At 40.1% G+C, this 55,034-nt stretch carries 69 protein-coding genes (1 of these 69 running past the window's edge); 48 read left to right on the top strand and 21 right to left on the bottom strand.

All coding sequences use genetic code 11. The features are described 5' to 3' along the window. The 3 genes from ACFSX4_RS12880 to ACFSX4_RS12870 all read left to right on the top strand — a co-directional run. Positions 1-25: the end of a hypothetical protein gene (locus ACFSX4_RS12880; protein ID WP_377775549.1), read on the top strand. 353 nt of this gene lie to the left of the window's left edge; only the last 25 of its 378 coding nucleotides appear in the window; its start codon lies off the left edge, out of view; the stop codon is at positions 23-25. A 122-nt stretch (positions 26-147) separates the two neighbouring features. Further along, positions 148-387, top strand: a complete 240-nt coding sequence (locus ACFSX4_RS12875) for a single-stranded DNA-binding protein (protein WP_377775547.1) — start codon at positions 148-150, stop codon at positions 385-387. Positions 388-555: 168 nt separating this feature from the next. Beyond that, positions 556-1,488 carry an ATP-grasp domain-containing protein gene (locus ACFSX4_RS12870; RefSeq protein ID WP_377775545.1) on the top strand — a complete coding sequence of 311 codons (933 nt, stop codon included), beginning with the start codon at positions 556-558 and terminating at the stop codon, positions 1,486-1,488. A gap of 41 nt (positions 1,489-1,529) precedes the next feature. Here the strand turns inward: ACFSX4_RS12870 and ACFSX4_RS12865 are convergent, their stop codons facing one another. From ACFSX4_RS12865 to ACFSX4_RS12845, 5 genes are read right to left on the bottom strand one after another with little or no spacing between them, the layout of a single operon-like run. Beyond that, positions 1,530-2,543 (bottom strand): S66 family peptidase, encoded by a 1,014-nt coding sequence (locus ACFSX4_RS12865; RefSeq protein ID WP_377775543.1) that lies wholly within the window; start codon positions 2,541-2,543, stop codon positions 1,530-1,532. Beyond that, the gene (locus ACFSX4_RS12860; protein WP_377775541.1) at positions 2,536-3,018 is read right to left on the bottom strand and encodes an NUDIX hydrolase; all 483 of its coding nucleotides are present in this window, start codon (positions 3,016-3,018) and stop codon (positions 2,536-2,538) included. The genes ACFSX4_RS12865 and ACFSX4_RS12860 overlap by 8 nt, the downstream gene beginning before the upstream one ends. 27 nt (positions 3,019-3,045) lie before the next feature. Further along, complete coding sequence (locus ACFSX4_RS12855; RefSeq protein ID WP_377775539.1) at positions 3,046-3,834, bottom strand: phosphotransferase enzyme family protein; 789 nt, start codon at positions 3,832-3,834, stop codon at positions 3,046-3,048. After that, the gene (locus ACFSX4_RS12850) at positions 3,831-4,349 is read right to left on the bottom strand and encodes an isochorismatase family protein (protein WP_377775537.1); all 519 of its coding nucleotides are present in this window, start codon (positions 4,347-4,349) and stop codon (positions 3,831-3,833) included. Before ACFSX4_RS12850 ends, ACFSX4_RS12855 begins: the two co-directional genes overlap by 4 nt. A 14-nt stretch (positions 4,350-4,363) precedes the next feature. Beyond that, positions 4,364-4,888, bottom strand: coding sequence for a GNAT family N-acetyltransferase (locus ACFSX4_RS12845; RefSeq protein WP_377775535.1), 525 nt, complete (start codon positions 4,886-4,888; stop codon positions 4,364-4,366). 104 nt (positions 4,889-4,992) lie between these two features. Between ACFSX4_RS12845 and ACFSX4_RS12840 the strand changes: the two genes are divergently transcribed. From ACFSX4_RS12840 to ACFSX4_RS12830, 3 genes are read left to right on the top strand one after another with little or no spacing between them, the layout of a single operon-like run. Further along, positions 4,993-5,586 carry a protein kinase gene (locus ACFSX4_RS12840; RefSeq protein ID WP_377775533.1) on the top strand — a complete coding sequence of 198 codons (594 nt, stop codon included), beginning with the start codon at positions 4,993-4,995 and terminating at the stop codon, positions 5,584-5,586. Then, positions 5,579-6,325: a nucleotidyltransferase domain-containing protein gene (locus ACFSX4_RS12835; protein WP_377775531.1), complete on the top strand. Its 747-nt coding sequence runs from the start codon at positions 5,579-5,581 to the stop codon at positions 6,323-6,325. The genes ACFSX4_RS12840 and ACFSX4_RS12835 overlap by 8 nt, the downstream gene beginning before the upstream one ends. Positions 6,326-6,343: 18 nt before the next feature. Then, positions 6,344-7,219, top strand: coding sequence for a patatin-like phospholipase family protein (locus tag ACFSX4_RS12830; RefSeq protein ID WP_377775529.1), 876 nt, complete (start codon positions 6,344-6,346; stop codon positions 7,217-7,219). On the opposite strand, the gene ACFSX4_RS12825 is transcribed toward ACFSX4_RS12830, so the two are convergent. Genes ACFSX4_RS12825 through ACFSX4_RS12810 form a run of 4 tightly spaced genes read right to left on the bottom strand, consistent with a single transcriptional unit; the run spans position 7,179 to position 10,088 of the window. Continuing rightward, the gene (locus ACFSX4_RS12825; protein ID WP_377775528.1) at positions 7,179-8,093 is read right to left on the bottom strand and encodes an aminoglycoside phosphotransferase family protein; all 915 of its coding nucleotides are present in this window, start codon (positions 8,091-8,093) and stop codon (positions 7,179-7,181) included. The two genes, ACFSX4_RS12830 and ACFSX4_RS12825, sit on opposite strands and share 41 nt — an antisense overlap. A gap of 39 nt (positions 8,094-8,132) precedes the next feature. Continuing rightward, entirely contained in the window at positions 8,133-8,579 is a 447-nt protein-coding gene (locus ACFSX4_RS12820; protein ID WP_377775526.1) for a DinB family protein, read from the bottom strand. Positions 8,580-8,615: 36 nt separating this feature from the next. Then, positions 8,616-9,245, bottom strand: a complete 630-nt coding sequence (locus tag ACFSX4_RS12815; RefSeq protein ID WP_377775524.1) for a GNAT family N-acetyltransferase — start codon at positions 9,243-9,245, stop codon at positions 8,616-8,618. 12 nt (positions 9,246-9,257) lie between these two features. Continuing rightward, positions 9,258-10,088: an alpha/beta fold hydrolase gene (locus tag ACFSX4_RS12810; RefSeq protein ID WP_377775522.1), complete on the bottom strand. Its 831-nt coding sequence runs from the start codon at positions 10,086-10,088 to the stop codon at positions 9,258-9,260. 139 nt (positions 10,089-10,227) lie between these two features. Here ACFSX4_RS12810 and ACFSX4_RS12805 point away from each other — a divergent pair, with 139 nt between their 5' ends. From ACFSX4_RS12805 to ACFSX4_RS12775, 7 genes are all read left to right on the top strand, one after another. After that, positions 10,228-10,611: a GntR family transcriptional regulator gene (locus tag ACFSX4_RS12805; protein ID WP_377775520.1), complete on the top strand. Its 384-nt coding sequence runs from the start codon at positions 10,228-10,230 to the stop codon at positions 10,609-10,611. Then, a complete protein-coding gene (locus tag ACFSX4_RS12800) occupies positions 10,611-11,477 on the top strand; it encodes an ABC transporter ATP-binding protein (protein WP_377775518.1) in 867 nt (288 codons plus the stop codon). The genes ACFSX4_RS12805 and ACFSX4_RS12800 overlap by 1 nt, the downstream gene beginning before the upstream one ends. Before the next feature lies 1 nt (position 11,478). Further along, the gene (locus ACFSX4_RS12795; RefSeq protein WP_377775516.1) at positions 11,479-12,129 is read left to right on the top strand and encodes an ABC-2 transporter permease; all 651 of its coding nucleotides are present in this window, start codon (positions 11,479-11,481) and stop codon (positions 12,127-12,129) included. 12 nt (positions 12,130-12,141) lie between these two features. After that, on the top strand, positions 12,142-13,005 hold the full coding sequence (locus tag ACFSX4_RS12790) for an ABC transporter ATP-binding protein (protein WP_377775514.1): 864 nt from the start codon (positions 12,142-12,144) through the stop codon (positions 13,003-13,005). Beyond that, the gene (locus ACFSX4_RS12785) at positions 13,002-13,724 is read left to right on the top strand and encodes a hypothetical protein (protein ID WP_377775512.1); all 723 of its coding nucleotides are present in this window, start codon (positions 13,002-13,004) and stop codon (positions 13,722-13,724) included. The genes ACFSX4_RS12790 and ACFSX4_RS12785 overlap by 4 nt, the downstream gene beginning before the upstream one ends. Before the next feature lie 106 nt (positions 13,725-13,830). Continuing rightward, the gene (locus ACFSX4_RS12780; protein WP_377775510.1) at positions 13,831-14,085 is read left to right on the top strand and encodes a hypothetical protein; all 255 of its coding nucleotides are present in this window, start codon (positions 13,831-13,833) and stop codon (positions 14,083-14,085) included. A gap of 187 nt (positions 14,086-14,272) precedes the next feature. After that, on the top strand, positions 14,273-14,941 hold the full coding sequence (locus ACFSX4_RS12775; protein WP_377775508.1) for a hypothetical protein: 669 nt from the start codon (positions 14,273-14,275) through the stop codon (positions 14,939-14,941). 45 nt (positions 14,942-14,986) lie between these two features. Here ACFSX4_RS12775 and ACFSX4_RS12770 read toward each other — a convergent pair whose 3' ends face one another. After that, entirely contained in the window at positions 14,987-15,760 is a 774-nt protein-coding gene (locus ACFSX4_RS12770; RefSeq protein ID WP_377775506.1) for a hypothetical protein, read from the bottom strand. A gap of 115 nt (positions 15,761-15,875) precedes the next feature. On the opposite strand from ACFSX4_RS12770, the gene ACFSX4_RS12765 reads away from it, so the two are divergent. After that, a complete protein-coding gene (locus tag ACFSX4_RS12765) occupies positions 15,876-17,009 on the top strand; it encodes an acyl-CoA dehydrogenase family protein (protein ID WP_377775504.1) in 1,134 nt (377 codons plus the stop codon). Positions 17,010-17,016: 7 nt separating this feature from the next. Here the strand turns inward: ACFSX4_RS12765 and ACFSX4_RS12760 are convergent, their stop codons facing one another. Then, positions 17,017-17,166 carry a hypothetical protein gene (locus ACFSX4_RS12760; protein WP_377775502.1) on the bottom strand — a complete coding sequence of 50 codons (150 nt, stop codon included), beginning with the start codon at positions 17,164-17,166 and terminating at the stop codon, positions 17,017-17,019. Positions 17,167-17,309: 143 nt separating this feature from the next. Between ACFSX4_RS12760 and ACFSX4_RS12755 the strand changes: the two genes are divergently transcribed. Further along, positions 17,310-17,759: a GNAT family N-acetyltransferase gene (locus tag ACFSX4_RS12755; RefSeq protein WP_377775500.1), complete on the top strand. Its 450-nt coding sequence runs from the start codon at positions 17,310-17,312 to the stop codon at positions 17,757-17,759. Between the two features lie 29 nt (positions 17,760-17,788). Here the strand turns inward: ACFSX4_RS12755 and ACFSX4_RS12750 are convergent, their stop codons facing one another. Then, positions 17,789-18,733, bottom strand: coding sequence for a threonine ammonia-lyase (locus tag ACFSX4_RS12750; protein WP_377775498.1), 945 nt, complete (start codon positions 18,731-18,733; stop codon positions 17,789-17,791). 99 nt (positions 18,734-18,832) lie between these two features. Between ACFSX4_RS12750 and ACFSX4_RS12745 the strand changes: the two genes are divergently transcribed. The 5 genes from ACFSX4_RS12745 to ACFSX4_RS12725 all read left to right on the top strand — a co-directional run bounded on the left by ACFSX4_RS12745 (position 18,833) and on the right by ACFSX4_RS12725 (position 22,360). Further along, positions 18,833-19,258: a MarR family winged helix-turn-helix transcriptional regulator gene (locus ACFSX4_RS12745; RefSeq protein WP_377775923.1), complete on the top strand. Its 426-nt coding sequence runs from the start codon at positions 18,833-18,835 to the stop codon at positions 19,256-19,258. Positions 19,259-19,319: 61 nt separating this feature from the next. Further along, complete coding sequence (locus ACFSX4_RS12740) at positions 19,320-20,276, top strand: VOC family protein (protein WP_377775496.1); 957 nt, start codon at positions 19,320-19,322, stop codon at positions 20,274-20,276. A gap of 13 nt (positions 20,277-20,289) precedes the next feature. After that, a complete protein-coding gene (locus ACFSX4_RS12735) occupies positions 20,290-20,883 on the top strand; it encodes an alpha/beta hydrolase (RefSeq protein WP_377775494.1) in 594 nt (197 codons plus the stop codon). Between the two features lie 155 nt (positions 20,884-21,038). Next, on the top strand, positions 21,039-21,365 hold the full coding sequence (locus ACFSX4_RS12730; RefSeq protein ID WP_377775492.1) for a PadR family transcriptional regulator: 327 nt from the start codon (positions 21,039-21,041) through the stop codon (positions 21,363-21,365). A 5-nt stretch (positions 21,366-21,370) separates the two neighbouring features. After that, entirely contained in the window at positions 21,371-22,360 is a 990-nt protein-coding gene (locus ACFSX4_RS12725; RefSeq protein ID WP_377775490.1) for an HAAS signaling domain-containing protein, read from the top strand. A gap of 44 nt (positions 22,361-22,404) precedes the next feature. Here ACFSX4_RS12725 and ACFSX4_RS12720 read toward each other — a convergent pair whose 3' ends face one another. Then, a complete protein-coding gene (locus ACFSX4_RS12720; RefSeq protein ID WP_377775488.1) occupies positions 22,405-23,295 on the bottom strand; it encodes an EamA family transporter in 891 nt (296 codons plus the stop codon). Positions 23,296-23,662: 367 nt separating this feature from the next. On the opposite strand from ACFSX4_RS12720, the gene abc-f reads away from it, so the two are divergent. The 11 genes from abc-f to ACFSX4_RS12665 all read left to right on the top strand — a co-directional run bounded on the left by abc-f (position 23,663) and on the right by ACFSX4_RS12665 (position 33,492). After that, positions 23,663-25,276 (top strand): ribosomal protection-like ABC-F family protein, encoded by a 1,614-nt coding sequence (abc-f, locus tag ACFSX4_RS12715; protein ID WP_377775486.1) that lies wholly within the window; start codon positions 23,663-23,665, stop codon positions 25,274-25,276. Between the two features lie 112 nt (positions 25,277-25,388). Continuing rightward, positions 25,389-25,907 carry an NUDIX hydrolase gene (locus ACFSX4_RS12710; RefSeq protein WP_377775484.1) on the top strand — a complete coding sequence of 173 codons (519 nt, stop codon included), beginning with the start codon at positions 25,389-25,391 and terminating at the stop codon, positions 25,905-25,907. Positions 25,908-25,917: 10 nt separating this feature from the next. Then, entirely contained in the window at positions 25,918-26,589 is a 672-nt protein-coding gene (locus ACFSX4_RS12705; RefSeq protein ID WP_377775481.1) for a copper homeostasis protein CutC, read from the top strand. Between the two features lie 147 nt (positions 26,590-26,736). Then, the gene (locus tag ACFSX4_RS12700) at positions 26,737-27,525 is read left to right on the top strand and encodes an ABC transporter ATP-binding protein (protein ID WP_377775479.1); all 789 of its coding nucleotides are present in this window, start codon (positions 26,737-26,739) and stop codon (positions 27,523-27,525) included. A 37-nt stretch (positions 27,526-27,562) separates the two neighbouring features. After that, positions 27,563-28,618: a FecCD family ABC transporter permease gene (locus ACFSX4_RS12695; RefSeq protein WP_377775477.1), complete on the top strand. Its 1,056-nt coding sequence runs from the start codon at positions 27,563-27,565 to the stop codon at positions 28,616-28,618. Further along, positions 28,615-29,652: a FecCD family ABC transporter permease gene (locus ACFSX4_RS12690; protein ID WP_377775475.1), complete on the top strand. Its 1,038-nt coding sequence runs from the start codon at positions 28,615-28,617 to the stop codon at positions 29,650-29,652. The genes ACFSX4_RS12695 and ACFSX4_RS12690 overlap by 4 nt, the downstream gene beginning before the upstream one ends. A 28-nt stretch (positions 29,653-29,680) precedes the next feature. Then, on the top strand, positions 29,681-30,640 hold the full coding sequence (locus ACFSX4_RS12685; protein WP_377775473.1) for an ABC transporter substrate-binding protein: 960 nt from the start codon (positions 29,681-29,683) through the stop codon (positions 30,638-30,640). A 93-nt stretch (positions 30,641-30,733) separates the two neighbouring features. Continuing rightward, positions 30,734-32,125 carry a 23S rRNA (uracil(1939)-C(5))-methyltransferase RlmD gene (gene rlmD, locus ACFSX4_RS12680; RefSeq protein WP_377775471.1) on the top strand — a complete coding sequence of 464 codons (1,392 nt, stop codon included), beginning with the start codon at positions 30,734-30,736 and terminating at the stop codon, positions 32,123-32,125. A 160-nt stretch (positions 32,126-32,285) separates the two neighbouring features. Further along, entirely contained in the window at positions 32,286-32,810 is a 525-nt protein-coding gene (locus ACFSX4_RS12675) for a hypothetical protein (protein ID WP_377775469.1), read from the top strand. 19 nt (positions 32,811-32,829) lie between these two features. Next, positions 32,830-33,240, top strand: coding sequence for a hypothetical protein (locus ACFSX4_RS12670; protein WP_377775467.1), 411 nt, complete (start codon positions 32,830-32,832; stop codon positions 33,238-33,240). A gap of 21 nt (positions 33,241-33,261) precedes the next feature. Further along, a complete protein-coding gene (locus tag ACFSX4_RS12665; protein ID WP_377775465.1) occupies positions 33,262-33,492 on the top strand; it encodes a hypothetical protein in 231 nt (76 codons plus the stop codon). Between the two features lie 60 nt (positions 33,493-33,552). Here ACFSX4_RS12665 and ACFSX4_RS12660 read toward each other — a convergent pair whose 3' ends face one another. Beyond that, positions 33,553-34,587 (bottom strand): NAD(P)/FAD-dependent oxidoreductase, encoded by a 1,035-nt coding sequence (locus tag ACFSX4_RS12660; RefSeq protein ID WP_377775463.1) that lies wholly within the window; start codon positions 34,585-34,587, stop codon positions 33,553-33,555. 56 nt (positions 34,588-34,643) lie between these two features. Between ACFSX4_RS12660 and ACFSX4_RS12655 the strand changes: the two genes are divergently transcribed. The 3 genes from ACFSX4_RS12655 to map are packed head-to-tail and all read left to right on the top strand — an operon-like array spanning position 34,644 to position 37,127. Continuing rightward, on the top strand, positions 34,644-35,201 hold the full coding sequence (locus ACFSX4_RS12655) for a DUF3267 domain-containing protein (protein WP_377775461.1): 558 nt from the start codon (positions 34,644-34,646) through the stop codon (positions 35,199-35,201). Positions 35,202-35,260: 59 nt separating this feature from the next. After that, positions 35,261-36,328, top strand: coding sequence for a DNA polymerase IV (gene dinB, locus ACFSX4_RS12650; RefSeq protein WP_377775459.1), 1,068 nt, complete (start codon positions 35,261-35,263; stop codon positions 36,326-36,328). A 43-nt stretch (positions 36,329-36,371) separates the two neighbouring features. Continuing rightward, positions 36,372-37,127: a type I methionyl aminopeptidase gene (gene map / locus ACFSX4_RS12645; RefSeq protein WP_377775457.1), complete on the top strand. Its 756-nt coding sequence runs from the start codon at positions 36,372-36,374 to the stop codon at positions 37,125-37,127. A gap of 48 nt (positions 37,128-37,175) precedes the next feature. Here map and ACFSX4_RS12640 read toward each other — a convergent pair whose 3' ends face one another. From ACFSX4_RS12640 to ACFSX4_RS12630, 3 genes are read right to left on the bottom strand one after another with little or no spacing between them, the layout of a single operon-like run. Then, entirely contained in the window at positions 37,176-37,739 is a 564-nt protein-coding gene (locus tag ACFSX4_RS12640; RefSeq protein WP_377775455.1) for a beta-class carbonic anhydrase, read from the bottom strand. Continuing rightward, positions 37,739-38,758 carry a YihY/virulence factor BrkB family protein gene (locus ACFSX4_RS12635; RefSeq protein ID WP_377775453.1) on the bottom strand — a complete coding sequence of 340 codons (1,020 nt, stop codon included), beginning with the start codon at positions 38,756-38,758 and terminating at the stop codon, positions 37,739-37,741. The genes ACFSX4_RS12640 and ACFSX4_RS12635 overlap by 1 nt, the downstream gene beginning before the upstream one ends. 60 nt (positions 38,759-38,818) lie before the next feature. Continuing rightward, positions 38,819-39,136, bottom strand: coding sequence for a YtxH domain-containing protein (locus ACFSX4_RS12630; RefSeq protein ID WP_377775451.1), 318 nt, complete (start codon positions 39,134-39,136; stop codon positions 38,819-38,821). 165 nt (positions 39,137-39,301) lie between these two features. On the opposite strand from ACFSX4_RS12630, the gene ACFSX4_RS12625 reads away from it, so the two are divergent. The 7 genes from ACFSX4_RS12625 to ACFSX4_RS12595 all read left to right on the top strand — a co-directional run bounded on the left by ACFSX4_RS12625 (position 39,302) and on the right by ACFSX4_RS12595 (position 44,404). Then, positions 39,302-39,499 carry a DUF1128 family protein gene (locus ACFSX4_RS12625; protein WP_377775449.1) on the top strand — a complete coding sequence of 66 codons (198 nt, stop codon included), beginning with the start codon at positions 39,302-39,304 and terminating at the stop codon, positions 39,497-39,499. A gap of 12 nt (positions 39,500-39,511) precedes the next feature. Further along, on the top strand, positions 39,512-40,744 hold the full coding sequence (locus tag ACFSX4_RS12620) for an aminopeptidase (RefSeq protein WP_377775447.1): 1,233 nt from the start codon (positions 39,512-39,514) through the stop codon (positions 40,742-40,744). A gap of 74 nt (positions 40,745-40,818) precedes the next feature. After that, positions 40,819-40,974: a hypothetical protein gene (locus tag ACFSX4_RS12615; RefSeq protein ID WP_377775445.1), complete on the top strand. Its 156-nt coding sequence runs from the start codon at positions 40,819-40,821 to the stop codon at positions 40,972-40,974. 78 nt (positions 40,975-41,052) lie between these two features. Next, on the top strand, positions 41,053-41,844 hold the full coding sequence (locus ACFSX4_RS12610; protein ID WP_377775443.1) for a RecX family transcriptional regulator: 792 nt from the start codon (positions 41,053-41,055) through the stop codon (positions 41,842-41,844). Then, positions 41,813-42,139, top strand: coding sequence for a YfhH family protein (locus tag ACFSX4_RS12605; protein ID WP_377775441.1), 327 nt, complete (start codon positions 41,813-41,815; stop codon positions 42,137-42,139). The genes ACFSX4_RS12610 and ACFSX4_RS12605 overlap by 32 nt, the downstream gene beginning before the upstream one ends. Before the next feature lie 3 nt (positions 42,140-42,142). Next, positions 42,143-43,642, top strand: coding sequence for a hypothetical protein (locus tag ACFSX4_RS12600; protein ID WP_377775439.1), 1,500 nt, complete (start codon positions 42,143-42,145; stop codon positions 43,640-43,642). 9 nt (positions 43,643-43,651) lie between these two features. Next, a complete protein-coding gene (locus ACFSX4_RS12595; RefSeq protein ID WP_377775437.1) occupies positions 43,652-44,404 on the top strand; it encodes a hypothetical protein in 753 nt (250 codons plus the stop codon). Positions 44,405-44,416: 12 nt separating this feature from the next. Here the strand turns inward: ACFSX4_RS12595 and ACFSX4_RS12590 are convergent, their stop codons facing one another. Continuing rightward, positions 44,417-45,394, bottom strand: coding sequence for a metal-dependent hydrolase (locus tag ACFSX4_RS12590; protein ID WP_377775435.1), 978 nt, complete (start codon positions 45,392-45,394; stop codon positions 44,417-44,419). Positions 45,395-45,437: 43 nt separating this feature from the next. Here ACFSX4_RS12590 and mutY point away from each other — a divergent pair, with 43 nt between their 5' ends. The 4 genes from mutY to ACFSX4_RS12570 all read left to right on the top strand — a co-directional run bounded on the left by mutY (position 45,438) and on the right by ACFSX4_RS12570 (position 49,486). After that, positions 45,438-46,457 carry an A/G-specific adenine glycosylase gene (mutY, locus tag ACFSX4_RS12585; protein WP_377775433.1) on the top strand — a complete coding sequence of 340 codons (1,020 nt, stop codon included), beginning with the start codon at positions 45,438-45,440 and terminating at the stop codon, positions 46,455-46,457. Between the two features lie 71 nt (positions 46,458-46,528). Further along, positions 46,529-47,074: a nucleoside tri-diphosphate phosphatase gene (gene ntdP / locus ACFSX4_RS12580; RefSeq protein WP_377775431.1), complete on the top strand. Its 546-nt coding sequence runs from the start codon at positions 46,529-46,531 to the stop codon at positions 47,072-47,074. 52 nt (positions 47,075-47,126) lie between these two features. After that, positions 47,127-48,863, top strand: coding sequence for an ABC transporter ATP-binding protein (locus tag ACFSX4_RS12575; RefSeq protein ID WP_377775429.1), 1,737 nt, complete (start codon positions 47,127-47,129; stop codon positions 48,861-48,863). A gap of 8 nt (positions 48,864-48,871) precedes the next feature. Further along, positions 48,872-49,486, top strand: coding sequence for a DNA-3-methyladenine glycosylase (locus ACFSX4_RS12570; RefSeq protein ID WP_377775427.1), 615 nt, complete (start codon positions 48,872-48,874; stop codon positions 49,484-49,486). A gap of 33 nt (positions 49,487-49,519) precedes the next feature. On the opposite strand, the gene ACFSX4_RS12565 is transcribed toward ACFSX4_RS12570, so the two are convergent. Together ACFSX4_RS12565 and ACFSX4_RS12560 are read right to left on the bottom strand one after the other, a co-directional pair. After that, on the bottom strand, positions 49,520-50,632 hold the full coding sequence (locus tag ACFSX4_RS12565) for an FUSC family protein (RefSeq protein ID WP_377775425.1): 1,113 nt from the start codon (positions 50,630-50,632) through the stop codon (positions 49,520-49,522). 11 nt (positions 50,633-50,643) lie between these two features. Further along, positions 50,644-51,936, bottom strand: a complete 1,293-nt coding sequence (locus ACFSX4_RS12560; protein ID WP_377775423.1) for a glutamate-1-semialdehyde 2,1-aminomutase — start codon at positions 51,934-51,936, stop codon at positions 50,644-50,646. A gap of 145 nt (positions 51,937-52,081) precedes the next feature. On the opposite strand from ACFSX4_RS12560, the gene bcp reads away from it, so the two are divergent. The 3 genes from bcp to ACFSX4_RS12545 all read left to right on the top strand — a co-directional run bounded on the left by bcp (position 52,082) and on the right by ACFSX4_RS12545 (position 53,986). Then, on the top strand, positions 52,082-52,531 hold the full coding sequence (gene bcp, locus ACFSX4_RS12555; protein ID WP_377775421.1) for a thioredoxin-dependent thiol peroxidase: 450 nt from the start codon (positions 52,082-52,084) through the stop codon (positions 52,529-52,531). After that, positions 52,532-53,476: an NAD(P)-dependent oxidoreductase gene (locus ACFSX4_RS12550; RefSeq protein ID WP_377775419.1), complete on the top strand. Its 945-nt coding sequence runs from the start codon at positions 52,532-52,534 to the stop codon at positions 53,474-53,476. It begins immediately after the preceding gene. A gap of 90 nt (positions 53,477-53,566) precedes the next feature. Further along, positions 53,567-53,986, top strand: coding sequence for a Fur family transcriptional regulator (locus ACFSX4_RS12545; RefSeq protein WP_377775417.1), 420 nt, complete (start codon positions 53,567-53,569; stop codon positions 53,984-53,986). A gap of 73 nt (positions 53,987-54,059) precedes the next feature. Here the strand turns inward: ACFSX4_RS12545 and ACFSX4_RS12540 are convergent, their stop codons facing one another. Next, a complete protein-coding gene (locus tag ACFSX4_RS12540; protein ID WP_377775415.1) occupies positions 54,060-54,446 on the bottom strand; it encodes a DUF2614 family zinc ribbon-containing protein in 387 nt (128 codons plus the stop codon). Positions 54,447-55,034: the final 588 nt, after the last annotated feature.

Raw genomic sequence — 55,034 nt, 5'->3', positions numbered from 1 at the left:
TCATTTTGACGGTGTTCAAAGATAATATTTGATTGAGAGTGAATGACTGGGGGAGTCATTCACTTTTTTAGTTACTTTACATGTTTCTGAATATACCGGATAATGGTTTCAAACAATCAGTTTGATTTGAAGGGATGGGTGAAGTGAATGGCCAAGAATGAGAAAAAGCTTTTGAAGAAAGCATGGAAGGAAACGAAAAGTCTGCATGAAGGGGAAACGTTTTTGCTGAAGGATTTGTTTAAAGGGTATAAGTGGAACAGACTTGCTATAGAACAGCGCGTGGTACTGGGACGTTTGTTTTTGGAAAAAGTGAAAGATAAAAAATCAGTACAGGCACTTGAAAAGAATTCATCCAATCAACAAGTATATCAAAAGATGGAAGAATAGTTTAAAACGACAGCTGTAAAACCGGACGTTTGTGATTTTTACATTCGCCCGGTTTTTATATTTTCGGAGAGCTCTGTTGCATTGAGTAAAAACAGATGATAATATAAAACATACTAAATAACTATGTTTAAAAAGGATGTATTATCACTGACTTGAGGAGTGTTTTTATTGTCGAAAATATATGTTTTACATGAGAATGATGAATGGACACGTCATCTGACGAAACGTTTTGAAGAACTCGGGCTGCCGTACGAGCTGTGGCATTTGGATAAAGGAACAGTCGACTTGACATCAGTACCGCCGGAAGGGATTTTTTACAACCGAATGAGTGCATCGTCCCATACAAGGGGGCACCGCTATGCACCGGAACTTGCTGGAGCTGTGATTGACTGGCTTGAGAGCCACGGCAGGAAGGTGATTAACGGATCCAATGCACTGCAGCTGGAAATTAGTAAAGTGAAGCAGTATACAGCACTTGAGCATGGTGGTATTCATACACCAAAAACAATCGCTGCATCAGGTCAGCAGCATATTGTTGAAGCGGCACGGAAGATTGGAAAATCTTCATTTATCACAAAGCACAACAGGGCGGGTAAAGGCCTCGGCGTTCAATTGTTTAACTCTGTTGAAGCACTTAATCAGTATGTAGAGAGTGATGAGTTTGAAGCACCTGTTGACGGTATAACATTAATCCAGGAATATATTCAGGCACCGGAGCCCTTTATTACCCGTGCGGAATTTATCGGCGGTAAATTTTTGTATGCAGTCCGTGTGGATACTTCCGACGGTTTTGAATTATGTCCGGCAGAGGCATGTAGAATTGATGATGCCAATTGTCCGACTGGTGAAAGTGAGTCTCCTGCAATGTTTGAAGTCGTTAAAGAGGGAATAGATTCGGAACAGATTAAAAAATATGAAGCATTTTTAAAGACCAACAAGATTGATGTGGCAGGGATTGAATTCATCAGTAATGAAGAAGGGAACGTATTTACGTATGATGTGAATACAAATACGAACTATAATTCAGAAGCTGAAGATAAGGCAGGGCAGTACGGTATGCTCGAGCTTGCCAAATACCTCGGAAATGAACTAAAAAACTAAATGATTAAAAAAAGAGCTGTTCCCACGCGGGAACAGCCTTTTTAATTGAACGTCTGGGTGATTTTCCCTCTACCTGCGGTTGTTTCAACGGTCGCAGAAGCACCGTTAATCAGGGTGACCTGCGGCGGGACATGACCGCAGTCAATGTCATAAATAACAGGAATATTCAACTCGTCCGCAATATCCTGATAGACATCATATTCTGTATAATCTTCCGTCACTTTTCCGGACTCACTTCTGCCGAACATGATACCGGAAGTATTATCAAACCAGCCGGAAAGTTTCATTTGAACGATGGAACGGCGGAGTCCTTTAGCACTCATATCACAGTTTTCAAAGTACCAGAGGATAGGTTCATTATCGATAAATGTTTCACTGAAATGTTTTACGTCACCGAACGGTGTGCCGGCGAGGTGATGAATAGTATCGATGCATCCACCGAGGAGGCGGCCGGTGACTTTCACATCTTTGTTACCTGTTGTTTTCCATTTAGTATCTTCTGTTAAATGAAAAATATGCGGTGTAGGATTTTCATGCTGCCATTCTTTTTGGTATTTTTCAGATGAGTACTGGGTGACAGAATCTCCATATTGTGTCGACAGTACTTTTTTCCATCCTGCAGTCGTCGCATCTGTATCCTTGCCGCGAAGATCTACCAAATTGGTGCCGTGTGCGGTGGCAGTTCCTGTCGTTAAAGTCATGGCGAGCAGCAGCAGGCTGGTATCAGAATATCCTAAAATCCATTTTTTCTTAAAGGAATTAAAATCTAAGTGCTCAAGAATTTCAATCAGCAGTTCACCGCCCCAAGGAGGAATGATGATGTCTGTCTGTTCATCCGTGATCAGTTGTTGAAGTTCTTCTGCACGGACAGCGGCAGGTGCGGACTTAGCTTTACTCTGAATCCAGGGTGTATCAAGTACATTTAGGCTGAATTCTTCTTTTGACAGAGTGTCTACAGCTTCTTTTAAAATTGGGTGCAGTGCTTCAGGAACGCCTGAAGACGGGGCGGTCACACCAATCACTGCATTTTCTTTTAACAACGGATATTTAATCATGGCGGACCTCCTTTTTAATTTCATCAACAATAATATGTGCCGGCGCTTCTTCCAAACGGTGAATATATTCAGATATAAATGAAGGCTGGATATCCATTGAAGGAAGATTATTAATATGGAACCAGCGGTATTCAATAGGGCGTCCGCCCTCATCACCGATGATGGTTTTTCCTTTATTCCAAAGCGCTTTTGATCCGGCTAAATAGTAGACAGCCACTTCGTGGTGCGGGAAATCATGGCGGCTGTAAAATGTTTCAGATGTAAATAAGTGCCTGATGACATCGATTTCTTCTCCGCTTTCTTCATAGATTTCTCTCTGAACTGCTTCAAAACTGTTTTCCATCACGGAAATTTTACCGCCGGGCGGTGTCCAGTAATCATACACTTTATGTAAAAGGATATGATCATTTTCAATAATGACAGCGGCGCATCTATATTTAAAACGGGCATCCCCGTCGAAGAATTGAACATCCATTGTATCGTCCCCTTTTCGTTTAAACCTCTATAATGATTTTACCATTTTCAGGAGCTGTTCATTACTTAGAAGTTGATTCGAAGCCATAAATAGAATGCCGCGTATCCGCCATTTCTTATGGGCAGTGTTAAGCATCAGTTGATAAGAAGCATTTCTGTCATACCCCTTCATCAATGATTCTGTCTCAGCATGATTAAGATTGAAAGATTCGATGATTGCAGCTAAGTCAAAATAAGGACTGCCCGGACGGACATCCGCAAAATCAATGAACTTTATACCGTGGGGTGAATAAAGAATGTTCCAGCTGCCGAGATCTCCATGTATCAGAGAACGACTGCTTTCTTTAAAATAAGTATTCCGGCTTAAATATTCATTTATTTCCTGTCTGAGTGCATTATTTTCTATCTGACCGGCCATTTCCTGTTCATTAAACCGGTCGTCCCGGCGGGGGATATCCAATTGCTTTAAAATTTGATGCATTTGCCGTACAGTGCTGCCGAGAAGTTCAAAATCAATGTCATTTTTAATTGATGGAATCGACTCAAGATAATTCATTAAGAAGTAAAAATCATTTTCAATTTGGATAATCATTTCTCCGGCAGCCGTTTTTAACGGTTCAGGTGCCAACCCTTCTTGTGATAATATTTTGAGACATATAAACTCAGCTTCAGCAAGAGACTTTGATATATTAGATTTAAGAACGAATTCCTTTTTAGACGCAGTTATTTTATAAACATTCGAGGTGGTTCCGGTATTTAAAGCTTCAACTTCAGTACAATGTAAGTCAAAATGTTCTTTAATCAGACGTTCAATCATAAATTAAATCCGGTCTCTTCCAGATATTCATTTTTAATGACACCTGACCAGTCAATCACAGTGCCAAGGAAGTCAGTAATATCGAGACCCGGCATTTCATATGTATCATCGGTATTTACCGAACCGCATAAATCTTCGATGACAGTCACATCGTATCCTCTGTCTGCAGCAGCAATGGATGTGAAGAGGATACAGAATTCCATATTAAAGCCTGTAATATAGAGTTTTGAAATATTATGTTCATCAAGATACGCCTGTAATTCTGTTTCTTTAAAAGAAATTGGATATTTCTTTTTAATAATCACATCTGCAGACGCAGTAATAGATTCGTGTATTTCAGACCCCTCAGTACCGGCTTCAATGGGGCTCGATTCAGTGGAATCAATATGCTGAAAGGCAATTACTTTTCCGTGTTCGCTGCTGAAGTGCTCTGCGAGTTTTGCGGTTTCATTGACCAGTGATTCATATCCTTTTGTAAATCCTTTTTGAACATCAATAACGAGTAATGCTTTCATATGTATTCCTCCATTTAATGTGTTAGTAAATCCAGTGTGCCGCTGACAGAATTAAACACGTACAATGATTCTTTGAGTGTTTTACTGCCGAGGTTCAAATCAAAATCACGAACATGGACGGCACCGTATTTTTCATAAAAGTATTTTGTTTTATTATCTTTTAATACTTCAACATACACTGAGGCGGCACCGTTCTTTTTAAAATGCCGGAATATTTCATGAAGCAGCTGCCTGCCGAGACCTTTTCCCTGATACTCTTTTAACGTATATATTGAAGTAAGATGATGGGAGTATGTATTTTTATTTATAAGGCGTGCTTCAGCTGCGGCATATCCGACAATTTCCCCGTCTGCTTCCGCAACAATGATAAATTGACCGGAATCTTCGATATTGTTCTGCCATTGTCTCGTTTTATCTTCATATTTTAAGTTGTTTAAAATATCATCGGGTACGATTGTTTGATATGTAGTTCTCCAGCTGTCGACATGTACCCGGCCGATTCCTGATGCATCGTTCAGCACTGCTGTCCGGATTTTCATAATGGAATCCCCCTGAGAGTGTAATGTTGGTTATAATTGTATCATAAGTTATTTTATTGAAGTATATAATATTCAGATAAATATAATAAATAAGGAATGAAAATATGGATACAGAATATTATTTAAAACACTGCACCAAAGAAAACTTTATCGGCAGAGGATCGACAAGAAAAGCATATAAAGTTGATGATATGGCGGTGAAAATCCATCTTCATCCACTTGGCCGAAGGCAGTCTGAAAATGAGAGGGATATCTATCAGTATATGAAGGGGAGAGGGTGGCATGAGTATTTTGCGGAAGTATACTACACTGATGAGACGATGAGTATACAAAAATATTATCCGAACCTGGAATTGATTGAAGGACAGTCCTATGAGTTGAACAACAGAACACACAGGGATCTGCTGCCTGAACATTATGATGAAGCAGTACAAATATTGGATGAGACATTTGATATTTTTGATATTAAAGAGAGCGATAATTATGGGTTAAATCAGGATAATAAGGTGGTCTTCATTGATTACGGGATGACAAAGGAATTATACAACTCTGACTGGAGACCACTGGCAGAATCCGGTGTGCTGCCTCAAGTGGAATTCACAACATGTACAGAATGTCTCAGAGAGAAGGAAATCAGGGTATACGGTACAGACACAGGGCGGATTTGTGCGGAGTGTGAGGAGAGGTTGAATGGATAGACTGAATAGTTATATTGAGCGGATTAATGATGCAGTGAAACAGGTTTTAAAAGACAGGTATATTGGTGTTTATATTCACGGCTCTGTTGCAGAAGGTACCTTTAAGTGGGACCGCTCGGATGTGGATGTTCTCGTGATGATGAGCGGTGGTTTGAACAGCAGTGAAAAAATCAGCCTTTTACAGCTGTTTAAAGAATTGGAGAGTGAGGGTACTGAAAAAGGACTTGAAATTTCTATTTTAAATAAAGAAATACTTGAAACGGCTGATTACCCATTACCTTATGAATTTCACTATTCACCATACTGGTACGAGTCTGTGATGTCTGACGGCTGGGAGAATTTAAATCCGAAATTATTGAAGGATGAGGATTTAAGCAGTCATATCTTTAACCTTCATCAAAATCATATTGTGGTTGAAGGGCCGCCTGTATATGAAGTGTTTCCGGAAGTATCCGAAAATGATTTTATGAAAAGTATTGAGTATGATCAATATGATGCCGCAGTGACTTCAGTGGACACTGTAATGAATCTCTGCAGATTCGATTATTTTCTAAACACAGGCCGTCTGGTGTCAAAGGCAGAGGTTTTGAAGCATGTATTAAAGCGTTCAAAGGCGTATAATGAGTTTTTGAAAGTGGTGGAGTGTCTGTATAATCATAATAAAAGATATCTTCCTGCAGAATATCTAGAGGAAGCATCACAGTTCAGACAAGATATAAACCATAAAAAAGAAATATAATACAAGGAGTTTTACAGCATGAAAGATATTGGATTGGTACTTGAGGGCGGCGGCCTTCGTGGAATTTATACAGCCGGTGTACTTGAATACCTGATGGAGAATGATATTTATATTCCATATGTGATTGGTGTGTCGGCAGGTGCATGTATGGGTGCATCATATTTATCACGGCAGCCTGGAAGAAACAAGACAGTCAACCTGGATTTTCTCCATGATAAACGGTATTTATCTTATTCAAATTATATAAAGAACAGGGAACTGTTCGGCATGGATTTTATCTTCGATGAAATTCCAAACAAACTGGTACCGTTTGATACCTCTTCATTGATTGACGGAAAAGAGGAGTTTGTGATCGGTGCAACAGATTGTGAGACAGGGCGTCCTGTTTATTTCAGCAAAACAGATTATGATGAAAAATTGGTCGGGAAACTGCTCCGGGCGACCAGCTCACTGCCGTTTGTTGCGCATGCGGTTGAGCATAATGGAAGACAGCTTCTTGACGGCGGTATTGCCGACCCGCTTCCAATCAGAAAATCGATTGAAGACGGCAATGATATGAATATCATTGTATTGACCCAGCCGAGGGAGTATAGAAAATCTCCGAGCAGAATGTCGAAAGTGATGCGTTATAAAAAGCATCCTGAAGTGGATGCACGGTTAAAGACAAGGTATAAACATTATAATGAGGATTTGCATTTTATTTTTAAACAGGAAGAAGCAGGGAAAGCATTTGTGTTTACGCCGAGCAGAGATTTAAAGGTCAGCCGGACTGAGAAAGATAAAAATAAGCTTGAAACACTGTACATGCTTGGTTATGAAGATGCGAAGCGGCAGGGAGACAGTTTAAAAGCGTTTATCTCGGAGGGCTGTACCACTTCGGAATCACTCTCCTGAAATCATCATAATGATAGAGAAGACTGCTGTACTGGTCTCTCATAATATCCATCTGTGCCTCCCCGTACTGTCGCGCCCAGGGCAGTGAAGATAAGGTGTTGCTTGAAATATACAAAATGAGCAGCTTCCAAAAACGCTCCGGCACATTATCATTAAAGTAGCCGTTAATCCGGCCGCTTGCGAATAAAGGACTTCTGTCACTGCACCAGACAATCCGATTAAACTCTTCAAACGGCTCGCCGGTATCATGACGGTCAAAATCAATGATGTACAGTTGATGATTTTCATCTATCAGCATATTACCGATATGGAAATCACCGTGATGCTGAACGGTGCTGCTGTCTTTTAACAGGTGGCGGTACTGCTGAATATTTTCGAAAAGAATTTCCCCGTGCGCGTATTTATCGGAGGAGTTCTGATACATTTTTATTTTATTATCCAGTTTTTTATTGAAGCGGACATCCCATGTTACCCGAAGTGCGTCCATATGCGGATATTGGTGAATTTTTTGAAGCAGCTGTCCGGCAGTATATCCGAGCCGGTACTGTTCATTATCACTCAGATGCTCTATTCTTGTCTCCAGGTCTTCCGCTTCAATCCAGTCCATTAAAAGATAGACATACCGCCCGCCGTCATATTGACCGATATCAATGACGGAGTGGGTTGGTATGTTTTTTTCTCGGCAGTATTTTAATAGGTTGAAATGTGTCTTAAATGATTTTAGTTTATGACTCTCTCCTGTTCTAAGCAGGTACTTGTGGCTGGAAGCATCAGTGATGATAAACTTTTCATCTGTAGACCAGCCTTTATTAAAAGGAGAAATATCGGTAATGTTTTGTAAGGGAAGTTCATGAAGCAGAGCGTTAATATCCATAGTTTTCTCCTTTGTTAAAATCAATATTCATTTCAGCCGTTAGCCGTTCAGTTTTTCATCTATTTGTTCGAGGTGGTGCCGGTCGTGTTCAATAAACATTTTCACGAAACTGTCTCTTGAAAAACGTCTTTTCCCGCTGCCGATAGTGAAGCGGGTGTCGTCATCAATTTCTAAAAGCGCATCACAAACTGCTTGGCGCATATCGATAAAAATGTCCAGGACTTCCCCGGTCGAAAAATCATTGATATGTGACATACCTTTTTTATTGTGCATATCATGGTCCGGGAAGGCAGGGAGCTTTGATTCTGACATAGCTGGTACACAGTCATTTAAAATCAGCCGGTCCCAATAATACATATGGAAGACGATCTGTTTAATGGACCATTTATCAGGCTTAATCGGTTCGTTCAGTTCAGTTTCAGGGATTTCCCTGAGTTTTGAAATATATTCTGTCGTATCAAGGTAGCGGGTTAAAGTTTTATTCATCACGAGCCTCCAGTGAATATGTCATTAAAATTGTTGTTACAAGTAGAGGAGGTATCCTCTTGAAGGATAGACCCGGTCGATATCAATAGATTCAAGGCCTTCTTCAGTAAAGACTTCAAATTCCGACTGGCTGACAAAATGGCGGCACTGACTGCCGTCTGCATGTTCCACTTTAAGTCTCTTGTTTTCAATGCCGGTGATGGTAATTTCATCATCCTGACTTTTCAGATTCCCGAAGACATCATAGGACTCATACTGAAGCTTAAAGCCGAGTGACTGGTAAAGTGAATTTGCGGGTGCATCCCCGCGTGTGTACAATTCTATAAATTCAATGTCTGTACCTTCCAGTCTTTTAAATGCTTCAGCCATCAGTTGTCGGGCGATGCCCTGCCCCTGATAATCCGGATGAACGGCAATGGTCTGTAAAAAGGCACCCGGTCCCTGGCTCAGAAATGATGTTTTGATATGTTGTGAATCCAGAATCATGTCCATTATGCCGACAACGTGTCCGTCGTTTAAAGCAACAAGTTCAATGGTGTCTCTGTCAGGGAAATGCGGTTTTTCTGTTACGACATCTTCATACATGGAACTGTAGAAGTAGGAAAGCAGTCTGCACCGGAGCCATTCGTCTTCATATTTTTCTTCGTAATTATTAATTGTAATCATGTGTCCCTCTTTTTAAATAGTAGTTTTTAAAAACTGGATAAACTTTTCTTCTTCTTCAATATCAGGGTTATGGTTGCTGAACTCAAATGTCGTTAATGAGCCGTTTGGCATTAAATCCGCCGCCTCCAGACTGAATTCATGCGGACACTGTGCATCATGCCTGCCGCAGTATATATACGCCTTCACCGGTGATACCTTCAGTTCCTCTCTTATATCGTAATCTCTCAGTTCAGATGTGAAATAATCAATTTTTTTAGTCAGTGTCCGGCCGCTCACTTTCCGTTTAAGCATGTCGTAATAGGCGTCTTTTCTATACAAAGACATCATAATCCATTCTTTAGCGAGCGCAATCCGCCGCTCCCGTGATGTACCGTCTTCTCCAAGCTCTGAAAAAATTTCCATCACCCGCGGATGATTCGGGTTCTCTTTACAGTAAATACTTTCAGAGTGATTCATATATTCGTATGAAGCACATAAACCGCCGCAGATAATTTTAGTTAAACTGTCCGGATACATAACAGAATACTTTAATGCGAGAAATCCGCCTGTGGAATGTCCCCCAAATGCCCAGCGTTTAATATCGAGTGCTTCTCTTAATGCATCAATGTCATGTACCGCATCATCCATGCTGTATGTATAATCTGCATCCGCATCATTAGACGCGCCGGTCCCTCTCAGATTGATAATATAAACAGTGTAAAGTTCCGATAACTGCTGTGCCATAATATTACCGTTTTCATTGAACTCGCTGTACAGGTGGGTAAATGCAAGCGGTGCCCCGGAGCCGTGCTTAAACACTTCAAACGTTCCGCGTTTTGTTTCAATTAATTCCCTCGTAAACATGTGATGACCCCTTTTTCGAATTTAAAGAATATTCAAATACTACAATACTATAAATTTCCAAAGTTGTGAATAAAGTATACAGTCATTTGACTTGGGTGTATATATTGTATATACTGTACATACACACTATTAACAGGAGGTGGTTGTATTGAACATTAAAATTTCGAATACAGTTGATATTCCGATATACGAGCAGCTCAAAAATGAAATTATCCGTTTGATTATGACCGGCGAGCTGAAGCCGGGGGATTCATTAATGTCCATGAGACGGCTCGCGAAAGAACTCAAAATCAGTATTATTACAACAAAACGTGCCTATCAGGACTTAGAGCAGGAGGGTTATGTGTATTCTGTCGTCGGTAAAGGCACATATGTCAGTGAACAGAATGCAGATATACAAAGAGAGCGTATACTTCTCGATATTGAAAAAAATATTGAGGGATTAATGAAAACCGCCCGGCAGATTAATGTATCGACAGATGAAATCATTGAAATGATCCGTATGATAGAGGAGGAAGAATGATGAATGCGATTGAATTAAAGCAGCTCAATAAAAAAATGAGAAACTTTAAACTAAAAGACATTAATTTGAAAATACCTAAAGGGTATATCACAGGTTTTATCGGCGAGAACGGATCTGGAAAAACGACATTGATTAACCATCTAATCGGTCTGAAAAAAGAGGACAGCGGAACAATTGAATTACTCGGCTTTGAAGATATTGAAAGCAACCGCGTGGAACTTTTGAACAGGATCGGAATTGTATTTTCAGAGGATAACTTTCCGCAAAAAGAAACGGCGGTGTCGCTTGAAAAAACATTGAAGATGTTTTATAAAAACTGGAACTCAGATCAATTTTATCAGTATTTGAAACGGTTTGGTGTGGAAACCAGCAGCAAAATCGCGCGTCTTTCCACAGGAGAGAAAGTCAAACTGTCTATCGCCGCAGCCCTCAGTCATGAAGCGGAACTTCTTATTCTGGATGAACCAACGTCGAATCTTGATCCGACATTCCGTATTGAGTTTCTGGAGCTGCTGCAGGAATTAATGATGGATGAAGAAATGACGATATTATTCAGTACACACATCACCTCCGACTTGGAACACATCGCGGATTATATCGTAATGATTGATGACGGGGAAATTTTATTCAACATGGAACTGGAAACACTGACGGAAACATATAAAAAAGTAAAGGGACCGTTTGAGGTGCTTGATGATGAGATTAAGGAACTGCTGATTGGTGTAAAAACGTCGTCGCTCGGTTTTCAAGCCATGACGAAAGAAAGCCGTATACTGGAAGAGCTCTTCGGCAGCAAGGTGTTGATTGAACCGGTAACCATTGATGAAGTGATGTATTATATCAAACATCAAAAAAGAGGTGGATGAAATGATTAATCAAATTAAACTGAATGTAAAAGTAACGAAAGGAATATGGATATTCGCAGGGGTGTCATTACTGGTCAATATAATTTACATTGCAGTAGGGGACATGTTAGCCAAAGAATTGCCGAACCTGCTCACGCTGCTTTCCGTATCACTCGTATTAACTTCGCAGCTCGAGTATCACCGTTTGTACAAGCAGAACGAGGTATACCGTTTGTATTTCACAATGCCTGTAGAAAAGAAAGATTTGATAAGGGCGGATTATTTATATCACCTGATGATAATTGTATCTGTGTGCGTATTGTTTACGACATGGGCGTTCGCAACAGAGCAGCTTTATATGATGCCATTCCTCGCAGTCATTACAGGTCTAAGCTTTATTTTAAGCAGTGTTTATTTGTATCAATACGGGAGAGAATGGTTTAGAACAGTTACTGGTGCCTTGGCAGTTGTTTATTTAATCATTTTCATAGTGACAATGATGTTTTACTTCTGGCCGTTAAAGAACACAGCAGAGATGAACCTTAACTTGGGAGAAGGATGGATGTTTTATTTAAACTCCATGCCGTTTATTCTCATAGTGATAGGGGTATCCGCAACTATATGGAGTTATTTTACTGTTACAAAAAATATAACTAAAACAGATATTGATTAAAGAGGTGAGTGGATGGAACTGATTAATGTAAGTAAACGATATGGTAAAGCAGTTGTTTTAGATGATGTAAATATTAAACTGGATTCAGGAATTACCGGACTGATTGGGAAAAATGGTGCAGGGAAGACGACACTGATGAAGATCCTATGCGAAATTATTCCGAATTTCACAGGAGACCTCGAACGGAATCCTGAAAGCCAGGTCGGCTATTTAATCGAAGACCCTAAATACTATAAATCGAAGTCGGGAATGTTTAATATTAAATATTTCTCAAGAATTTACAGTAGAAATGTGGATCAGGATCATATTCAATCGCTGATTCGTGATATGGGAATGGAATCATATATTCATAAGAAAGTGAAGACGTATTCCATGGGGATGAAGCAGAAGCTTGGACTGGTCATTGCCCTGATCCATAAGCCGAAGTATTTAATCCTTGATGAGCCGACCAACGGTATGGATCCTGACGGCTCGATTGACGTACTCGGTATTATTAAACGTCTTACAGAGAAATATGATATCAATGTTCTGATATCGAGTCATAAACTTGAAGATATCGAATCAGTGTCTAATGACATTGTGTTCATCAGCGACGGCAGACTGGGTGAGAAGAAGGCAGTGAATGATTTAAATGTCGGTGCTGTCTATGCATTTACTTTTGACAGTACGGATTGTGAAGCTGCAGAAGCGGTGTTCAGTTCACTGGGACTGGATACTGTAAGGAATGATGATGTACTTGCAGTCAACGGGTTGAATGACTTTCAAATGGTGATGAGAGTACTGTCTGAAAAAGGAATTTTCCCGGCAGATGTTGAAAAAAGCAGACACTCTGTAAAAGATTTCTACTTCGAGCAGATGAGGGGGACCAGTGCATGATTTTCACAAGACAATTAGCATACGATATTAAAGGGATACTGACAGACTGGGTGTTATATTTTGCGCTTGTGATGTCGGTACTTCCCGCATACGGTATATTATATTCAATTGTAAACTTTCAGGGGCCGTTTAATGTGACACAGGTCACGTATTTCTATGCATTTTTCGGCAGCGTATTAAGTATTATTGTTGCGATCAGACCATTTGTGAAAGATCTTCAAAATAATACTATTGTCCTCTTTATGAATAAGCGCAGTAACCGTTATAAATATTATGTTTCCAAATTGACTGCAGGTGCAGTGACAGGACTGATATTCGGTGTCTTCTGCACATTTGTGTTAATGTTTGCTTCCGGTTATGCCGACCTTGAAATTCAGAGTGCATTGTATTTTGAAGTGATAGTTCACTATATTTTATTCACTTTATTTTATACCAGTGTATTCCTTGCGATGAGCACCTTTATCAAAGGGCCGATTGCATTGATTGTCTCGGCAATATTATCCATCATGCTTCTGCCGACACTGCTGCAGGTACCGGTATATATTGAACAGACACCGGAAGCAGTCATTACTTTTATCAATGACTATCTGCCGTTCAGTTTTGCACCGGATGTGATTGGATTGCAGGATTTCACGACCGGTCAGTATGTTTCAACAATCGCTTTTATTGTCCTGTTTATTTTGCTTGGTGTATTTAAAGCAGGACGGACGGATTATTAAATATCAGAGAGCCTTATAATATTGTTATATATTATGAGGCTGTTTTTATATATTTCTGAAATAAAAATAACGTACTTTAATATATTCATAAGAAAGGATGTTTCTTTTGAAGTACTTAATCAGTGTATTACTCGGTGTTGTGATGTCTGCTTTAATCATTATTTTTATTGAAATAACCGGTTTTGAATCATCTGTGCTTGGCATTTTAGGTGTGATTGTTTTATTTGGTGCTATCATAATGTGGCAGTATGCACTAAAGAAGCTGCCCGGGAAGGATGAGGAATACCCCGGAATCTATTATGCTGTGAGTGTCTTTACAATATTGATTACAGGTGCTTTATATATGCTCATATTATTGTAAACTAAAAATAAAATTTTATTCTGTCGTGGAATAATTTATTTATAAAATTCAAATAATTAAATTGATCTCATGGATATGATTTGAAAGAATATTTTCTATGATGTACAGTGTATTTAAATCGTTGATTAATACTTCAGGAACTTCACCATGATATTACACTGCTTTTTAAAATAATGGAGGTTTTACAATGAAGAAATTTCAAAAGTTTTCTTTGTCAGGTGCAGTAGCACTGACAGTAGCGTTCGGTGTCAGTGCAAGTGTGGATGCAGACAGTAAAGATGTGAAAGATGAAGAAGAGAATTACTATTATTATGAAACAGATGAGAATGGCGAAAAAACAAAATTAGTTGATGGTCTGACGAAGGAAGAACTTGATAAAAAGCTGGAAAAAGCTGAGAAAGATTCTAAAAAAGCAGATCAAAGCTACTATTACTATGAAGTAGATGAAGACGGAAACAAGACAGTGTATCAAGACGGCCTGACTAAAAAGGAACTCGAAAATAAATTGAGTCAAACGTATGAGTACGGCTATAAACAAGATAAAGACGGTAAAAAAGATAAAAAAGAAAAACGTGACTACTATTACTATGAAGTCGACAAAGACGGTAAAAAGACTTTCTATGAAGATGGATTAACAAAGAAAGAACTCGAAAATAAGCTTGGTCATTCTTTCGAAGACGGATATAAAGATAAAAATAAAGGCAAAGATAAAAGTAAAGACAGTAAAAAAGAAGATGACAGCTACTATTACTACGAAGTAGATGAAGACGGTAAAAAGACAGAATATATTGACGGTCTGACTAAAAAAGAATTGAAGAAAAAACTGAGTAAACTGGACAAGGTCCATGTAAAATAGTGAATACATTAAGAGCCGGAACTTAAATTTAAGTTCCGGCTCTTTTTACCATCTGAAATAATACAGCAGTGCCAGTACAGCAAGACCTGCTTTCCCTTCAGTCTCGGAAATTGGAGATTTGAGTTCTGCTGTCTCATTATTCATATCTCTGAAAATATAATGGTATTCCACACGGTTTTTGAACGATGACAGTTTCATCAGTGAGCTCTCTGCATCTTCAAAAAATATTTCGCTGGATATTTGATATGTTCCATTTTCTGTGAAGGCATGACCGCTGAATTTAATGAGTGTTTTGAATTCGTCAAATTCAACTCTGCCGATGCTTTCGCCGTCCGCATCAAAAATATTTACGACAGCACTTTTGAAGCCGGCTCTTTTAAACATACATATTACATTGCCTTCATGATCGTAAATTCTGTACAACAGAGGCACTATAATATTGTAGTAGGATAAGTGTGATAAAAAGAATGATTTGATGCCGTTAATATCTATTTTTGTCATGCCGACATATTTCCCGTCAATATCAAATATCAACAGCCGTTTAAAGAACCAAACGTCTGTCTTGACGATAAACCGGTCCAATGTACTGTAGTCAAGTGCCCTGAGCCCGGGGTCATATTTTTTGGTGGAAAAATAGCAGAAGACCGAGTAGAGCGTAATGATGATTATGGATGCTGCGGTTACTGCCCAGCTGATGATCAGGGTGATGACAGTTTCTGAGTCATTAATCAAAAAAATCGGCAGCAGTATACCGGCACTCAGCGGTATGATTGACAGCAGTGAAATACAGATGATTCTAAAATATCGTTGATGTATCATGCAACCCCTCCGAATATATAATATTAATTATAGGGCAAATTAGTCGGAATTAAAGGGTGAATTAAAAATCTTATGTTAATATAGTAGGGAAATGATTTTTAGGAGGCACAGCATAATGACAGAAGCAGCACGTTTTACAGATGTTCAAAATGCAGCCGGACAATTTAAAGAGAATGCCCGGATGCACGATGAAAACAATACATTTCCGGTGGAAAATATTGAAGCATTGAGGGATATCGGATATTTTAAATACACCATACCTAAAGAATACGGCGGAGACGGTATTTCTTTATCTGAAATGCTGAAGCACCAGGAGACAATCGCAACATTCGACGGAGCGACTGCTTTATCAGTCGGCTGGCATATGGGAATTATCATGGAAATCGGTGAAAACCATATCTGGGAGGAAGAAAAGTATCAGGCGGTTGTTGATGATATTATCGAAAACGGTGAACTGATTAATAACATTGCATCTGAACCTGCAACCGGCAGTCCGACAAGAGGGGGACTGCCTGAGACTGTTGCAGAAAAAACAGAAGACGGCTGGATAATCAACGGACATAAAACATTTGCCACATTATCTCCTGTTCTGAAATATGCGGTTGTCAGTGCAACACTTAAAGGTACAGAAACAGTCGCAAACTTCCTGGTTGATACATCACTTTCAGGTGTTGAAGTAGAAGAAACATGGGATTCCATCGCAATGCGTGCATCAGGGAGTCATGATTTTTGGTTCAAAGATGTCCATGTTAAAGAAAGTGACTTAGTTGCCTACAGAAACAGGGCAGAGCGCACACCTGCAGGATGGCTGCTGCATATTCCGGTATGTTATCTCGGAATTGCACGTGCTGCACAGGGGGCGGCAGTTAAATTTGCGAAAGAGTATTCTCCGAACAGCATTAAAGGTACGATTTCAGAACTGCCGAATGTGCAGGCTAAACTCGGTGAGATTGAGCTGAAACTTCTTGAAGCAGAGCGTTTTTTATACAGTGTTTCAAGAGAGTGGGATGAGTCTGATATGGATCACCGCATGACGATGGCACCTGTTCTCGGCGCTGTAAAAGTATCTGTGGTGAATAAAGCCGTCGAAGCGGTTGATCTCGCGATGAGAGTCGTCGGTGCAAAGAGTCTATCAGAAGAAAACGAACTTCAGCGCTATTACCGTAACGTAAGAGCAGGGCTGCATAATCCGCCTATGGAAGATATGGTCATCATTTCACTCGCGAAACGTTCCATAGAGCGGTTGTGATTAAGTTCTAATTAAACAGCGAAGCAATATATTCAATCAAAGACGTCACCGGATTGCCGAAAAGTCCGGTGATAATCACTGCTGTGATGATACCCAACAGAAAAATCAGAACAGTCTTACCGCCATTTGATTTATCGGATTGAGTGTTTTCATTCATATTAGTACCCTCCTGCCGTATGATAGTGATGCTGAAAATGGTAGAATTGATATTTTATAATTCCCCTTAATTGTGTATATATAAACAAAAATGAATTTTATTCCATTTTTAGGCATGGTATGATGATGTGAAGGGGTGAAATCATGATTCAATTTGAAGAAATTACAGAAAATAATTTTTGGCAGGTTACTGGACTGAATGTTAATGAGGAACAGAAGAAGTTTGTGGCACCGAATATGCAGTCACTTGCGGAGTGTTACTTATACAGGGAAGCGATGGATGTGTTCCCGTATGCAGTCGTGTATGAAGGTAAGGTCATTGGTTTTATATTGATAGATATTGAAGAAGAAAAAAGAGAGTACATGATCTGGCGGATGATGATTGATAAAAACTATCAGCGCCGGGGATTTGGGAAACAGGTGGTTGAACGGGTAATTCAGTCTGCGAAAGATTCCGGAGAATATGACGTGTTGATTGCGGACTATGTGAAGGGGAACGACGGCATGGGTGTTTTACTGCGTTCACTCGGTTTCAAAGACCATTCGTTTGACGAAGAAAATAATGAATATGTCCTTCACTATCATTTAACATAGAAGGCCTCACTCAAATGAGTGAGGTCCTTTTAGTTTTCCAGGAAGTTTAATTGATTCAAGGAAAGGTTGCCGCCTGAGATGATGAAACAGATCTTTTCATCCGGTTTAAATTTAAGGGTGCCTTCAAGGACAGCGGCGATACCGATACAGGAGGAGACTTCCGATAAGATTTTGCCTTCAGTCAGTAATAGTTTTTGAGCATGCTGCATTGCACTGTCAGACACTGTGACACATTCGTCGACATATTTTTGTACTACAGGAAAATTTATTTTTCCAGGCTCATTAACAACGAGTGCATCTGCGATTGTCGGGGCTGTCGGGACTTTTGTCCGTCTGCCGTTCTTCAGGCTTTCACTGTAGCGGGGGAGTGATTCAGGTTCTGCACCGATTATTTTCCCTGAAAAGCCGCTTTCTTTCAGAGCAGTGGAAATACCGCCGATTAAACCGCCGCCGCTGACCGGTACAATGACAGCATCAAAGTGTTCATCAAGAATCTCAAGGCCGATTGTGCCCTGACCGGCAGTAATATGCGGGTCATCAAACGGTGGAATAATGGTGTAATTGAACTTATCGGATAATTCACGTGTTACTTTGAAGCGGTCTTCAACGGTTGAGAAGACGACTTCTGCACCGTGCTGCCTGATGGCATTGATTTTAAACTGTGTGGCTGTTTCCGGTATGACAATAGTTGCATGAATGCCGAGTTTTTTTGCTGCGAAGGCAACGGCCTGTCCGTGGTTTCCGGAAGATGATGCAACAATACCGTTTTCTTTTTCTTCATTTGTCAGGCGCAGAATTTTATTCATCGCACCACGTATTTTAAAGGCATGTGTGTTCTGCATGTTTTCAAGTTTTACATAAACCTGTGTGCCCAGAATTTGATCAAGCGGGTGCAGATGAACGAGCGGCGTCTTCACAATATGCGGTGCAATTAACTGTTCTGCTTCCCGGATATCTTCTAATGTAACTGTCATATAATCATCCTCTCTTTACATTGATTATATCCATTTACTTGACGGAAATAAAAATATACGTTATATTTATCTCGAATTCGAAATAAATGAGGTGGTTGTCTGGATAGAGAGACGGAATCATTAAAAGCATTTGTCGGGATTAAACGCACCAATGAATACTTGGAACAGGTGGTAAAGAATGATGTGAAGTGCCACGGGCTTAATATTACTGAATTCGCTGTTCTTGAGCTGTTGTATAACAAGGGTGAACAGCCGATTCAAAAAGTAAAGGAACGTATTTTAATTGCGAGCAGCAGCACCACGTATGTCATTGATAAACTGTGCGGTAAATCGCTGGTAAAAAGACGTCAGGATACGGTTGATAAAAGAATCAGTTTCGCATCATTAACAGATAAAGGTACGGAGTTGATGGAAGAAATATTTCCACTTCATGCGGCAAAGATTAAAGAAGTATTTAATGTTCTGGAAGATCATGAACTGGAGGTCCTCAGAACTGCATTAAAAAAAGTGAGTGCCGGAGTATGAACAGGCACTTTTAATCGGGATGATATCTCGAAATCGAAATATTATTAAAGGAGAAATTATAATGACAGAAGGATTGTTAGGTATTCATCATGTGACAGCAATGACGGATGATGCAGAAAGAAATTATCAATTTTTTACAGAAGTACTTGGGATGAGACTGGTAAAGAAGACAGTGAACCAGGACGATATTTACACGTACCATACCTTTTTCGCAGATGATGTCGGTTCGCCAGGAACAGATATGACATTCTTTGATTTTCCGAATCAAATGAAAGGGCGTGCAGGGTCAAATTCTATCTACCGGACAGGGCTCAGAGTACCTGATGACAGAGCACTTGAATATTATAAGAATCGTTTTGATGCGTATGAGGTCACTCATGGTGAAATCGAAACTTTATTCGGCAGAAAGACATTGGCATTTGAAGAGGCGGACGGGCAGAAATTCCGTTTATTTTCAGATGAGAATAATGAGGGGGTTGCCCCTGGGACACCGTGGAAAAATGGTCCTGTACCTGAAGATAAAGCAGTTTACGGACTCGGACCGATTGAAATTCACATTAAATACTTTGAGGACTTTAAAAAAGTGCTGACGAGTGTATACGACATGAAATTGACTGTGGATAAATCTGATGCTGCAGTATTTGATGTCGGCGCCGGCGGTAACGGCGGTCAGGTCATTCTGATTAAGGACGAATCACCTTCATCCAGCCAAGGGTACGGTGAAGTACATCACGTATCGTTCCGCGTTAAAAATCACGACACGATTAAGAAATGGGAAGAAAAATATAATCAGATGGGGTTACAGCACTCCGGAAATGTGAACCGCTTTTACTTTGAGGCATTATACACAAGAGTCGGTCATATTTTAATTGAACTTTCAACAGACGGACCGGGTTTTATGGATGATGAGCCGTATGAAACGCTCGGTGAATCACTTGCACTCCCGCCGTTCCTTGAAGAAAAACGAGAATATATTGAAAGTGAAATCAGACCATTCAATACTACACGGAAAAAGTAAAGGAGGATAATTTATGGAACACATATATATAGAAGGTAAAAGTCCTTATGTTTTTGTACTGCTGCATGGTACAGGCGGAACAGAACATGATCTTCTGCCGCTTGCGAAAACATTAAACCCTGATTTCAGCATTCTTTCAGTACGCGGTGAAATTCAGGAAAATGGCATGAACCGTTTCTTTAAGCGTCACGGAGAAGGAAAATATGACCTTCAGGATTTGGAAAAACGCGGCGAATCATTATTTCAGTTTATCAGGGAACAGTCTTTGAAACATGATTTTAAAATGGAAAACGTTGTGTTTGTCGGTTTTTCAAACGGTTCAAATATTGCGGTTAATATGCTCTTAAAGGAAGAAGCAGAGTTTAAGCGGGCAGTTTTATTTGCACCGATGTACCCGGTGGATATTACAGAAAATACAAAAGATATGAGTGAACTGAATGTGTTTCTCTCACTTGGCAATAATGATCCAATGGTGCCTGAAGCAGAGAGCGAGCGTGTCATCCGTTTGTTTAAAGAACGTCATGCAAAAGTGAGTACAACTTTTGTTGAGGGGCACAGGCTGACAAAAGAAGCAGTGCTTAAAGCACGTGAATGGTTAAACAAATAATGAGCTGAAGGTCCTTCCGGAGAGATTCGGAAGGGCTTATTTTATTTAATTATATAAAATTTTATTCAATACCTTGCATTATTCAGTAGTAAGTTGTATATTACTATTAAGTACTGAATAATAAATAGTAGTGAGCAATAGTCAGGAGGGTGAATATGAATACTCAATTTAAAAAGGGTTCACTTGAGTTATGTGTCCTTGCATTCATTAAAGAAAAAGAGCAGTACGGCTATCAGCTGGCACAGAATATCGGCAAGTATATCGATATTGCGGACGGTACACTGTACCCTTTGTTAAGACGGCTGGTTAAAGAAGGATATTTGAGAACATACTTTGAAGAATCTACAGAAGGACCGGCACGGAAATATTATGTTTTGAATGAACAGGGAGAAACGAGACTCGAAACAGTTCACAGTGAATGGACAGTTTATGTGAAAGCAGTGAATCAGTTACTGGAAGAAACATTAACACAAGGGAGATGAATAAAATGACAAGAGATTTTATTAGAACACTTGAAAGAGAATTAAGAAGTCTGGCACCATCAGAACGTAACGAGATTTTAAACGAGTATCAAAGTCATATTGATGAAGCGCTGAACAATGGAGAAAGTGAAGCGGAGATTTTAAAGGAGCTTGGAGATCCTGAAACGGTCGCAAAAGAGATTCTTTTGATGGAAGAAAATGAAACGGAAGCGTCCGTACCGAAATTCACTGTTTCAAATGTACCTGAGGATTTTAATCCTGAAGATATCAGTGAGATAGATATAAACGGCGAGTCGTTAAAAGTGACAATTGTTCAAAGTGAGTCATTCGACATGGAGTTTCACAGTCATTCGGAAAACGGCCGGTTTGAATACACGGTGAATCAGAATGTACTGGAAATTAATCATAAAAATGCAAGAGATGAGGCGGGGCTTGGATCATTTTTTAAATTGATCAAGCAGCGGGGATCCTCTCAAAATGACAGACTGACGATTTACTGGCCGGTAAATCTGGAGAATTTAATGATAAAAACAAGTATGGGGTCCGTATCAATTGAAGGGCTGTCAGCAAAACAGTTTAATATCAGAACGGATATGGGCTCTATTAAGACGGATAATCTAATTGGTGTCAGAGGTGTGTTTTATACCAATATGGGTTCTGTTAAAGTACAGTCCGGTACATTTGATTCCATACAGTCGGAATCAAATATGGGCAGTGTGACACTCACTGATGTGGATGCGAATGCATATGACCTTCACACAGATATGGGGAAAATTGATGCATCGAACTTGAATCCTGACAGTAATATTAAGGCAAAGACGAATATGGGTGCGATTAATGCACACTATAGAAAAATGCCGGAAAATACGAGAGTAACGACAAAAACAAATCTCGGTAAAGTACAAAATGAACTGGATTATTCATATTCCCAAAATGCAGACTATACTGCAGAGTTTCATACAGATATGGGTGCCATTAAAATTAAAGCAAACTAATTCAATTAAAGCTGCCCCGTCAATTTGAAGGGACAGCTTTGATGTTATTCTGTAATGTTTTCAAGACGTGCTCTGTCCATTCTGGACTGTAAAACTAAAATAATAATACCTGCGAGCAGCATAATCAGTCCGGTCCATGAGTAAAAGTCCAGTACTTCCCCGACAAGAAACACACCGAGGATGGAAGCTGTCAAAGGTTCAGCGAGTGACAGTGTCACGGCAGTTGATGCCTGGACATTTTTGAGTCCGACGCCGAATAAATAATATGCGAGGGCGGTTGCGATAAAACCGATAAACAGTGCGGAACCGATGCCGGCAGATTCTGTTATCCATGAGAAATCTATAAATAACACTGTCGGTGACAGCATTATTGCACTGACTGTAAACACTACTCCCATACATGCGATAGGGTCCTTCTTTCTGACAATCCTTGAATTTGTTAATGTAAAGGCTGCAAAAGAGATACCCGCTCCGAGCCCGGACATGACCCCGAGAGGATGAACGGTGACAGACGCCGAGTTAAACATCAGAATGATACATCCCGTAATCGCAAGTAATGTCGAAAGGTACCAGGTGAGTGCGGGTTTAGTTTTAAAAAACAGCCATTCAATAATACCTGAAAATACCGGGGCACTGCCGATGGAGACGACTGTACCGACGGCAACCCCTGTTAAATCAACAGCACTGAAAAAGAACGGCTGGAAAAGCGCCATAGAGAGCGCAGCGGTGAAAACAATATGTAACGGCCATCCTGAAAAATCGAGTTTCCCCATCAATCTGCTGACAATAAGGAGGGTAAGTCCCCCGAATGCGAGCCGGACAACACCCATTGAAATACTGTCCACATCTTCCGGACCGAATGATTTGGCTGTCCCTGTTGTTCCCCACAGTACTGCCGCCAGAAGTACGAAAACCGGCGCAAAGTTTTTTGTCATGAATGAGCCTCCCCGTAAGTATATTTCATCAATTTATCCCAATATATCACAGGACAGTCCATATTCTAAAAGAAAAATGTCCGAAAACATTTAAGAATAATTTAATGGAATAGAGATAGCCAGTTATTTATTTTCAGAATATTGATAACTGAAAGATTTCCTATTATAATATAGTTACTATAATTATGAACGGAGGTGTTTTAGATGTGTTTACTTGGTGATATCTGCAGCCGGTTTTTACAAACTGTCCGCAGTCAATTTGCGATTGCTTCCTCTAAATTGGCGGAGTCTGTCTTTTTTAATTATCAAGTGATGAGGAGCATCTAAAACACAATGCTTCCTCATCCAAATTTGGAGGAAGTAAATAATGAATATATTAAATATGTCCCAGGTGTCAAAAGATTACACGGGAGATAAGATTTTTGAAGATATTAAGCTTGAGCTTAATAGAGGCGACTGTATCGGGCTTGTCGGCAGAAACGGCGAAGGAAAAACGACATTGTTGAAGATGATGGCGGATATTGAACCACCGACAGAGGGGTGGATCAGCTGGGGAAGAGAAACGACAATCGGTCTTCTGGACCAGATTCCGGAGTATCCAAAAGACCAAACAGTCTATGAATGTCTGGGTGAGGTATTTCAGGCGCTGTTGGATATTGAAGCGGCAATGGCTGAGCTTGAAGAACAAATGACTGATACAGATGCAGATTTAGAGAAGCTCTTGAAGCGCTATTCAAAATTACAGGAATCATTTGAAGAAAAAGAGGGATATCAAAAAGACAGCCGGATCAGGCGGGTTGCGCACGGCTTAAAGATAGATCATCTGCTGGATGCGCCTTTTGAAAGGCTGTCGGGCGGTGAACGGACCAAGATGGGGCTGGCGCAGATTCTTCTTAGAGAGCCGTCACTGCTACTTTTGGATGAACCGACAAATCATCTGGATATTTCATCTATTGAATGGCTGACTTCATTTTTGAAACAATATAAAGGTGCGGTTGTTATTGTTTCCCATGACCGTTATTTCCTCGATGAAACGGTTTCTCAGATTGTTGAAATCGATCAGGGAAAGCTGCATGTTTATCACGGCAGCTACTCTTTTTTCATGAAAGAAAAAGAGGCACGGATTTTAAGAGAATTCGAATCTTATAAAACACAGCAGAAAAAGATTCAAAAAATGAAGCAGTCAATTAAGCAGTTAAGAGAGTGGGCGTCACAGGCGAAGCCGCCGAATGCGGCAATGTTCCGGCGGGCGAAAAGTATGGAGAAGGCGCTCGCGCGTATTAAGCTTCTGGATCAGCCGGTGATGGAAAAGAGAAAAATGAATATGGCATTGAAGGAAGGGAAACGGGTATCGGATGATGTATTTTCATTCGACAGCGTTTCAAAAATGTATGACACTATCTTATTTGAAGATATTGATATGCTGGTGCGCCGTGGGGAACATGCTGCTGTAATTGGAGATAACGGTACCGGTAAAAGTACTATTTTAAAGCTTCTTCTTAAAGAAGTGGTGCCGGATGAGGGCACAGTCTATGCTGCCGGGAATATTAGAGTCGGCTACTTGTCACAGCATACTTTCAGTGATACAGAAGATATGTCAATCATCGAAATATTCAGGGATACCGTGAGTGTGACAGAAGGCAGAGCAAGGTATCTCCTCGCACAGTTTATGTTTTACGGGGAAGATGTCTTTAAGAAAGTCAGTCAGTTATCCGGTGGTGAGAAGATGCGTCTCAGGTGGGCACAGATTGTTAATCAGGATTTCAATGTTTTAATACTTGATGAACCGACGAATCATCTGGACATTGAGGCAAAGGAAACGCTTGAAGATGCGTTAAGTCAATATGACGGTACCATGATTGCCGTCAGCCATGACAGATATTTTCTGAACAGACTGTTCGATACGACATATTTGCTGAAAGACGGACGTCTGCAGAAGTTTGAAGGCAATTATGATTATGCGAAAGAAAAAATGAAGTAATTATTCATCACTCCCGGAGATTCTCCGGGAGTGATTTTCTGGCGGCTCGAGTATTTAAGCGTTATAATCAACACTTACAAACAATGAAGGATGACTAAGGAGTTTTACAGTAATGGAAATATTGGATTTATATGATAAAGACAGACAGAAGATGGATGAAACGATGGTTCGGGGCGGTACATATTTAGACGAACGATACCACCTGGTCGTTCATGTCTGCATTTTCAGTAAAGACGGACAGATGCTGATTCAGAAAAGGCGCGACAGTAAAGACAGATGGCCCGGTCTTTGGGATGTCTCTGTCGGTGGTGCTGCTGTGACTGGTGATACTTCAGAAACAGCTGCCGAGCGTGAAACACTGGAGGAGCTCGGTGTCGAAATTGATTTGAAGGGAATCCGGCCGCATTGTTCCATTAATTTTGAACGGGGTTTTGATGATATTTATCTTGTAGAAAAAGAATTGGATATCGCAGCACTCGAACTGCCGACTGAAGAGGTGGAGGCTGTACAGTGGGCGGAATGTGATGAAATTATGGAAATGATTGATGAAGAAACATTCATACATTATAAAAAAACGTTCATTAAAATGCTGTTTGAAATGCGGCATAGTTACGGAACAATTTATGATTAGGGGAGATAGAATGTTAATTGAAGTGATAGCAGTGACGCTTGATGATGTTTTGGATGCAGGAAGATACGGGGCAGACCGAATTGAGCTCTGCAGCAGTATGGATGCGGACGGTTTGACACCGAGTATCGGTCTGATCCGTGCGGCATCCACCGCTTCAAACATTCCGGTAAATGTCATGGTCCGCAATCATAACGAGTCTTTTATTTACAGTGATACGGATAAGGCTGTCATGCTTGATGAAATTTCGTTTATTAGAGAGACAAAGGCGTCCGGTATTGTCATCGGGATGCTGAATGAGAATAACGCAGTCGACGAAACTTTTTTAAAGGCGGTAAATGATGTGGCAGGGCACCTTGATATTGTATTCCATAAAGCATTTGACCAGATCGATGATAAGGATGCAGCACTTAAAACCCTTGGTAAATATCCAAAGGTAAAAACGATTTTAACTGCCGGAGGCCCGGGCAGTGCGGGTGATAATTTTAATCTGCTTTCTGATTTACAGAAATCTGCAGATACATATGGTATTACCATCATGCCGGGCGGTGGTTTAAAAGCAGATGCTGTTTCTCATTACCGTGATACATTTACGGCACTTCATTTTGGTACAGGTGTCAGGGAAAATCAGTCATTTGCCGGGCGGTTGTCACGAGAGCAGTTAAAACAGCTTAAAGAATTGTAAGGTGTGTCACTCTGAAGTATTGAACGACAGCCGGCATTAAAAGGATTTTATATATAAATAATAATTGACTTTATAGTAGGAATGAAATAATATTTAAATGATAATGATTCTCATTGTCGCTAGTGTGTTTAAGGAGGTCTTTTCGTTTTGAGTACCATAGATGTGAGCGAACTAAAAGTCGGGTACAGTGAACGGCTGATTATCGACGGATTGAATGTTTCAATACCGAAAGAGAAGGTCACGACTATTATCGGACCGAACGGCTGCGGAAAATCAACTTTTCTAAAGACTGTTGCACGGGTGTTGAAAAAAACTGAAGGAACGATTCTTTTGGACGGGAAATCCATTGAGACGATGGATACAAAAGAAATCGCGAAACAGATGGCCATACTGCCCCAGACAGCCGAATCACCCGGCGGATTGTCTGTATTTGAACTGGTATCCTACGGTCGTTTTCCGTACCGTCGGGCGATGGGTTCAATGAGTAAGAAGGATTATGAGTATATTAACTGGGCAATTGAAGTGACAGGTCTCGAAGCATTTAAAGACCGACAAATCAGCGAACTGTCCGGAGGCCAGAGACAGAGAGTGTGGATTGCGATGTCACTTGCACAGGATACAGATGTGCTGATTCTTGATGAACCGACCACTTATTTAGATCTGGCGCATCAGCTGGATATTCTGCTCCTGCTTCAAAAACTTAATATTGAAGAACACCGCACAATTATTATGGTGCTTCATGACTTAAATCATGCATCAAGATTTTCAGATTATATGATTGCGATGAAGGACGGACGGCTGGTGATGGATGGTACACCTAAGGATGTTATGACTGTTCAGAATTTAAGAAGTGTCTTCAATATCGAGGCTGATTTGATGGACTGCCCCTACAGCAGTAACCCCATCTATTTGTCCTATCACCTGAGTGATAAATAATGACACAGCACTCCATACTGAAGAAAGGATTAGTGACATGTATACATCAAATAAAAAACAAAGCAGCGGTGAACAAGTCAAAGCTGTGAAGAAGACTGCCCGTCCTGTGCGCGGGATGGTCATTATTATATTCGGGTTAATCGCACTGATGATTTCATTTGTGATATCCATTTCACTGGGTGCGGCGGATATTGATACGGGAACTGTCGCAGAAGCGTTATTCCGTTACGACAGCTCCGTGAGCCAGCATCAGATTATCTGGGAGCTCAGATTTCCGAGAATTATAGGCGCCGCAATGGTCGGTATGGCCTTTAGTGTCGCAGGTGCTTTAATGCAGGGGATGACAAGGAACCCGCTCGCTGACTCAGGTCTTCTCGGTCTAAACTCAGGTGCTGTCTTTATGCTCGCAATCAGTTTTTCATTCTTTCCAGGCCTGTCCTATGTATATACAGTACTGTTTTCATTTGTCGGTGCTGCGATTGGGGCAGGACTCGTTTACGGTATCGGTTCTCTCAGTAAAAACGGTCTGACACCTATCAGGCTTGTACTTGCCGGTGCTGCTGTCAGCGCCCTTCTTGGGGCATTAAGTGAAGGGGTCTCACTTTATTTTAATGTCGGACAGGATATTGCGTTTTGGTTTGCCGGTGGTGTGTCGAGCACAAGATGGGAACATCTTATGGTGATTACACCGGTACTTCTCATCATGCTGGTGATGGCAGTTATCATTTCCCGGTCGATTACGATTTTGAGTCTGGGTGAAGAAGTTGCGATCGGGCTTGGCGAGAATACTGTGAAAACAAAGATTATCAGTATTATTATCATTGTGATTCTTGCCGGACTTGCGGTATCTGTTGTGGGTGCAGTAAGCTTTGTCGGGCTCATTGTACCGCACCTGACCCGTAAACTGGTCGGTTATGATTACAGATGGATTATACCTGTCAGTGCGATTCTCGGTGCACTGCTCGTCGTTGTCGCAGACTTATTCGCAAGAACATTGAACGCGCCTTATGAAATACCGATCGGTGCCTTGATATCTTTAATCGGCGTGCCTTTCTTCTTATATCTGGCACATAAAGGAGGAAAGGAACTATGAATAAACAAAATCAGCAGCCTGAAAGTGTAGTTAAGAAAAGGAAACGTGCATTGGTGGTTACGGTCATTGCGTTAATTTTGATGGCTGTGATGTTTTTAATCAGTCTGAATACAGGCTTTATTAAATTATCACCGGCAGAAGTATTTCAGACCGTTCTCGGACAGGGGGAAGACCGTCAGGAATTAATACTGTTCCAGTTCAGACTGCCGCGTATGATTATAGCGATACTTGTCGGAATGGGGCTTGCGGTATCAGGTACTGTGCTGCAGGGGATTGTAAGAAATCCACTCGCAGACCCCGGTATTATCGGTATTAATGCCGGTGCGGGAATGGCTGTAATGATATTTATCTTCTTCTTTTCAACAGAGGTGGGCGGTTCTGTATTTCTGCTGCCGCTCGCAGCTTTTGCGGGTGCCGGACTGACAGCTTTTGTCATCTATGCACTCTCCTACAAAAGAGGGGAAGGAGTTTCTCCAATTCGTCTTATACTGGTGGGTGTGGCAGTGGCAGCAGGGATCAGTGCATTAATGATTGTCCTGACCTTGAAGCTCGACCCGAGGACATACCAGTTTTTAGCAACATGGCTTGCGGGGAGTATATGGGGATCCAACTGGAGTTTTGTATATTCTTTACTGCCATGGCTGATTATTTTAATTCCGTTTGTGTATATGAAATCTTCAGTGTTAAATGTGCTTAATCTCGGTGATTCAACCTCTGTAAGTCTCGGTCTGAATCTTGAGAGAGAAAGAAGAGTGCTGCTTGCCGCCGCTGTCGGACTTGCTGCAAGCAGTGTATCAGTCAGCGGCGGCATCGGATTTGTCGGGCTGATTGCACCGCATATTACAAGACAGCTTGTCGGCAGCAACCACCACTATGTTATACCTGTCAGTGCACTGCTCGGTGGACTCTTAGTCCTTATTGCAGATACAATCGGCCGTGTGATTCTGCAGCCTGCAGAAATTCCGGCGGGAATTATTGTCGCAATTATCGGTGCACCGTACTTCTTGTATTTACTGGCAAAACTTAATGATTAATATCATATTATAAAGGAGATAAAAATAAATGAAATTTAAATTTGCGGCTTTACTTAGTGTTTTTCTAATTGCTTTCGGATGTCAAAATGAAGGGGCATCGGAGGATGAATCTGCTGCAGAGTCAGGATCTGAAGAGACTCAGGAAGAGAGTGGAACAATCACGCTGACAGACGATGCAGGAAACGAAGTTGAAGTACCTGAAAACCCTGAAAGAATTATCAGTTCTTACTTGGAGGATGATGTATTGACTCTTGGTGAAACACCAATCGTACAATGGTCTATAAACGGTGGAGAAGGTATTCAGGATTATCTTCAGGCAGAGGGACTGGAAGGACTGGAAACCATTCCTTTTGATCTGCCGTATGAGGTAATTGCCTCTCATGAACCGGATCTCATCATCACAAGTTCTTCAGAATTTGCAGAAGGTGAATCATACGAGAATTATTCAGCCATTGCACCGACTTTCGTACTTGAAGCGTTTAACTACGATGACTGGCGTGACCGTCTGAACCGTGTGGCTGAGATTTTCGGCAAAGAAGATGTTGCAGCAGAGAAAATTGAAGAGTATGAAACGCTTGCCCAGTCAGTCAGTGAAAAACTGCCGGCAGATGAAACTGCGATTGCACTCTGGCAGACCGGCGATACGTTCTTTATTTCTAATGTAGATAAATCAAGCGGTGAAGTACTGTACAATGATTTAGGGCTGTCAGCACCTGATTTTGTTGAAGAATTATCAAGCGAAAATGAAACACCGTGGCTTGAAGTGTCTCTTGAAACTTTAGCTGAAAGTGATGTTGACCACATTTTCTTTATCGGTGAAAATGAAGGCGACTCAGAAACAGCATTTGAAGAATCTGTATTCCAGAATATCCCGGCAGTGGCTGAAGGAAATGTCCATGAATATACAGGTGACAGCAGCTGGCTCTACAGTGGATATATTGCGAACACTCTGATTATCGAAGATGTTGAAGCGGCACTTGCCGAATAATCTTAATATATTTTGAAGAGATATTTCTCCTTGCTTAACTTTCTGTCAGTCAGTACAATTAAACAGATGTTAAGAATAGCGGGGGCTAAAGAAATGTCTAATGAAATTAAAGAAACATTTATTACAAATATCGAGACGCTGGATAAAAAAGGTTCCGGCAGAGGTGTTGTGTGGAGAGATAACGGCGGAGAGAATCCGAAGAAACTGAAATTAACAGTACCCGAGACTCTTGTCGGTGAAGAGGTAAAGGTCACTGTACCGAACCCGGACCGGAAACGTGCAAAAGTGCTGCCGGACGAAATTCTGAAAGCGAGTCCGGACCGGACGGTACCGCCGTGCCCGCACTTTGAAATGTGCGGCGGCTGTGTGTGGCAGCATTGGAATTATCAGAGTCAGCTGAATTATAAAACGTCGGAAGTGAAACGTTTTTTAAATGAGAAGGGCTTTGATGAAAATATTGTGCAGGATACGATGGGAATGGACGATCCGTTTTATTTCCGTAATAAGATGGAGTTCACGTTCTCAAAAGACGGGAAACTCGGTCTTCATGAACTGGGGAATTTTCGTAATATCATTGATCTTGATACGTGTTTGATCGCAAGTGATGACATGGTCCGTGCAATGAAAGTGGTCTCCGAGTGGACGGCGGATCACGGATTAATCGGATATGATAAAGATAATCACACCGGGCTTTTGCGCCATTTAATGGTCAGACAGTCGCAGGTAACGAAAGAATTAATGATTGCTGTATTCGCAACGGAAGGTCCTGCCGGCGGTTTGACCGAAGCGGTTCAGGATTTAGTGACAAGACTTGTTTCCGGTTTTGAGAATCTTGAGAGTTTAATGTGGATGGAAAACCGTGACATGGCTGATATGGCACAGTCGGAGGAAACACATATTCTTCACGGCCGGGACTATATCCATGAAGAGATGTCCGGTTATCAGTACAGAGTCTGGTTCAATACATTTTTCCAGACAAATCCTTCACAGGCGGAAAAACTGGTCGAACTGGCAGTTGATATGGCAGAAGTACATGAAAGTGAGACGATGATTGATTTGTTCTGCGGTGTCGGTACGTTTTCTCTGCCGTTCGCAGAGCGTGTGAAATCACTCGCCGGTATAGAGATAGTCGAGTCTTCTATTGAATCGGCAAAAAGAAATGCAGAAGACAATGATATTGATAATACGTATTTTCTTGCGAAAGATGCACGCCGGGGAATGGATGAAATCCTTGAAACATGGGGCATTCCGAATCTTCTGATGCTTGATCCGCCGCGTTCAGGTGCAGGCGGTAAAGTGATGAGACGTATCGGCCGGCTGGGTACGAACCGTGTGGTTTATGTATCATGTAATCCTGAATCGTTCGCAGATGATATCACATGGCTGAGAGAATACGGCTATGAACTGGAACGTGTTCAGCCTGTCGATTTGTTTCCGCACAGTGTTCATGTGGAAGTCGTTGCACTCCTCAATAAAGTAAACTAATGTCAGGGGACGGCCGGCCGCGGCCGTTCTTTTATCTATGTAATTCGCAGAATATTGGAAAATGTACGCATTTTCTTTAATTTATATAAAATTATATGTGAACTGTCTTTATTCATTGCTGAGTAAGGTATATAATGATGTTAAGAAATGAGGGACATTTATGCGGGAGTTTTTCTATAAAATTAGATTTAGTGATTATGAGGAAATTGTCACAGTTGAAGACTCTGACAAAAAAGTTGCCGGAGTCATTGAACGTGGTGTCATTCGCGGATGCGAAGAGGAGACAACGTATTCATTTGTCAGTGCTGAAGGGGATAAAGTGACTGTCGGTATGAAGAAGCGTAAGTTCCGCGACATGAATATCGCAAGGTTCATCATCTCAACTGATGCCGGGGAGTTTAAGATTAAGGAACGTCCGGGTAAGAGCCTGATTAAATTTAAGGTTTATGGATCACTTGATGACAATCTCATTTTGATTGAGGAAAATTCCAATGGTGACATGAATGTTTATTACAATAAAAAACATCTCCTCTCAGTTGTTGAAGTTAAGAAGGGCAGGAAAACAAAAATCAGCGCTGTGGATAATACAGATGTTAATTCTGTTGAATTTGCGGTCGGGTTATTGATGTTTTTTATGTATAAAGTCTACAAACGCGAAAAATGGAACATAGAACAGGTATTATAGTTGGTTTAGGGGGATTTAATTGGATTCGTTGCATGTCATTCGACTGATTGTGTTATCGGGAATATGGGTGGTACTCTTTTTCCTGATCAGAACTTTGGATAAGCGGCTGCAGTACATATTTTTTATATACTTTGGAATGTTAACAGCAGTATTTATCAGTGGTTATATTTTTTATTTTGTAAAATATGATATGTATGCGACACCTGTGCCTGAAGCAGTTTATGATTTCGGCAGCTGGGTATATACATTTTCAATATTTCTTACTGTACCGTTTGTATTTCTGCTGGTGGTTATTCTTTATCGTTTTGTGAAGCACTTTCCAACAGTCCAGAAAGTAATTTTAGGTATCGCTGCAATTATAAACGGCGTGATACTCAGTTATATTTTAGGCATGATATTTATGTTGATTTTTTATGGTTTTGCACCATAAAGCTTAATAAGGGGGAGTTTTATGCTTAGAGTTTTTTGTGCAGTAATTCCAGTATTAATCATCATCCTCCATCTTGTATTTGACCAGACAATCTTATGGATCCTTACACTTTTGTTCGGCATACTGGGATTAATGTTTGCGAGTGTCAATTTCAGATTCAGGAAAGATAGATTAAGTGTTATTTTATTGGCGGGGAATGTTATTACGTTTTTATATTGTGTGATTATCACGATTATTGAATTTACCGGTTAAAAATGAGGCGGGATTTCCTGTCTCATTTTTAACCGGTATTTAATTTCACTTTGTCATCCGTTAAACATAGTTGTAGTCTTCGAGATTCAGTTCTGTATCAAGCCCCATCAGACTCCGGGCAACCTCTCTGCCGATGACAGGACCTGCAGTCAGCCCGGTGGCACCGAGACCATTCACAACATATACTGAATCGTCAACGTGTCCGATAAACGGCAGATGATCCCGGGCGTACGGTTTTAAGCCGACAAGCATCTCCACATCTGTAATTTTTTTGTCAGGAAAATAACGTTCGGCGAGCCCGCGCAGATATTCATAATTTTCTTTACTCGGAACAGCCTCAAAAGAGTCAGTGTCGATATGTGTGGTGCCGATCGCAAATTGATTCAAGTCCATCTCCACAATATATATTGGACCGAGTGCCATAATCACAGGAGTGTGAACTGGAACGTCACTGTCCACTTTAAAGTGAAGGACTTCAGAACGCTGATGACGGATATCAGGACCGGAGTTTTGGTATCGTCCCCACGCACCTGTAGTGTATATTTTATAACCGTCTAAATCATCCGGGATTTCCTGTGTGAGCCATTTACCGCCTTTTGATAAAAAGGCTGTTTTCAGTGCATGAAGCAGCAGCCGGCCCTTTACCTGGCCGCCGCCTTCTACGAATATTCCTGGATACTGATTATTCAAGTCCGGGTGAAAGTGGTTAATGTCTTCTTTAGGTATGATTTTGACTTCACCCATTTCAGGTGAATCATCTTTCTTTTTGGAAATTCTGTTATAACCGAGTGCAAGCTTTTCTTCATTCTTAAATAAAGAAATGGAGCCTCTTCGTGTATATCCTGTATCGAGTCCGGTTTCATCTTCTAATGTTTTGATGAAATCCGGATAATATTTTGCACCTGTTGTTACAAGCCGGTACCATTTCTTATTGCGGCGCTGACTGATCCACGGACAGATAATACCTGCTGAAGCATTGGTAGCCTGACCGCTGTCTTCACGGTCGTATATGGTTACTTTTGCACCGAGGGAAATCAGGTGGTAGCCGATGGATGCGCCGGCAATTCCGCCGCCGATGATATTATAATGCGTCATGTTTATGCTCCTTTAAGATTTGTTAAAATAAATATATTACAGATGGAGGTGTTGATATGAAAAAATATGAGCTGGATCTTTTTAAAGATGAAAAAGTATTAAAAACACTGGTGCTTTGGAATATCATAATCACAATTGCATCGATTGTCCCATTTTACGCCCTGGAGCGTTTATTCTCAAGTCAGCCGGCATTTTATACCCAATTAACATTCTCATATATCATATGGTCAATAATTGCTGTTGTTCTCGGGAGTGTTTTGATTATAGTATTTCATGAGCTGATTCATGGTATATTTTTCAAGTTGTTCAGCCCGTCGGGCAGGGTAAAATACGGCTACAAAGACGGGATCTTTTATGCCACTGCACCTGGAGAAATTTATAACAGAAAACAGTTCGCCGTAATTATTTTAATGCCTTTTATCATTTTGACACTGCTGCTCCTTATATGCCTTTATTTTTTAAATTATACAGCTGTTACGGTCATATTGATATTTCATACAGGTGCATGTGCCGGAGATTTTTATTTTATATACTTAATCTTGAAGTATAAAAACCTTAAATATATTGAAGACACTGAAAGAGGAATTACGATGTATGAAAAGCGTTCTTCTTAACTAGAACGTACGTTCTGTTTATGGTAGAATGAGTATATTAAAGTGTTGAAGGTGAGAGTATGGAAAGGCGGATTATTCATATAGATATGGATGCATTTTATGCGCAGGTGGAGCAGCGTGATGAACCGAAGTACAGGGGGAAGCCTGTGATTGTCGGGGGACGCTCGGAAAACAGGGGTGTCGTTGCGACAGCGAGTTATGAAGCACGTAAGTTTGGTGTGCATTCTGCGATGCCGATGCGGACAGCGTATAAACTGTGTCCGGATGGTGTATACGTCCGGCCGCGTTTTGATGTGTATAAAGAAGTGTCGGCGAAGGTGATGGATATTTTTTTGAAGTACTCAGAAGTCATTGAACCGCTGAGTCTGGATGAGGCTTACCTTGATATTACACACCTCGTATCAAAAGACAGAACTGCAAGATCAATTGCGCTTGAAATACAGCATGAAATTTATGAAGCAGTGCACTTGACCTCATCAAGCGGAATTTCCTACAATAAATATCTGGCAAAGATTGCATCGGGTATGAATAAACCGAAAGGAACAACGGTGATTCATCACGGCAATGTTCAGGAAGTGTTGTTTTCTTTGAAAATCGGTGACTTTCCGGGAGTCGGCAGAGTGACAGAAGAAAAGATGAAATCACTCGGCATTATGACAGGAAAGGACTTATATGAATGGTCTGAAGCAGACTTGATATTTGAGTTTAAAAAGAGAGGGACATCACTGTATAAAAAGGCGCGAGGTATCGGGACAAGTGAGTTGAGTGTGGAAAGAATCCGGAAGTCAATCGGCAAGGAAACAACTTTTAACTACGATATTAATGAAGATGATATAATATTAAAAGTACTTGAAGAACTATGCGGGAAAGTCAGTATGAACCTTGACCGGAGGCAGCTTGCCGGCAGAGTGGTTACGGTGAAACTGAAGACTTTAAATTTTGAAGCACATTCCAGACAGATGATGGCGCCGAACCCATTATTTGAAAGCGATGAGATATTTCATTATGCATATGATTTGTATCATAAAGTGAAGTCACCTGAAGAACCCATCCGGCTGATTGGTGTGACACTGTCGCACCTCGAGGAAAGAACGTATCGAAATTTGACGATATATGATTTTTTATAATAATATTGTTACTAAACTATGTAAGAAGAAGGTAAGGTATTCCATGATCATTAAAACAGAAGAAGAACTAAAGGCGCTCGAAGAAATCGGACAGATATGCGGTCTGGTTTTAAAAAAACTGGTTGATTATACGGAAGTCGGCATGACAACTAAAGAAATTGATGAAGAGGGCGGACGTCTGCTTAAAGAATATGGTGCAGAGAGTGCACCAAGCAGTGAGTATGACTTCCCCGGTTATACTTGCATCAGTATTAATGAAGAAGTAGCGCACGGTATTCCGGGACCGCGTAAAATCAATGACGGAGATATTGTCAATATTGATGTATCAGCGAAAAAGAATGGTTATTTTGCGGATACAGGTATTTCATTCATTGCCGGGGAAAATGATGATCCGTTAAAAGAAAAAGTAATCGATGTTTGTGAGATGGCTTTTGAAGCGGCTCTGAAAAAAATTAAGCCGGGCTCAAAAGTCAGTCAGATTGGCCGTGCAGTTAACAGTACAGCCCGTAAAAACGGATTGAAAGTGATTAAAAATTTAACAGGTCACGGCGTCGGGAAAAGTCTTCATGATGAACCGCAGCATATCATGAGCTATTTTGATCCTACAGATCATCAGCTGCTGAAAGAAGGCATGGTGATTGCGGTTGAACCGTTTATCTCTTCAAAAGCAACATTTGTTACCGACGGTAAAGATGAATGGGCATTTGAAACAAAGGATAAGAGCTACGTTGCACAAAAAGAGCATACGATTATAGTAACTGAAGATGGACCGAAGTTAATTACAAAAATTGAAGATTAAAGAAAAAGCAGTAAGGACCTTGGCCCTTACTGCTTTTTAGTTACTCATTTAGTTTTTATAACCGTCAACGATTAAATCAACTTTCCCGTTATCCGGGTTGATTACAAGTCCGTGAACCGGTACATCTTTTGTGAGAAGCGGATGAGTTTTAACAGTATTCACGCCTTCAGTAACACTTTCTTCTACACTGTTGAAACCTTTCAGCCAGTTATCAATATCAATACCGGCATGTCTCAGTGTATTCAGTGTTTCATCTTTGATGCCGCGTGATTTCATCTCTTCAAGCATCGGCTCAGGCTGCAGGGCACCGAATCCGCAGTCATGGTGTCCCATAATGACAACTTCATCTACACCAAGCATGTATACAGCAACGAGAATACTGCGTATAGTACTGCCGTAAGGATGTGAAATAACCGCACCGGCATTTTGAATGTGTTTGATGTCGCCGCTTTTCAGCCCTAAAGATTTAAAGGACATTTCAGTCAGTCTTGTGTCCATACATGAAACGAGTACCATTTTTTTCTTCGGAGATTTTTCAACAATGTAATTCTCGTATTCTTTAGTTTCTACAAATTTTTTGTTGTACTCCAGTAATTCATATAATAATTCCATTATTCTTCATCCTCTTGATTAACGACATGTTTGACGTGCATAATCGCATTAATCTGCGCGCCTAATATAATAATAACACCAGTGATATATAACCAAAAGACTAAAATAATTGCACCGGCAAGACTCCCGTAAGTGGCAGAGTAATTACCGAAGTTTGAAACGTAAAAGCTGAATCCCCAGGATGCAACAAGGAACATGACTGTGGTAAACACAGCACCCGGAAGGATAGATTTAATATCCAGTTTAATATTTGGTGCAGTTAAATACATCACCGAGAATACAACGAATACTAAAATAACAGGAAGAACATTTCTCACAAGGCTCCATAGTGTCTCAAATTCAGAACCGAGTCCGATAGTATCAAACAGCAGTGTACCAATTTGGCCGCCGAATACCACCAGTACAAATGTCAATAACACAGATAATGCCAAAATGACTGTAAATACTAATGAAAGACCTTTTGCGACAAGAAAGTTTCGGTTATCTTCAACATCATAGGCAACATTAAATGCGTTCATCAGTGCAGTCATACCATTCGATGCCGACCACAGGGTGGCAATTAAACCAAAAGATAACAGACCGCCGTTTGATGACGCCATAACATCCGTAATAATTCCTTCGAGTGTTCCGGCAATATCAGATGGAATGTAGTCTCTGATCATTCCGGTCAAAGATTCCTGATCAATTTGAAACAACGGCAGAAGCGTCAACAGGAATATGAGCAGCGGGAAAATTGCAAGTAAGAAGTAATAAGCGAGCTGCGCTGCCATCCCGGATGTATTATCTTTGCCGAATCTGAACATTAACTTTTGAAAAAAGTTCGGGTTATCGATCAGTGGTGCAGGTTTATTGATTTTGGATACATAAAGTGTCTGATTTTCTTTATTCGGTGTTTTGGATTTAAATTCCATGTCCTCAACAAAAACATCATCTTTATTGAAGAGTTTATGCTTCTGTTCATCAGATTCTTTATTGATCTGACTCAGGTATTTTGATTGATTTGATGTTTTTTTCGCCATTTTCATCCTCCTTATTTAGCAGAAAAGGACTAGTCAGAAGCTAGTCCTTTTAACAACATATTATGAATTCTTCTGTTCGCGGAGTTCTGCAAGTGTATTTTTTGCATTGATAATCGATTGTTCAAGTTCTGGATTATTTTTACGGATTTCTTCAATTGTTTCTTTCCAGAAGAGAATTTCATCTTTAATCTGGTCAAATTTAGACGGCTCGTTTGACTGCGTCTGAAGTTTGTTTTTAATTTCATCAGGGTGTGTTGCATAATACTGAATGTCTTTTCCCCCTTGAAGCACAGAATCACGTGTACTCTTATCAATTAAACTGAGTGCAGCCCCGATACCGGCACCAATTAAAATAGCAGGGATAAGTTTGTTCTTCATAAAAAATCTCCTCTCGATTGTCCTTATAACATGATATAACCATTTTAAAACAAATCTAAACTTATATACATCATTATATATTTAAATATTTAATTTTTAAATATCAATCATATTTGTTATATTATTTATGTACATATATTGACGGTATTGAAGGGAAGAGAAAGTATGAATAAAACTGAGATGTTAGAGGCGATTGAAGAACGTTTGAATGTAGTGAACAAAGGACTGTTGCGTCCGGAGGATTTCAATGATGAATATCTGGAGGAAATTACGGAATTCTATAAGATGGTGACAGCCAGAGGAGATATTACGCCGAGAGAACAAAGTGCAATTATAGAAGAACTGTCTAAACTTAGAAAGTAAAGGGGAAAAATCATGAGTGAATTAAATCAGAAACTGGAACAGTATGCATCACTATTAGTTGAAGTCGGTCTTAATGTGCAGCCTGACGGGAGAGTATTTATCCGAACATCTTCCGATGCGCTGCCGCTTGTCAGACTGGTGACGGAAAAAGCATACAGTGCAGGTGCAAAAGAAGTAAAGGTCAATATCAGCGATGATGCTTTGACAAGACTTCATGTTGAAAATCAATCAGCGGATGAACTTTCAAACGTACATCAGTGGGCTGTTGATGAAAGAATGTTCTATTCAGACGAACGTGCAGGATTTTTAAGTATCACATCGTCATCTCCGGAACTTTTAAAAGGTATTGAATCTGAAAAACTTCAAAAAATGCAAATTGCACAAGGGAAAGCATTTAAAGATTTCTCAGAGAGAATCCAGTCGGATTACCACAGCTGGTGTGTTGCCGGTTACCCTTCTAAAGAATGGGCAAAACTGGTTTATCCTGATAAATCTGAAGAAGAGGCATTAGAGGCACTTTTGGATTTAATTCTGTATACTGTCCGTGCGGATCAGGAAAATCCTGTTGAGGCATGGGAAAAACATGATAAAACACTTCATGAGAAAGTGGATTATTTAAACGGGAAGCAGTTTGAAGCATTGAGATATGAGTCACCTGGAACAAACTTCACTATGGAACTGCCTGATGGTCACATCTGGGCCGGGGCATCCAGTAATAATGATGAAGGCGATTCATTCATGGCAAATATGCCGACTGAGGAAGTATTTACTGCACCTAAGAAAACCGGCGTGAACGGATACGTGTCGAATACACTGCCGTTAAGCTACGGCGGCAATATTATTGATGATTTCAAATTGACATTTGAAAATGGGAAAGTCGTTGATTATGAAGCAGGAGAGGGTTATGACATCCTGAAAAACATTCTTGAAACGGATGATGGTGCAAAACACTTAGGTGAAGTGGCATTAGTGCCGGATGACTCACCGATTTCAAATACAGGCATTTTATTCTATAATACGCTGTTTGATGAAAATGCTTCATGTCATATTGCTTTAGGAAGTGCATATGCTTTTTCAGTCGAAGGCGGAAAAGAGATGTCCCGTGAGGAGCTTGAAGCAGCAGGGCTGAATGATTCCATTACCCATGTTGATTTTATGATTGGTTCGAAAGCTCTGAATATTTATGGTGTTTCAAAGGACGGAGAAGAAACACAGATCTTTAAAGATGGGAACTGGGCATTCTAAAAAGCACTCAACAATTCACTTTATTTATGATAAAATATGATTAATATGTAAAGTCTATTAGAGGGGGAAGCGTTATGAGTTTTGGAATGATGGGTTTAATCTTCCTGGCATTTATGTTTGTCATTCTTACTTTCGCCGGTGTACTTGGCTATTTTCTGCAAAAAGCGTTGCCAAGCAAATCTTCAGTTGAAGTGGATACACCTGAGGAAGCATTGAACAGAAGAATATAATTTTAAATTTTATAGAGATAATGGAGAGGATAGTATTATCCTCTCTTTTTAAATGGATTTACTTTCCGGGGTGATGATATGAAGATTCAAAAAGTTGAAGCAGCAAAAAAACAGATGTTTATCGTTCATTTGAGTGACGGACAAAAATTCCGGGCGCATGAAGAGTCCGTCGTAAGATACCGTCTGATATCCGGCCGTGAACTGGATGAAGATGAATTAGATGAAATAATGGAAGGTATCAGTTACGATGAAGCATATATTAAAGCGTTGAAGTATATCAGTTATAAACTCCGTTCAAAATACGAAGTAGAGCAGTATTTATTAGATGGAGATTTTATGGAACAGGTTGCTGCACATACCGTTGACCGTCTGATGCAGGAGGGTTATATTGATGACAAGAGGTATGCAGAGGCGTTAAAAAATACGATGCTTAACACCACACTGAAAGGGCCGGGTCTCCTCCAGAGGGAGTTGAAGAAACACCGGTTGAATCAGTTTTTAATTGATGAGGCAGTGCGTGATTTTGATGATTCAATTGATGCGGACCGGATGAACAAAATAAAAGATAAAGAACTGAAGAAGTACAAAGGTGCTTACAGGCAGTTCCAGATGAAACTTAAAGAAAAAATGATGGTGAAGGGGTATATGAACCACCATTTTGAATTGATTGACTTCAATGATGATTTTGATGATACTTCTTTTTTTGAGAAAGATTTTGAGAAATATTATAATAAATACCGGACTCGTGAAAGCGGCTGGAAATTAAAAAGTAAATTGATTCAAAGTTTACTCAGAAAAGGTTATAATTATCAATTGATTGAGGAAAAGATAGGCGGAATTGAAGATGAAATCTTTGAACATGATGACTAGAAGAGAAATTGAGTATTATATCGGTGATAAAAGAGAAAAGATGCGGAAAGCCGAGATGATGGGAATTGAAAATGAGTACCGTGTACTTGAAAGACAGGTGCTGATAGCAGAAAGTTACTTGATTGATTTGTCACAGATTGAAGCAGGCAAAATATATAAAGTCATCGGTAATGAGGAGCAGTATTTTAAGGTGGAACACTTGAAAGGTATTTTCGCGTGGGGGTTTTTTATTGGAGGTACGGACAGTGAAACCGGAATTCCTGTGAGTATGCTTCAATTAGGCCGGAAAGGATAAGCAATGCAGGATATCATTTTATTAAGAGGACAAAATTTATCTTATGCAAAAGAAAGAGAATCCATCAAAGACCGGATGCTTGACCGGGATGATGAGCTTCTCTTAAAAGATGTTTCCTTTACTCTTTATAAGGGCGAAGTGCTGGGGATTTTGTCTACATATGAAACACTTTATTATATTAAAGAGATTGTCAGCGGTACAATTCGTGCTAAGACGGGCAGGGTAAAAGCGGAACGTCCGGTTTTATCACTCGATGTAATGGATCATGTGCAGAATCCACATCATTTGAATTTGTTTTTAAATGAGCTTCTGGACGAATACTTGTCCCCGCAGCAGATTAATGAAACACTTCAGCTGTTAAAAGAGTACAGCTATATCCGAAAAAACTGGAATACACCGGTCAAGAGTCTCTCAAGAAGAGAGCTCGCTTTAATTCTGCTTGAAGTGTCATTGAAGATAGAGGATTTTGAAATTATTGTTCTCTGCAACATCTACCACCATCTGACTGAAGCAGATTATCCGCGTTTCAAAGAAGTGGTCCGGAGTCATGAAGCGGCGGAAAAAGGTATATTGCTTCTTGATAGTGACGTTCAAGCCATTAAGGAAAGTGCGAATTATTTTCTGTGGCTGAGTTACGGTCAGGTGAGGTATGACGGCAGTGTTCAAAAGGGTGTCAGCCGGTATCAGGAATATTTAAGGGTGAAAAGTCAGATTAAAAATGTTGATGAAGAGGCATTGTTTGATTTGGACTGGAAGCAGAATATATCGGAATATGCCAGGTATAAGTATGATTTGAAGCGGCTGAATATGACACAGACTTCAGTGATTGACGGATTGAATGTACGGCGTATCATTGTGTCACTAGTACTGTTTTTTATTATGGCGATGGCATCACTTGTTGTATTTATGGAAGTTGATTTTACAGGTACAGGCGCAGATACAGGCGGGGATGTCAGTATAGTAGATACATCAGAAGATACCGACCGTCTGGCGTATGGACTTGTTCAGGGAGACAGTATGTCAATCGGAGGTACGGAAATACCCAACATGACACTGCTTGATGTGGTCGGTACAAATGATGACGGGACATACACTGTTGAATTTAATGATGAAACGTTTGATGTGCCGGAGGACGATATGATTTACTTTAATCCGGCAAGTTTATATCCTGAAACGACGCTGGAAGAATTAATACCGTATACGAATCCGAGCTTTGGAGACAGTTATTTGTATTACACAATGTTTTTAAACCGCAGTGAAGAAGAGATTATTAATAACTTCACGATTTCTTCTTCAAATGAATACCAGGTATCACTGTCAGGTCTGCCTATCAGTTACCACCTTAGAAATGGTTATGTTCTGTCGATTACAACGACTGCAGTCGATCTTGAGGAACTGTATAATGATTTTAATCTGACATCAGATGTCCAGATATTCAGGCTGCCCGACGGATATATGATACTGGATCGTCCAAATAAGCTGTGGACGTATATTAACAGGTAGGGGGATGTTATGAACTTTAATATGAAGTACTTAATCAAGCATTTTTATTATCAGATGAGTCATTTTAAGATGCATAACTTAACTCCGCTGCTGTTATATTTGATCAGTCTGTTGTTTTTAAGTATTGGGTTGTTTACACTGAATGACTCTGACTCCATGCGTTATTTATATATTGTAATAGGTTTAAATACAGTGGTCTGGTTATTCAGCATGGTGGTATTGAACCGCAATACGGCATTTTATAAGGATTCTATTGTAAAAGTGAATTACATGCCGATATTTTACCGGATGATGCCTGCAGTGCTGTTCCAGACATTTGTATTTGTATTGATGCTTTCTATCACTGTCAGTACAGCATCACTGGTTATTGGCTTTTGGCAGATGAATATATTTTCGCTGTTGTACTATGTAGTAGTGGGCGTTCTTTTAATTATTCCCTTTACTCTGTTGTATTTAATATTCGGAAATCCGAATGACAGAGTAAATATGGCAGTGTTTGCAGTACTGATCATATCAGTACCGATTATTTATCTCCCTGAAAACCTGCCGAATTTGTTTAATGATATACTCAGTCTGAATCCGTTCTATTACATTGTGAACGGTCTGCAGTTAAATACAGCCGGGATTTCCTGGAATGTAAACAGGCTGCCGCATGATGTACTGTTTTTTACACAAATAGCGGTCATTTACTTATGGATATTTAAATTCTATGAGAAGATGAAGTTTAATATTTATAATTTCAATAAAAAACGACAGGATTAAGTATCCTGTCGTTTAATTATTCATCAGCTTCTGCTGGAGTTTATTTTCGGTAAATACCCAGCCGGTATAGCTGTGGATAATTTCATTTGTATATTTGTCTACATTTAAAATGCAGACAAATGGGTAGTGGCCCTCTTTTAAATACCTTAAATCAATGTAGCGTACTTCAATCATGTGCTCACTGATATTTTTTGTTTCATAACGGTAGATGGAAGAGAAGAAAGTAAAAGCTTTGAAATTCAGGTCTTCCCTGATACTGTTATACAGTGCATCGGGCATTTTTTCTTCGATATTAAAACGGTCATAAAATATGATGTTTCCTCTGAAACTGCGTCCGACATAGTATGAATTTTGTGCCACAACGACCACGCGCCATTCGAAAAAGTGAATGGTCGGCAGGCAGAAGACTCTTTTGATATATTCTTCAGGCAGCTGCTGCTCAACTTTCTTCTCCAAATATCTCTGCATTATAAATCTTGCGGTATAATAGACAAAGAGTGTGACATATAGAATGATAAATAAAGTCACCGGATTGAAGCCGAAGAACCATAGTATGAAGAATAAGGCATGCATAACGATAATCGGGACGTCTATGGTATTGATGACCCCGAGTTGAATCCATGTGTGATTCAGCGGCCGGAGTGCCTGGGTGCCGTATGAATTAAAAATATCTACAAACACATGCAGGAATACAGCGAGCTGGACCCACAGATACGTATTCATAAACGGCAGATCAAATATCAAACCGCCGAGCAGCGTAATTAAAAGCGGCCATATTAAAAATGTGAAGGGCAGAGAATGCGTAATTCCGCGGTGATGGGTAATATATACTGCATTGTTTTTCATTTTCATCACAGTATCGATATCGGGAATCAACGATGCGCCGACAGCAACAGTGACAAAGCCGACCGACAGTGCGTCAAATGTCGGATCAATCGTTGCAAGGCCGACAAGTGTCCCGCCCATTAATGTATGTGTTAAAGTGTCCATAGCTCTGCCCTCCTGAAAGTAATTTTATATAAGGAACGATGATATGTTTAAAAAGAACGATTTTAATAATAACTTACTTGAATGGTATCAATCAAATAAAAGATCTCTTCCCTGGAGAGAGACAACTGATCCATACAAAATCTGGCTGAGCGAAGTCATGCTTCAACAGACTCAAGTCATTACTGTTATACCCTATTATAAAAAATTTATAACGAAGTATCCACTTTTAACAGATTTAGCCGATGCTGATGAAGAAGCACTTTTAAAAGACTGGGAAGGACTTGGATACTATAATAGAATTAGAAATTTCCAAGCGGCTGTTAAAGAGGTAAGTTCCAAGTACGATGCGAAAGTTCCGGATCAGCCGGACAAATTTTTTGAACTGAAGGGTGTCGGACCGTATATCGGCGGTGCTGTTCAAAGTATCGCATTTAATCATGCACTGGCGGCAGTCGACGGCAATGTTCTTCGTGTGATGTCAAGATTGAATCAGGACGCCCGGGATGTGACTAAAGCAAGTGTACAGAAATCGATAAAAGAAGAAATTGAGACGCTGATTCCTCTGGAAGCAGGTGACTTTAATCAGGCTTTGATGGAGCTTGGAGCAACAACGTGTACACCGCGTGCACCGAAATGTGTAATCTGTCCTGTCCAGGAACACTGTGAAGCATACAGCAGTCATTCAGTGTTTGATTTCCCGGTGAAGAAAAAGGCGAAAAGAAAAAAAGAAGAATCGTATAATATCTTTTTTATACTGAATGATAAGAATGAAGTGCTGCTGAGTAAACAGGAGGATAATCTGTTGAAAGGAATGTATGAATTTCCGAAATATGATGTGGATACTTCAATTGAAAATATTGAAGAGGACTTGAATCTTTCACTGGATCAGCCGAACATTCATGCAGGCAGTGAGAAGCATGTGTTTACACATAAGGTCTGGTATATGGAAGCATATATTTTATATACTTTCTCACCGCACGAAAATTTTGTTCCGCTGAAACAAGTGAGAGAACTCCCAATGAGTAAGGCGATGCAGAAGCTGTTTAATCTGATTGAAGTATAAGTTGCCTGAACTGTAAAATGGATATTCCTGTGCTATAATATGAGAGGATTATAAAAAAGGTGGGGTGGAATATGGGGATTGAATCCATACCAAAAGAAGGTAGCAAGGTGAAAATCCAAAGTTACAAACATGATGGAAGTATCCATCGTGTCTGGAGCGAGACAACCATCCTGAAAGGTACAAATCATGTCATTATCGGTGGAAACAATCGTACACTAGTGACTGAAAGCGACGGACGGACATGGGTGACAAGAGAACCTGCGATTGTTTATTTTCATGCGGATTACTGGTTCAATGTCATCTGTATGTTCAGAGAAGACGGTGTGTATTACTATTGTAATCTGTCATCACCGTTTGTTTCAGATGAAGAGGGTTTGAAGTACATCGATTATGATTTGGATATTAAGGTCTATCCGGATGGGAAATATCACTTGTTGGATGAAGATGAGTATAAGTTACATAAAAATCGAATGAATTATCCTGAGGATATTGATTTGATTTTGAAGCAGAATGTAGATATATTACAGCAGTGGATCGAGCATAAGAAAGGTCCGTTTGCACCGGATTTTATTAAAGTCTGGCATCATCGTTTCAACAGTGATTTTAAGTCATATTAACCAATCAACAAATATTGTTGATTGGTTTTAAAATTGTTAGGAGGATATATTTTTGATAAGAAGGTATTTAAAATTCGTTAAGCCGTATAAATGGCTGATTATGTTAACGATTTTTATCGGTATTTTGAAATTCGGTATTCCTTTACTTATACCGTTGCTGATAAGACATACAATCGATGATATTATCATGCCTGAAGGGCTCGCAGCGGATGAAAGGATTACAATGCTGGTGCAGATTATGCTGGTATTTGCTTTTATATTTCTCATCATCCGGCCGCCGGTTGAGTATTTCAGACAGTATCTGGCCCAGGGCACAAGCAACAAAATTTTATATGATATCAGAAAAAAACTTTACGGACATTTACAGATGTTGAGTGCGAAATTCTACTCCAATAATAAGGTTGGAGAAATTATTTCGAGAGTAATTAATGATGTTGAACAGACAAAAGACTTTATTATGACCGGTCTGATGAATATATGGCTTGATTTAGTGACAATATTTATTGCTTTAACGATTATGTTTACTTTAAATCCGCGGCTCACAATGTATTCCATCATTATTTTTCCGTTCTATATATTCAGTGTCTGGTTTTTCTTCGGCAGACTGCGTATGTTTACGAGACGCCGTTCGCAGGCACTTGCAGAAGTTCAAGGATTCCTGCATGAGAGAATACAGGGCATTAATGTCGTAAAAAGTTTTGCTGTAGAGAAAAATGAGGAAACCCGTTTTAATAAATCCAATAAAAACTTTCTGGAAAAAGCGACAACACATGCCAGATGGACGGCAAGAAGCTTTTCAGTAGTCAATACGATTACTGATGTCGGGCCGTTAATCGTTATTGGTTTTGGTGCGTATCAGGTGATACAAGGAAATTTAACTGTTGGAACGCTGGCTGCTTTCATTGCCTATCTTGATCTCTTGTATGGTCCTTTGAGACGTCTGGTTTCCTCTTCAACACAACTGACACAGAGTATCGCATCAATGGACCGTGTATTTTATTTATTTGATGAAAAATATGATGTGACAGACAGTGAAGGTGCAGAACCGCTCGGCAAAGCAAAAGGAAATATCCGGTTTAATCAAGTTGGTTTCAGCTATAAGGAAAATTCAGAAACTGTACTCCAAAATATCAATCTGGATATTAACAGCGGTGAAACTGTTGCGTTTGTCGGTATGAGCGGCGGAGGTAAATCAACGTTGGTCAATTTAATCCCGAGGTTCTATGACGTTACCAGTGGTGAAATCACACTTGACGGTTCCAATCTTAAAGACTATACAGTTGAATCACTGAGAAATAACATTGGAATAGTGATGCAGGATAATATACTGTTCTCCGACTCGATACTGGAAAATATTATGCTGGCGAAACCGGGAGCATCGTTTGATGAGGTTGTGACCGCAGCAAAACGTGCGAATGCGCATGATTTTATTACCGATCTAGAAGAAGGATATGAAACTCAGGTAGGGGAGCGCGGTGTTAAATTGTCAGGCGGGCAGAAACAGCGTATCGCAATTGCACGTGTATTTCTGAAAAATCCTCCAATACTGATATTGGATGAGGCAACGAGTGCGCTGGACCTTGAAAGTGAACACATTATTCAGGATACTTTGCTTGAACTGTCAGAAGAAAGAACAACATTGATTGTTGCACACCGTTTGTCTACAGTGACGCATGCAGATAAAATATATGTGATGAATAATGGAGAAGTCGTTGAATCAGGAACTCACCAAGAGTTAATGAAAGCACACGGCAGGTACCATAATTTATACAGCATTCAGGATTTGTAGGTGGAAATATGAATTCAGTCGATTTTTCATTTTTGAAAACGGACACTGCTGCTGCTGCAAAACAGCTGCTTGGTATGGAAATAATCACCCATATTGATGGTGTGACGACAGGCGGCTATATTACAGAGGTTGAAGCGTATCTGGGATTGAATGATAAAGCATCACACACATACGGTGGTAAAAAGACAAAAAAGAATGAAATGATGTACCGCACATACGGTCATATATATGTGTATTCGATGCACGGGCACCACTGTATGAATATTTTAACCGGTGAATCGGAAGAAACACCGGAAGGAATATTAATCCGGGGTATTGAACCGAGCATTGGCATCGATATCATGAAGAAGCGGCGGGGGCGTGATACCCATTTAACTGACGGCCCGGGAAAGCTGACTCAGTCTATCGGCATCAACCGTATTGATCATAACGGTATGACATTGAATAATAATGTTTTCAGCATTAGAGCAGGTAAAACGCCGAAAAATATTTTGCCTACGAAAAGAATTGGTATTGATTCAAAGGAAGAGGCAGTGGATTATCTGTATCGTTTCATAGTTGAAGGCAATCCGAACGTCAGCCGGTTTAAAGGCAGACCTGCTGAAGATTACGGGTGGAAATAAAAAAGCATTGTCAGATATTCTGACAATGCTTTTTTATATATCCAGGGTTTCATCCTGAATGTTAATTTTATTTTGTTCTGCGTGATATTTGAAGAAACTGCTTGCCAGACGGTTCAGTCGATCAAGTGAAGATGAGTATTCATAAATCGAAGCCAGCAGCTGAACAATATTTGTATACTGCAGCTTTTCATCTTCTGTCTCAGCCTTGTTGTATAATTCATTAAACTCATCGAGCAGTGAAGTGTCATATTCTCCTGAATCATACAATTCAATATCTACATCAGGTCTAATTTTCTGAGTGACTTTCATGAAAATCTGCTCATGGAAGGTCATCAGCTGTTCAAGTTCAAACCGAATTCTTTGTTTGTAGTCTTCATCCAGATGTACAAAATCATTTTCAAAACGGTTCATTTTTCTTAAAAGTTCAAATGACCGCCTGGTTGAAGAAGTAAGATGTTTGAATAATATTTTTCTGCGTGCTTCCCTAAAGTATCCACGTCTAAAATAGTTTTTCTCTTCTTTATACCATAAATACATTGTTTCAAGAGTGATGACACGGCTTCTAAGAGATTCGATGTCGTTTTTAACAATCTGGTATTCGCTGATGGAGCTGAGCTCCAGACGAATCCATTTGAATATATCACTCGTGATATTAAAACAGTTATGGTAAAGCTTTGTTTCATATTTAGGCGGAATAAAGACCAGGTTCACAATTAGTGAGGAAAGCACCCCGATCATTACTAATGAAAAACGAATACCGGCAGATTCCAGAAAGTCAATCGTTGTTGCGTTGACCTCTGTAAGCTGGGGTGCATCCATAATTGCAATCACAGTGACAACGGCAAGGGTGGACACACTTTGAAGTTTAAAAAATAAAAGTGTTGAAAGCACGAGTACAACGGTCAATCCGATAATCAGTACATTATTACCGAAGAGAATCGCCATGATAATTGCAGCAATTGCGCCGAGAGTATTCCCGCGGCACTGATTCCAAGTGGTCATCAATGAACGGTGAACATTCGGCTGCAGTGCAAATACAGATGCGATGCCGGCGATAATACTTGGTCCGAGACCGATGAGATGGGTCAAAAGCAATGTTAATACTACAGTAATACCGGTTTTAAACACTCTAGCACCGAGACGCATTGAACCATCTCCTAAAAGTCATTTTTAAACACATCTTCAACTATATTCAAGGTTTCTTCAATATCTTCCGCCGTATGCTCAGTAGTTAAGAACCAGGCTTCATATTTTGACGGTGCAATCATAACACCGCGGTTGATTAAACCATTGAAGAATTTGCTGAATGCTTCGCCGTCGGTCGCCTCCGCAAGTTTGTAGTTATCCACTTTTTCATCTGTGAAATAAATGGTCAGTGCGCCGACAAGACGATTAATGTTTGCTTTAATATTATACTGTTTGATTAATTTGAGCAAACCGTCTTCGAGCATTTTACCGAGTCGTTCCAGTTCCTGATAAACACCGGGTTTCTCAAGAATTTCAAGACAAGCAATTCCGGCAGCCATGGATAAAGGGTTGCCGGCCATTGTCCCGGCCTGATAAGTCGGACCGAGCGGTGCAACACCTTCCATAATATCGAGGCGTCCGCCATAAGCACCGATTGGTGTACCGCCGCCGATGATTTTACCCATAGCAGTCAAATCCGGAGTGACACCAAGCATATTTTGGGCACCACCGTATGAAAATCTAAAGGCAGTGATCACTTCATCATAAATAACAAGGGAATTATTTTCATGTGCAACTTCATTTACTGCCTCAAGGAATCCTTCATGTGGTTCAACAATACCGAAGTTTCCGACAATCGGTTCAACAAGTACAGCAGCAATTTCGTCACCAAAGTGTGAGATGGCTTCTTTTAAACTGTCGATGTCATTGAAGGGAACAGTAATGACATCTTCTGCAACACCTTTAGGCACTCCGGCAGAGTCAGGTGTGCCGAGCTGGGAAGGGCCGCTCCCTGCAGCCACAAGGACGAGGTCGGAATGTCCGTGATAGCAGCCTTCAAACTTGATGATTTTGTTACGCTTTGTATATCCGCGCGCGACACGGATGGTGGTCATTACAGCTTCTGTGCCGGAATTCACGAAACGGACCCGTTCTAATGAAGGAACGGCAGCCTTAATTTTTTCTGCAAATTGAATTTCCAGTGCTGTTGGTGCGCCGTATAAAATTCCGCGGCTGCTCTGTTCTACAATGGCCTCATGTATACGCGGGTGGCTGTGTCCTGTAATCACGGGACCGTATGCTGCGAGGTAGTCAATGTAGCGGTTATCATCAACATCATATAAATAAGCGCCTTCTCCCCGGTTAATGACAACAGGCGCACCGCCGCCGACCGCTTTATAAGAGCGGGAAGGTGAATTAACCCCGCCTAAAATTACATCATCTGCTTTTGATTGAAGTTCTTTTGACTTATCATGATTGTACATCTTTTTCATCCTTTAATTCTTAAATTTAGTCACTACACATAATAACATAATTCACCATTATATTTAAGAAAAGCACGATGTACTTGAGCGTAGGACGGGAGTTATGTATCATTTAAATTATCAGAAATAATCAGGAGGATGTAAGATGGAAAAATTTCCGGAATTTGCACTTGAAAATCAGAATGGTACAGTCATCACCAATAAAGATTTAGACGGAGTGACGATTATATATTTTTATCCGAAAGATAATACACCGGGCTGTACGACACAGGCATGCGATTTAAGAGATAATATGGATGATTTAAATTCATTAAATGTGACTGTATATGGTGTAAGCGGGGATTCAAAAAGAAAACATCAGAACTTTATTGAAAAGCAGAACCTGAATTTTGATTTACTCGTTGATGAAGACTTTAAACTGTCAGGTGAACTCGATGTTTACAAGTTGAAGAAGGTTTTCGGAAAAGAATCAATGGGGATTGTCAGAACTACTTTTATAGTAGACAAAGACAGCAATATACTGAAGCGGTTTGATAATGTAAAAGCAAAAGAACATATCAATGATGTGAAAGAATTCCTGAACGAGGTGGGCTGAATGGGAAGGATACTTTCAAGTGTCAGATTAAAAGAAGATATGCTTAATACACTGAAGGCAGATTTTCCCCGCTGGGATTTTAAATATGTCAGCAGAAAAGATATGACCGATGCAGACAGGGAAGAAGCGGAAGTTTATGTAACTTACGGCGGAGATATTACTTCCCAGGATGTTCTGGCGTTTAAAAAATTAAAATGGTTAATGGTCATGAGTGCAGGGGTCGATGATGTACCTTTGAATGAATTGAAGCATGTTCCTGTAACAAATGCGACAGGTATTCACCGTATTCAAATGACGGAGTATACGCTAGGGTTGCTATTGAATCATTATAAAAACTTTACTCAATTAAATAAGGACCAGGAAAATAAGTTTTGGCGTAAAAATGCTAAAACCGAAGAAATCTACGGTAAAGAAGTGCATATCCTTGGTACTGGTAGTATCGGAACCCGTCTTGCGGAAGTATTTAATGTACTCGGTCTTAAAACAGCTGGATATAATACAAACGGCCGGGAAGTGGCGCCGTTTCAGGAAACTTATCCGCTCAGTAATCTGAAAGAGACGATTCATCAGGCGGATATTTTGATTAACATACTTCCCGGAACAAAGGAAACAGAGTACCTTCTGACAGCCGGACATTTTAAAAAGATGAAAGATACAAGTGTGTTTATTAATATCGGCAGGGGAAATATCATGTCTGATGAAGAAATTATCGAAGTACTGCGCAATCAGTATATCAGCCACATGATTCTGGATGTCTTTAACACAGAGCCTCTTCCAGAGGATCATCCTTTTTATCAACTCGGTAATATAACGATTACACCGCACGCTTCATCTAAAACAGATCAGTACCTTGAGCGGGCATTCAGCATTTTTACAGAGAATCTTAAGGCGCTTGATGAGGGTGCTGAAATGATTAATCAAGTATCCCATGACAAAGGTTATTAAGAATGATTAAAAACTAATTTGACATTTAATTTAATTATTCAGTACAATATAGTTAATACAGTAGTCTATTAATAGAAAGAAGGTATCGGTATGAAGATGATTGATGCCAGCAAAATTTTTGATGAATCATTGGAGGCTTTGAAACAAACCGGTGTAAGAATTACACCGCAGCGTAAAGCAGTACTCCAGTATATGATTCATACAGAAGAACATCCGACTGCTGATGATATTTTTAGGGCTTTGGTTGATGACTACCCTAATATGAGCGTAGCAACTGTTTATAATAATTTGAAATTATTTAAAGATACGGGACTAGTCAAGGAACTCACATATGGAGATTCTGCAAGTAGATTCGATTTTATAACAGATACACATTACCATATCATCTGCAGTAATTGCGGTAAGATAACAGATTTCCATTACCCCGGTTTGGATGAAGTAGAGCAGCTTGCTGGAGCTGTCACCGATTATAATGTAAGTCATCATNGTCCGGATTGTGCTGATAAATAAAAAAATCCGCCGGCTTGTTTGATATACAAGCCGGCGGATTTTTTAATGAGGAAGACCTTTGATAGACTCTGGATTAATTTTTTTCTTCTGATTCTTTCTCTTCTTTAAATTTTTCGAGACGGTGATCAACATTGTAATCAATATTGAAAGCTTCACCTTCCAGGTCTTTATCAATTGTTAGAGGCTCCTTACATATTTGACAGTAATCAACCTTACCCAGAATCTTAGTATAGTTTTCACAGTTGGGACATTGGACAGTAATTGTTCTGGTGCTTACAAGACCCACCCAGAAATAAATAACAAAGCTCAATATCATCGGGATGAAGCCGATGAAGATAAATAATCCGAAGAGCCAGGGCGTTTCCCTGAAGAACACACCGAGATACATAATAATCATACCTGCAAATATTAAGGCGAGTGCGTATCCTCTGATGCGCTTGATTTTATTCGTTTTTTTCATTATTAAGCCACCTTAAGAAAATATATATTCATAATAACATATATATAGTAGTTTATTATTTAAGACTTAGTGACAACTTTAAGTCCCGTCAGGAAATTAAAAAATAGTATATTTCTTATTGACGTTATGAATAGAACTTGCTATTATATAAAAGTCGCAAAAAACAGGCGGCATTCAGGAAATTAAAACAACTTATAAAGTGTAAAAGTGGTACTTGATAGTCTCGACTAATTGCTTTAAAGTTGTAAGGGTCGTTTTGAACAACTCAGAACTGCTGCTTGAAAATAAGTTGAAGAGTGTAAAAATAACTCTTGCAAAACAACTTGCTGTAGAGTAACATATTAAGAGTCGCAAAAACGACTGAACAAAACGAATTACGAGGGTGTAAAATTAACTCTTGCAATCGAAAATGAGATGCTTTAATATTTTAGGAGTCGCGAAAAACGGCTCACGAGAAATTCAAGAAAATCTACAAAGTGTAAAACTAACACTTGAAAAGATTTCGAGATTCTTGTAAGATAGAAAAGCAACACAAAACGAAGCACATTGAAAACTGAATGACAATATGTCAACGTTAATTCCAATAAA

This window comes from Corticicoccus populi (assembly GCF_042686195.1).
In the GTDB taxonomy this organism is placed as follows: domain Bacteria; phylum Bacillota; class Bacilli; order Staphylococcales; family Salinicoccaceae; genus Corticicoccus; species Corticicoccus populi.
Note: the sequence above shows the minus strand (reverse complement) of the source record. Positions and strands in the feature narration are given on the sequence as shown.

What these genes read in the sequence shown, in the direction of transcription:
- ACFSX4_RS12590 (WP_377775435.1), bottom strand. Translation starts at nt 45,394, where the DNA reads ATGGACACTTTAACACATACATTAATGGGCGGGACACTTGTCGGCCTT.
- ACFSX4_RS12600 (WP_377775439.1), top strand. Translation starts at nt 42,143, where the DNA reads ATGCAGGATATCATTTTATTAAGAGGACAAAATTTATCTTATGCAAAA.
- ACFSX4_RS12815 (WP_377775524.1), bottom strand. Translation starts at nt 9,245, where the DNA reads ATGATTACAATTAATAATTACGAAGAAAAATATGAAGACGAATGGCTC.
- ACFSX4_RS12540 (WP_377775415.1), bottom strand. Translation starts at nt 54,446, where the DNA reads ATGAAAAAAACGAATAAAATCAAGCGCATCAGAGGATACGCACTCGCC.
- ACFSX4_RS12705 (WP_377775481.1), top strand. Translation starts at nt 25,918, where the DNA reads ATGTTAATTGAAGTGATAGCAGTGACGCTTGATGATGTTTTGGATGCA.
- ACFSX4_RS12785 (WP_377775512.1), top strand. Translation starts at nt 13,002, where the DNA reads ATGATTTTCACAAGACAATTAGCATACGATATTAAAGGGATACTGACA.
- ACFSX4_RS12875 (WP_377775547.1), top strand. Translation starts at nt 148, where the DNA reads ATGGCCAAGAATGAGAAAAAGCTTTTGAAGAAAGCATGGAAGGAAACG.
- ACFSX4_RS12850 (WP_377775537.1), bottom strand. Translation starts at nt 4,349, where the DNA reads ATGAAAGCATTACTCGTTATTGATGTTCAAAAAGGATTTACAAAAGGA.
- ACFSX4_RS12630 (WP_377775451.1), bottom strand. Translation starts at nt 39,136, where the DNA reads ATGAAGAACAAACTTATCCCTGCTATTTTAATTGGTGCCGGTATCGGG.
- ACFSX4_RS12625 (WP_377775449.1), top strand. Translation starts at nt 39,302, where the DNA reads ATGAATAAAACTGAGATGTTAGAGGCGATTGAAGAACGTTTGAATGTA.
- ACFSX4_RS12675 (WP_377775469.1), top strand. Translation starts at nt 32,286, where the DNA reads ATGCGGGAGTTTTTCTATAAAATTAGATTTAGTGATTATGAGGAAATT.
- ACFSX4_RS12690 (WP_377775475.1), top strand. Translation starts at nt 28,615, where the DNA reads ATGAATAAACAAAATCAGCAGCCTGAAAGTGTAGTTAAGAAAAGGAAA.
- dinB (WP_377775459.1), top strand. Translation starts at nt 35,261, where the DNA reads ATGGAAAGGCGGATTATTCATATAGATATGGATGCATTTTATGCGCAG.
- ntdP (WP_377775431.1), top strand. Translation starts at nt 46,529, where the DNA reads ATGGGGATTGAATCCATACCAAAAGAAGGTAGCAAGGTGAAAATCCAA.
- ACFSX4_RS12660 (WP_377775463.1), bottom strand. Translation starts at nt 34,587, where the DNA reads ATGACGCATTATAATATCATCGGCGGCGGAATTGCCGGCGCATCCATC.
- ACFSX4_RS12720 (WP_377775488.1), bottom strand. Translation starts at nt 23,295, where the DNA reads ATGACAAAAAACTTTGCGCCGGTTTTCGTACTTCTGGCGGCAGTACTG.
- ACFSX4_RS12725 (WP_377775490.1), top strand. Translation starts at nt 21,371, where the DNA reads ATGACAAGAGATTTTATTAGAACACTTGAAAGAGAATTAAGAAGTCTG.
- ACFSX4_RS12830 (WP_377775529.1), top strand. Translation starts at nt 6,344, where the DNA reads ATGAAAGATATTGGATTGGTACTTGAGGGCGGCGGCCTTCGTGGAATT.
- ACFSX4_RS12595 (WP_377775437.1), top strand. Translation starts at nt 43,652, where the DNA reads ATGAACTTTAATATGAAGTACTTAATCAAGCATTTTTATTATCAGATG.
- abc-f (WP_377775486.1), top strand. Translation starts at nt 23,663, where the DNA reads ATGAATATATTAAATATGTCCCAGGTGTCAAAAGATTACACGGGAGAT.
- ACFSX4_RS12750 (WP_377775498.1), bottom strand. Translation starts at nt 18,733, where the DNA reads ATGACAGTTACATTAGAAGATATCCGGGAAGCAGAACAGTTAATTGCA.
- bcp (WP_377775421.1), top strand. Translation starts at nt 52,082, where the DNA reads ATGGAAAAATTTCCGGAATTTGCACTTGAAAATCAGAATGGTACAGTC.
- ACFSX4_RS12610 (WP_377775443.1), top strand. Translation starts at nt 41,053, where the DNA reads ATGAAGATTCAAAAAGTTGAAGCAGCAAAAAAACAGATGTTTATCGTT.
- ACFSX4_RS12695 (WP_377775477.1), top strand. Translation starts at nt 27,563, where the DNA reads ATGTATACATCAAATAAAAAACAAAGCAGCGGTGAACAAGTCAAAGCT.
- ACFSX4_RS12560 (WP_377775423.1), bottom strand. Translation starts at nt 51,936, where the DNA reads ATGTACAATCATGATAAGTCAAAAGAACTTCAATCAAAAGCAGATGAT.
- ACFSX4_RS12835 (WP_377775531.1), top strand. Translation starts at nt 5,579, where the DNA reads ATGGATAGACTGAATAGTTATATTGAGCGGATTAATGATGCAGTGAAA.
- ACFSX4_RS12755 (WP_377775500.1), top strand. Translation starts at nt 17,310, where the DNA reads ATGATTCAATTTGAAGAAATTACAGAAAATAATTTTTGGCAGGTTACT.
- ACFSX4_RS12710 (WP_377775484.1), top strand. Translation starts at nt 25,389, where the DNA reads ATGGAAATATTGGATTTATATGATAAAGACAGACAGAAGATGGATGAA.
- ACFSX4_RS12795 (WP_377775516.1), top strand. Translation starts at nt 11,479, where the DNA reads ATGATTAATCAAATTAAACTGAATGTAAAAGTAACGAAAGGAATATGG.
- ACFSX4_RS12790 (WP_377775514.1), top strand. Translation starts at nt 12,142, where the DNA reads ATGGAACTGATTAATGTAAGTAAACGATATGGTAAAGCAGTTGTTTTA.
- ACFSX4_RS12760 (WP_377775502.1), bottom strand. Translation starts at nt 17,166, where the DNA reads ATGAATGAAAACACTCAATCCGATAAATCAAATGGCGGTAAGACTGTT.
- ACFSX4_RS12735 (WP_377775494.1), top strand. Translation starts at nt 20,290, where the DNA reads ATGGAACACATATATATAGAAGGTAAAAGTCCTTATGTTTTTGTACTG.
- ACFSX4_RS12635 (WP_377775453.1), bottom strand. Translation starts at nt 38,758, where the DNA reads ATGGCGAAAAAAACATCAAATCAATCAAAATACCTGAGTCAGATCAAT.
- mutY (WP_377775433.1), top strand. Translation starts at nt 45,438, where the DNA reads ATGTTTAAAAAGAACGATTTTAATAATAACTTACTTGAATGGTATCAA.
- ACFSX4_RS12775 (WP_377775508.1), top strand. Translation starts at nt 14,273, where the DNA reads ATGAAGAAATTTCAAAAGTTTTCTTTGTCAGGTGCAGTAGCACTGACA.
- ACFSX4_RS12740 (WP_377775496.1), top strand. Translation starts at nt 19,320, where the DNA reads ATGACAGAAGGATTGTTAGGTATTCATCATGTGACAGCAATGACGGAT.
- ACFSX4_RS12820 (WP_377775526.1), bottom strand. Translation starts at nt 8,579, where the DNA reads ATGAATAAAACTTTAACCCGCTACCTTGATACGACAGAATATATTTCA.
- ACFSX4_RS12620 (WP_377775447.1), top strand. Translation starts at nt 39,512, where the DNA reads ATGAGTGAATTAAATCAGAAACTGGAACAGTATGCATCACTATTAGTT.
- ACFSX4_RS12840 (WP_377775533.1), top strand. Translation starts at nt 4,993, where the DNA reads ATGGATACAGAATATTATTTAAAACACTGCACCAAAGAAAACTTTATC.
- ACFSX4_RS12655 (WP_377775461.1), top strand. Translation starts at nt 34,644, where the DNA reads ATGAAAAAATATGAGCTGGATCTTTTTAAAGATGAAAAAGTATTAAAA.
- ACFSX4_RS12865 (WP_377775543.1), bottom strand. Translation starts at nt 2,543, where the DNA reads ATGATTAAATATCCGTTGTTAAAAGAAAATGCAGTGATTGGTGTGACC.
- ACFSX4_RS12640 (WP_377775455.1), bottom strand. Translation starts at nt 37,739, where the DNA reads ATGGAATTATTATATGAATTACTGGAGTACAACAAAAAATTTGTAGAA.
- ACFSX4_RS12765 (WP_377775504.1), top strand. Translation starts at nt 15,876, where the DNA reads ATGACAGAAGCAGCACGTTTTACAGATGTTCAAAATGCAGCCGGACAA.
- ACFSX4_RS12860 (WP_377775541.1), bottom strand. Translation starts at nt 3,018, where the DNA reads ATGGATGTTCAATTCTTCGACGGGGATGCCCGTTTTAAATATAGATGC.
- ACFSX4_RS12570 (WP_377775427.1), top strand. Translation starts at nt 48,872, where the DNA reads ATGAATTCAGTCGATTTTTCATTTTTGAAAACGGACACTGCTGCTGCT.
- ACFSX4_RS12550 (WP_377775419.1), top strand. Translation starts at nt 52,532, where the DNA reads ATGGGAAGGATACTTTCAAGTGTCAGATTAAAAGAAGATATGCTTAAT.
- ACFSX4_RS12800 (WP_377775518.1), top strand. Translation starts at nt 10,611, where the DNA reads ATGAATGCGATTGAATTAAAGCAGCTCAATAAAAAAATGAGAAACTTT.
- ACFSX4_RS12825 (WP_377775528.1), bottom strand. Translation starts at nt 8,093, where the DNA reads ATGGATATTAACGCTCTGCTTCATGAACTTCCCTTACAAAACATTACC.
- map (WP_377775457.1), top strand. Translation starts at nt 36,372, where the DNA reads ATGATCATTAAAACAGAAGAAGAACTAAAGGCGCTCGAAGAAATCGGA.
- ACFSX4_RS12770 (WP_377775506.1), bottom strand. Translation starts at nt 15,760, where the DNA reads ATGATACATCAACGATATTTTAGAATCATCTGTATTTCACTGCTGTCA.
- ACFSX4_RS12855 (WP_377775539.1), bottom strand. Translation starts at nt 3,834, where the DNA reads ATGATTGAACGTCTGATTAAAGAACATTTTGACTTACATTGTACTGAA.
- ACFSX4_RS12845 (WP_377775535.1), bottom strand. Translation starts at nt 4,888, where the DNA reads ATGAAAATCCGGACAGCAGTGCTGAACGATGCATCAGGAATCGGCCGG.
- ACFSX4_RS12615 (WP_377775445.1), top strand. Translation starts at nt 40,819, where the DNA reads ATGAGTTTTGGAATGATGGGTTTAATCTTCCTGGCATTTATGTTTGTC.
- ACFSX4_RS12810 (WP_377775522.1), bottom strand. Translation starts at nt 10,088, where the DNA reads ATGTTTACGAGGGAATTAATTGAAACAAAACGCGGAACGTTTGAAGTG.
- ACFSX4_RS12565 (WP_377775425.1), bottom strand. Translation starts at nt 50,632, where the DNA reads ATGCGTCTCGGTGCTAGAGTGTTTAAAACCGGTATTACTGTAGTATTA.
- ACFSX4_RS12730 (WP_377775492.1), top strand. Translation starts at nt 21,039, where the DNA reads ATGAATACTCAATTTAAAAAGGGTTCACTTGAGTTATGTGTCCTTGCA.
- rlmD (WP_377775471.1), top strand. Translation starts at nt 30,734, where the DNA reads ATGTCTAATGAAATTAAAGAAACATTTATTACAAATATCGAGACGCTG.
- ACFSX4_RS12685 (WP_377775473.1), top strand. Translation starts at nt 29,681, where the DNA reads ATGAAATTTAAATTTGCGGCTTTACTTAGTGTTTTTCTAATTGCTTTC.
- ACFSX4_RS12665 (WP_377775465.1), top strand. Translation starts at nt 33,262, where the DNA reads ATGCTTAGAGTTTTTTGTGCAGTAATTCCAGTATTAATCATCATCCTC.